54 protein-coding genes, 1 tRNA gene, 1 other RNA gene and 1 riboswitch (2 of these 57 only partly in view) are annotated in these 55,861 nt (G+C 57.9%); of the genes, 28 read left to right on the top strand and 28 right to left on the bottom strand.

All coding sequences use genetic code 11. The features are described 5' to 3' along the window. The 6 genes from waaA to C1Y42_RS20725 form a co-directional block, all read right to left on the bottom strand. Positions 1 to 118: the beginning of a lipid IV(A) 3-deoxy-D-manno-octulosonic acid transferase gene (gene waaA / locus C1Y42_RS20750; protein ID WP_021507071.1), read on the bottom strand. 1,157 nt of this gene lie to the left of the window's left edge; 118 of the gene's 1,275 nt are visible here — the first part of the coding sequence; it begins with the start codon at positions 116 to 118; the stop codon falls past the left edge of the window. A gap of 85 nt (positions 119 to 203) precedes the next feature. After that, a complete protein-coding gene (locus C1Y42_RS20745; RefSeq protein WP_104094252.1) occupies positions 204 to 1,337 on the bottom strand; it encodes a glycosyltransferase family 4 protein in 1,134 nt (377 codons plus the stop codon). After that, entirely contained in the window at positions 1,330 to 2,406 is a 1,077-nt protein-coding gene (gene rfaQ / locus C1Y42_RS20740) for a putative lipopolysaccharide heptosyltransferase III (RefSeq protein ID WP_104094251.1), read from the bottom strand. Before rfaQ ends, C1Y42_RS20745 begins: the two co-directional genes overlap by 8 nt. Positions 2,407 to 2,479: 73 nt before the next feature. Continuing rightward, positions 2,480 to 3,481, bottom strand: coding sequence for a glycosyltransferase (locus tag C1Y42_RS20735; protein ID WP_072208994.1), 1,002 nt, complete (start codon positions 3,479 to 3,481; stop codon positions 2,480 to 2,482). Beyond that, a complete protein-coding gene (locus C1Y42_RS20730; RefSeq protein ID WP_059010939.1) occupies positions 3,462 to 4,583 on the bottom strand; it encodes a glycosyltransferase family 9 protein in 1,122 nt (373 codons plus the stop codon). The genes C1Y42_RS20735 and C1Y42_RS20730 overlap by 20 nt, the downstream gene beginning before the upstream one ends. Positions 4,584 to 4,626: 43 nt before the next feature. Then, positions 4,627 to 5,751: a glycosyltransferase gene (locus C1Y42_RS20725; protein ID WP_104094250.1), complete on the bottom strand. Its 1,125-nt coding sequence runs from the start codon at positions 5,749 to 5,751 to the stop codon at positions 4,627 to 4,629. Positions 5,752 to 6,065: 314 nt separating this feature from the next. On the opposite strand from C1Y42_RS20725, the gene C1Y42_RS20720 reads away from it, so the two are divergent. Then, positions 6,066 to 7,031, top strand: a complete 966-nt coding sequence (locus tag C1Y42_RS20720) for a deacetylase (protein ID WP_104094249.1) — start codon at positions 6,066 to 6,068, stop codon at positions 7,029 to 7,031. 14 nt (positions 7,032 to 7,045) lie between these two features. Here the strand turns inward: C1Y42_RS20720 and rfaC are convergent, their stop codons facing one another. Genes rfaC through rfaD form a run of 3 tightly spaced genes read right to left on the bottom strand, consistent with a single transcriptional unit; the run spans position 7,046 to position 10,013 of the window. Next, positions 7,046 to 8,017, bottom strand: coding sequence for a lipopolysaccharide heptosyltransferase RfaC (gene rfaC / locus C1Y42_RS20715; protein WP_021507064.1), 972 nt, complete (start codon positions 8,015 to 8,017; stop codon positions 7,046 to 7,048). A gap of 2 nt (positions 8,018 to 8,019) precedes the next feature. After that, complete coding sequence (gene rfaF / locus C1Y42_RS20710; RefSeq protein ID WP_104094248.1) at positions 8,020 to 9,063, bottom strand: ADP-heptose--LPS heptosyltransferase RfaF; 1,044 nt, start codon at positions 9,061 to 9,063, stop codon at positions 8,020 to 8,022. 17 nt (positions 9,064 to 9,080) lie between these two features. Continuing rightward, complete coding sequence (rfaD, locus tag C1Y42_RS20705) at positions 9,081 to 10,013, bottom strand: ADP-glyceromanno-heptose 6-epimerase (protein ID WP_021507062.1); 933 nt, start codon at positions 10,011 to 10,013, stop codon at positions 9,081 to 9,083. A 231-nt stretch (positions 10,014 to 10,244) separates the two neighbouring features. Here rfaD and C1Y42_RS20700 point away from each other — a divergent pair, with 231 nt between their 5' ends. After that, positions 10,245 to 11,456: a glycine C-acetyltransferase gene (locus C1Y42_RS20700; RefSeq protein ID WP_104094247.1), complete on the top strand. Its 1,212-nt coding sequence runs from the start codon at positions 10,245 to 10,247 to the stop codon at positions 11,454 to 11,456. Then, a complete protein-coding gene (gene tdh / locus C1Y42_RS20695; protein ID WP_058759416.1) occupies positions 11,453 to 12,481 on the top strand; it encodes an L-threonine 3-dehydrogenase in 1,029 nt (342 codons plus the stop codon). Before C1Y42_RS20700 ends, tdh begins: the two co-directional genes overlap by 4 nt. Positions 12,482 to 12,511: 30 nt before the next feature. Here the strand turns inward: tdh and C1Y42_RS20690 are convergent, their stop codons facing one another. From C1Y42_RS20690 to envC, 4 genes are all read right to left on the bottom strand, one after another. After that, entirely contained in the window at positions 12,512 to 13,423 is a 912-nt protein-coding gene (locus C1Y42_RS20690; RefSeq protein WP_021507059.1) for a hypothetical protein, read from the bottom strand. Beyond that, on the bottom strand, positions 13,416 to 14,645 hold the full coding sequence (locus tag C1Y42_RS20685; protein WP_104094246.1) for a glycosyltransferase: 1,230 nt from the start codon (positions 14,643 to 14,645) through the stop codon (positions 13,416 to 13,418). Before C1Y42_RS20685 ends, C1Y42_RS20690 begins: the two co-directional genes overlap by 8 nt. 67 nt (positions 14,646 to 14,712) lie before the next feature. Further along, positions 14,713 to 15,618, bottom strand: a complete 906-nt coding sequence (locus tag C1Y42_RS20680) for a divergent polysaccharide deacetylase family protein (protein WP_104094275.1) — start codon at positions 15,616 to 15,618, stop codon at positions 14,713 to 14,715. A 3-nt stretch (positions 15,619 to 15,621) separates the two neighbouring features. Beyond that, positions 15,622 to 16,923, bottom strand: coding sequence for a murein hydrolase activator EnvC (gene envC, locus C1Y42_RS20675; protein WP_104094245.1), 1,302 nt, complete (start codon positions 16,921 to 16,923; stop codon positions 15,622 to 15,624). A 249-nt stretch (positions 16,924 to 17,172) separates the two neighbouring features. Between envC and C1Y42_RS20670 the strand changes: the two genes are divergently transcribed. The 5 genes from C1Y42_RS20670 to cysE all read left to right on the top strand — a co-directional run bounded on the left by C1Y42_RS20670 (position 17,173) and on the right by cysE (position 20,286). After that, complete coding sequence (locus C1Y42_RS20670) at positions 17,173 to 17,604, top strand: rhodanese-like domain-containing protein (protein ID WP_058759412.1); 432 nt, start codon at positions 17,173 to 17,175, stop codon at positions 17,602 to 17,604. 19 nt (positions 17,605 to 17,623) lie between these two features. Next, complete coding sequence (grxC, locus tag C1Y42_RS20665; RefSeq protein WP_010616518.1) at positions 17,624 to 17,878, top strand: glutaredoxin 3; 255 nt, start codon at positions 17,624 to 17,626, stop codon at positions 17,876 to 17,878. A 40-nt stretch (positions 17,879 to 17,918) separates the two neighbouring features. Further along, the gene (gene secB / locus C1Y42_RS20660) at positions 17,919 to 18,383 is read left to right on the top strand and encodes a protein-export chaperone SecB (RefSeq protein ID WP_021507054.1); all 465 of its coding nucleotides are present in this window, start codon (positions 17,919 to 17,921) and stop codon (positions 18,381 to 18,383) included. Then, positions 18,383 to 19,402: an NAD(P)H-dependent glycerol-3-phosphate dehydrogenase gene (gene gpsA / locus C1Y42_RS20655; protein ID WP_059010949.1), complete on the top strand. Its 1,020-nt coding sequence runs from the start codon at positions 18,383 to 18,385 to the stop codon at positions 19,400 to 19,402. Before secB ends, gpsA begins: the two co-directional genes overlap by 1 nt. A 68-nt stretch (positions 19,403 to 19,470) precedes the next feature. Then, positions 19,471 to 20,286, top strand: coding sequence for a serine O-acetyltransferase (cysE, locus tag C1Y42_RS20650; protein ID WP_021507052.1), 816 nt, complete (start codon positions 19,471 to 19,473; stop codon positions 20,284 to 20,286). Here cysE and trmL read toward each other — a convergent pair. Genes trmL through cpxR form a run of 3 tightly spaced genes read right to left on the bottom strand, consistent with a single transcriptional unit; the run spans position 20,283 to position 22,863 of the window. Beyond that, positions 20,283 to 20,756, bottom strand: a complete 474-nt coding sequence (gene trmL / locus C1Y42_RS20645; RefSeq protein ID WP_021507051.1) for a tRNA (uridine(34)/cytosine(34)/5-carboxymethylaminomethyluridine(34)-2'-O)-methyltransferase TrmL — start codon at positions 20,754 to 20,756, stop codon at positions 20,283 to 20,285. The genes cysE and trmL overlap by 4 nt on opposite strands. Positions 20,757 to 20,791: 35 nt before the next feature. After that, entirely contained in the window at positions 20,792 to 22,168 is a 1,377-nt protein-coding gene (gene cpxA, locus C1Y42_RS20640) for an envelope stress sensor histidine kinase CpxA (protein ID WP_031279625.1), read from the bottom strand. After that, positions 22,165 to 22,863: an envelope stress response regulator transcription factor CpxR gene (gene cpxR, locus C1Y42_RS20635; protein ID WP_007885339.1), complete on the bottom strand. Its 699-nt coding sequence runs from the start codon at positions 22,861 to 22,863 to the stop codon at positions 22,165 to 22,167. Before cpxR ends, cpxA begins: the two co-directional genes overlap by 4 nt. Positions 22,864 to 23,013: 150 nt before the next feature. On the opposite strand from cpxR, the gene cpxP reads away from it, so the two are divergent. The 5 genes from cpxP to C1Y42_RS20610 all read left to right on the top strand — a co-directional run bounded on the left by cpxP (position 23,014) and on the right by C1Y42_RS20610 (position 27,813). Further along, positions 23,014 to 23,526: a cell-envelope stress modulator CpxP gene (cpxP, locus tag C1Y42_RS20630; RefSeq protein ID WP_021507049.1), complete on the top strand. Its 513-nt coding sequence runs from the start codon at positions 23,014 to 23,016 to the stop codon at positions 23,524 to 23,526. A 194-nt stretch (positions 23,527 to 23,720) separates the two neighbouring features. After that, positions 23,721 to 24,623: a CDF family cation-efflux transporter FieF gene (fieF, locus tag C1Y42_RS20625; protein WP_058775485.1), complete on the top strand. Its 903-nt coding sequence runs from the start codon at positions 23,721 to 23,723 to the stop codon at positions 24,621 to 24,623. 207 nt (positions 24,624 to 24,830) lie between these two features. After that, the gene (gene pfkA / locus C1Y42_RS20620) at positions 24,831 to 25,793 is read left to right on the top strand and encodes a 6-phosphofructokinase (protein WP_021507047.1); all 963 of its coding nucleotides are present in this window, start codon (positions 24,831 to 24,833) and stop codon (positions 25,791 to 25,793) included. 147 nt (positions 25,794 to 25,940) lie between these two features. Then, positions 25,941 to 26,930: a sulfate ABC transporter substrate-binding protein gene (locus C1Y42_RS20615; RefSeq protein WP_104094244.1), complete on the top strand. Its 990-nt coding sequence runs from the start codon at positions 25,941 to 25,943 to the stop codon at positions 26,928 to 26,930. Positions 26,931 to 27,057: 127 nt separating this feature from the next. Then, positions 27,058 to 27,813 carry a CDP-diacylglycerol diphosphatase gene (locus C1Y42_RS20610; protein ID WP_104094243.1) on the top strand — a complete coding sequence of 252 codons (756 nt, stop codon included), beginning with the start codon at positions 27,058 to 27,060 and terminating at the stop codon, positions 27,811 to 27,813. A gap of 67 nt (positions 27,814 to 27,880) precedes the next feature. On the opposite strand, the gene tpiA is transcribed toward C1Y42_RS20610, so the two are convergent. The 3 genes from tpiA to fpr form a co-directional block, all read right to left on the bottom strand. Further along, the gene (gene tpiA, locus C1Y42_RS20605) at positions 27,881 to 28,648 is read right to left on the bottom strand and encodes a triose-phosphate isomerase (protein WP_031279624.1); all 768 of its coding nucleotides are present in this window, start codon (positions 28,646 to 28,648) and stop codon (positions 27,881 to 27,883) included. Positions 28,649 to 28,769: 121 nt separating this feature from the next. Next, entirely contained in the window at positions 28,770 to 29,360 is a 591-nt protein-coding gene (locus C1Y42_RS20600) for a YiiQ family protein (protein ID WP_058771031.1), read from the bottom strand. A gap of 105 nt (positions 29,361 to 29,465) precedes the next feature. Next, entirely contained in the window at positions 29,466 to 30,212 is a 747-nt protein-coding gene (gene fpr, locus C1Y42_RS20595; RefSeq protein WP_104094242.1) for a ferredoxin--NADP(+) reductase, read from the bottom strand. Positions 30,213 to 30,503: 291 nt separating this feature from the next. Between fpr and emrD the strand changes: the two genes are divergently transcribed. Further along, positions 30,504 to 31,697: a multidrug efflux MFS transporter EmrD gene (emrD, locus tag C1Y42_RS20590; protein ID WP_282955004.1), complete on the top strand. Its 1,194-nt coding sequence runs from the start codon at positions 30,504 to 30,506 to the stop codon at positions 31,695 to 31,697. On the opposite strand, the gene glpX is transcribed toward emrD, so the two are convergent. The 3 genes from glpX to C1Y42_RS20575 all read right to left on the bottom strand — a co-directional run bounded on the left by glpX (position 31,687) and on the right by C1Y42_RS20575 (position 35,182). Then, positions 31,687 to 32,697 carry a class II fructose-bisphosphatase gene (gene glpX, locus C1Y42_RS20585; protein WP_021507041.1) on the bottom strand — a complete coding sequence of 337 codons (1,011 nt, stop codon included), beginning with the start codon at positions 32,695 to 32,697 and terminating at the stop codon, positions 31,687 to 31,689. The two genes, emrD and glpX, sit on opposite strands and share 11 nt — an antisense overlap. A 95-nt stretch (positions 32,698 to 32,792) precedes the next feature. Next, entirely contained in the window at positions 32,793 to 34,304 is a 1,512-nt protein-coding gene (glpK, locus tag C1Y42_RS20580; RefSeq protein WP_021507040.1) for a glycerol kinase GlpK, read from the bottom strand. A 29-nt stretch (positions 34,305 to 34,333) separates the two neighbouring features. Next, on the bottom strand, positions 34,334 to 35,182 hold the full coding sequence (locus C1Y42_RS20575; protein ID WP_021507039.1) for an MIP/aquaporin family protein: 849 nt from the start codon (positions 35,180 to 35,182) through the stop codon (positions 34,334 to 34,336). Between the two features lie 416 nt (positions 35,183 to 35,598). Between C1Y42_RS20575 and zapB the strand changes: the two genes are divergently transcribed. Further along, on the top strand, positions 35,599 to 35,838 hold the full coding sequence (gene zapB / locus C1Y42_RS20570) for a cell division protein ZapB (protein ID WP_021507038.1): 240 nt from the start codon (positions 35,599 to 35,601) through the stop codon (positions 35,836 to 35,838). Positions 35,839 to 35,889: 51 nt separating this feature from the next. Here zapB and rraA read toward each other — a convergent pair whose 3' ends face one another. The 5 genes from rraA to C1Y42_RS20545 form a co-directional block, all read right to left on the bottom strand. Further along, positions 35,890 to 36,375 carry a ribonuclease E activity regulator RraA gene (rraA, locus tag C1Y42_RS20565; protein ID WP_021507037.1) on the bottom strand — a complete coding sequence of 162 codons (486 nt, stop codon included), beginning with the start codon at positions 36,373 to 36,375 and terminating at the stop codon, positions 35,890 to 35,892. A 165-nt stretch (positions 36,376 to 36,540) separates the two neighbouring features. Continuing rightward, a complete protein-coding gene (gene mtlR / locus C1Y42_RS20560; protein ID WP_193717991.1) occupies positions 36,541 to 37,089 on the bottom strand; it encodes a mannitol operon repressor MtlR in 549 nt (182 codons plus the stop codon). A 60-nt stretch (positions 37,090 to 37,149) separates the two neighbouring features. Beyond that, positions 37,150 to 38,298: a mannitol-1-phosphate 5-dehydrogenase gene (gene mtlD / locus C1Y42_RS20555; protein WP_088516551.1), complete on the bottom strand. Its 1,149-nt coding sequence runs from the start codon at positions 38,296 to 38,298 to the stop codon at positions 37,150 to 37,152. A 94-nt stretch (positions 38,299 to 38,392) separates the two neighbouring features. Then, a complete protein-coding gene (locus tag C1Y42_RS20550) occupies positions 38,393 to 40,327 on the bottom strand; it encodes a PTS mannitol transporter subunit IICBA (RefSeq protein WP_058771034.1) in 1,935 nt (644 codons plus the stop codon). A gap of 433 nt (positions 40,328 to 40,760) precedes the next feature. Further along, positions 40,761 to 41,477, bottom strand: a complete 717-nt coding sequence (locus C1Y42_RS20545) for a DUF3053 domain-containing protein (protein WP_010616539.1) — start codon at positions 41,475 to 41,477, stop codon at positions 40,761 to 40,763. A gap of 270 nt (positions 41,478 to 41,747) precedes the next feature. Continuing rightward, positions 41,748 to 41,842, top strand: a riboswitch (guanidine-I (ykkC/yxkD leader). Positions 41,843 to 41,905: 63 nt separating this feature from the next. Between C1Y42_RS20545 and C1Y42_RS20540 the strand changes: the two genes are divergently transcribed. The 7 genes from C1Y42_RS20540 (at position 41,906) to C1Y42_RS20510 (ending at position 50,159) form a co-directional block, all read left to right on the top strand. Beyond that, positions 41,906 to 42,964 (top strand): putative urea ABC transporter substrate-binding protein, encoded by a 1,059-nt coding sequence (locus C1Y42_RS20540; RefSeq protein WP_058758070.1) that lies wholly within the window; start codon positions 41,906 to 41,908, stop codon positions 42,962 to 42,964. A gap of 14 nt (positions 42,965 to 42,978) precedes the next feature. Beyond that, positions 42,979 to 43,791: an ABC transporter permease gene (locus C1Y42_RS20535; RefSeq protein ID WP_058771035.1), complete on the top strand. Its 813-nt coding sequence runs from the start codon at positions 42,979 to 42,981 to the stop codon at positions 43,789 to 43,791. A 10-nt stretch (positions 43,792 to 43,801) separates the two neighbouring features. Further along, positions 43,802 to 44,563 (top strand): ABC transporter ATP-binding protein, encoded by a 762-nt coding sequence (locus tag C1Y42_RS20530; protein ID WP_058758072.1) that lies wholly within the window; start codon positions 43,802 to 43,804, stop codon positions 44,561 to 44,563. Positions 44,564 to 44,574: 11 nt separating this feature from the next. Next, positions 44,575 to 45,282: an urea amidolyase associated protein UAAP1 gene (locus C1Y42_RS20525; RefSeq protein WP_104094240.1), complete on the top strand. Its 708-nt coding sequence runs from the start codon at positions 44,575 to 44,577 to the stop codon at positions 45,280 to 45,282. Continuing rightward, on the top strand, positions 45,282 to 45,917 hold the full coding sequence (locus C1Y42_RS20520) for an urea amidolyase associated protein UAAP2 (RefSeq protein ID WP_021507029.1): 636 nt from the start codon (positions 45,282 to 45,284) through the stop codon (positions 45,915 to 45,917). Before C1Y42_RS20525 ends, C1Y42_RS20520 begins: the two co-directional genes overlap by 1 nt. Before the next feature lie 80 nt (positions 45,918 to 45,997). Next, positions 45,998 to 49,597 carry an urea carboxylase gene (uca, locus tag C1Y42_RS20515; RefSeq protein WP_104094239.1) on the top strand — a complete coding sequence of 1,200 codons (3,600 nt, stop codon included), beginning with the start codon at positions 45,998 to 46,000 and terminating at the stop codon, positions 49,595 to 49,597. Positions 49,598 to 49,862: 265 nt separating this feature from the next. Further along, a complete protein-coding gene (locus C1Y42_RS20510) occupies positions 49,863 to 50,159 on the top strand; it encodes an HTH-type transcriptional regulator (protein ID WP_021507026.1) in 297 nt (98 codons plus the stop codon). A gap of 46 nt (positions 50,160 to 50,205) precedes the next feature. On the opposite strand, the gene C1Y42_RS20505 is transcribed toward C1Y42_RS20510, so the two are convergent. Then, positions 50,206 to 50,799, bottom strand: coding sequence for an HD domain-containing protein (locus C1Y42_RS20505; RefSeq protein WP_021507025.1), 594 nt, complete (start codon positions 50,797 to 50,799; stop codon positions 50,206 to 50,208). A gap of 60 nt (positions 50,800 to 50,859) precedes the next feature. Here C1Y42_RS20505 and C1Y42_RS20500 point away from each other — a divergent pair, with 60 nt between their 5' ends. The 6 genes from C1Y42_RS20500 to dppA form a co-directional block, all read left to right on the top strand. Then, positions 50,860 to 51,324, top strand: a complete 465-nt coding sequence (locus C1Y42_RS20500; protein ID WP_010616544.1) for a MarR family winged helix-turn-helix transcriptional regulator — start codon at positions 50,860 to 50,862, stop codon at positions 51,322 to 51,324. Between the two features lie 96 nt (positions 51,325 to 51,420). Beyond that, positions 51,421 to 51,849, top strand: a complete 429-nt coding sequence (locus tag C1Y42_RS20495; RefSeq protein ID WP_021507024.1) for an organic hydroperoxide resistance protein — start codon at positions 51,421 to 51,423, stop codon at positions 51,847 to 51,849. A 270-nt stretch (positions 51,850 to 52,119) separates the two neighbouring features. Next, a complete protein-coding gene (gene eptB / locus C1Y42_RS20490; RefSeq protein ID WP_104094238.1) occupies positions 52,120 to 53,814 on the top strand; it encodes a kdo(2)-lipid A phosphoethanolamine 7''-transferase in 1,695 nt (564 codons plus the stop codon). Positions 53,815 to 53,938: 124 nt separating this feature from the next. Continuing rightward, positions 53,939 to 54,015 (top strand) — tRNA-Pro (locus C1Y42_RS20485). A 35-nt stretch (positions 54,016 to 54,050) separates the two neighbouring features. Further along, positions 54,051 to 54,180: non-coding RNA, RtT sRNA (locus tag C1Y42_RS20480), on the top strand. 993 nt (positions 54,181 to 55,173) lie between these two features. After that, positions 55,174 to 55,861: the 5' portion of a dipeptide ABC transporter periplasmic-binding protein DppA gene (dppA, locus tag C1Y42_RS20475; protein ID WP_021507022.1), read on the top strand. The gene runs 923 nt beyond the window's last position; only the first 688 of its 1,611 coding nucleotides appear in the window; its start codon is at positions 55,174 to 55,176; its stop codon lies off the right edge, out of view.

Raw genomic sequence — 55,861 nt, 5'->3', positions numbered from 1 at the left:
AGCCGTAGCGCTCCGCCCAGCGTTTGCGATAGGCCGGTGCTTTTCGACCGCGCAGCCACAGGCGCAGCCAGATCAGTGGCTGAATCAGATAAAGCAGGGCTGTATAGAGAGTCGTCATAGTTAAGGTTACGACCAGTTCGCGTCAAAAAACACAGGAAAGGCGGCATGTTAACAGAAACTGACCGCCTGCTCATACCACTTCGTCAACGGGTTTGCAGGACGCGCTGATAAAGCGAAGTCAGTGCCTGCGCCAGTCTTTGCGGACCATAAGGTTCGATTTTGCGACGCGCGGCCGCGCCCAGCGCTGAATTGTGCGAAAGCGCGGGCGTCGCTATTACCGCTTCGTTTAACGCCTTGATATCCAACGCATCGCAGACAAAACCCTCTTCACCGTTGGTGATAAATTCTGCGCCGCCGCAGCCGGTGCTGGTAATGATTGCCAGCCCGCAGGCCATCGCCTCCAGTACCACATTGGGAAACGGATCGTACAGCGTCGGCAGCAGCAGCGCATCGGCGGCATGGTAAAACGGCTGAACGTCCTGCTGTATGCCCGCGAAGCGCAGGCGATCGAGGCAGTTAAGCTGGTTCGCCAGCTGCTGATAGCGCGCCAGCTGTTTGTCCTGGCCGACCACCACCAGGTAGCGATCGCTATTAGCGACCGCTTCGATAGCGGCCTTTAGCCCTTTGCGTTCGAAGCCGGAGCCGACGTAGATCATCACCGTGGCGTCCTGCGGCAGGTTGAGTCGCTGACGCGCGGCGTGACGCAGCGTATCGCTGGCAGGCTGAAAACGCTGGCTATCAATGGCGTTGTGAATCACGTGGATTTTGCTGGCATCCAGCGCGAAGTGGCGCAAAATATCCTGTTTCACCATGTGCGAATTACAGATCACCGCTTTCAGCGAGGGCGCGTTGAACATCTCCGCTTCCGCCTGCAGCACATAGCGATGGTACGGGCTCAGGCTGGCGCTCAGCCGCTGCCACGGCGAAACAATGCGCGCGCGCTGCTCCAGCCATACGCGATGCACACCGTCGCCGGCGCGGAAAATATCGCAGCCGGCGATGCGCTCGTGGCTCTGTACGATATCGAACTTTTCCCGTTCCCAGCAGGCGCGCGCCGCGCGGGCAAAGCCGCGTTCACGCGAAATGCGGCCGAATTTTGCCGGATTGCAGATGTGCAGGTGCCAGGCCGGGTTCGGCGTGCCCTGCCAGCTGCGGGTAATGATGTTGAGGTCGAGCTGCTCGCTGTCCAGCGCTTCCAGCGCGCGTGAGATAAAACGCTCGGCACCGCCGTCCGGCCGGTATTTCTGCCGGACAATCGCCAGCCGTAACTTAGTCATGCAAAAGGCTCCTGGCGGCGGCAAGCACATCCTCAACCGGGATGGCAGACAGATAGCGCTGCTCGGTATTGGTATTGATCGAATCCGGTGACGGCAGCGGCGCATAGTCGCCCGCCCAGATAACGCGGTTATTGTCGCCCCACGGGCGCCAGTGCTGCAGCTTGGTCGGGCCGAACAGCGCCAGGCACGGCGTCTGCAGCGCCGCGGCCATGTGCATCGGTGCGGAATCGACGCCAATAAACAGCTGTGCGGCGTCGATCAGCGCCGCCAGCTGCGGCAGCGAGAGCTGGCCCGCCAGCGACACCACATTCGGCGTGCGGCACAGCGACTGGATATGGGCGATCATCGCCAGCTCTTTCTGATCGGGCGCGGCGGTCAGCACCACGCTGCGACCATCAGCGGCCAGCGCATCAATCAACTGCGCCACCTTTTCATCTTCCCAGCACTTAAAAACCCAGCGCGAGGTGGGTTGCAGCACCACAAACGGGCCGGTAATCGGCTGCTGAGCGAGGACGTCCTGCACTTTTTGCTGGTCGGCCGTGCTGAAATGCATGGAGGCTGTCGCCCCGGCGGTGGGAATGCCGAGCGGCTGCAGCGCCGTCATGTTTTGTTCCACGGTGTGCAGCTGATGGTGACGGTCGGTGGAAACCAGCTGGTTATGGCACCAGCGCCAGAACGCGTTGTCGCGCTTGCGGTACGCAAAGCCAATACGCACCGGCGCACCAGACAGGCCGGTAATAATGGCGCTGCGCCACTGATCGGCCAGATTAATCACCACATCGTAATGGCAGGCGCGCACCGCCCGCACCAGCGCGACTTCATGGCGAAACTTCTGCCAGCCGCCTTCCTTTTTCCAGTTGCGATCGATGATATGCAGCTGACGGATCGCCGGATGCGCTTCCAGCATCGGGCGCGTCTCTTTATACAGCAGCACATCAATGTTGGCCTGCGGATAGCGCTGGCGCAGCGCATTGATGGCAGGCGTGGTCAGCAGCATATCGCCATGATGACGCAGCTTTATCAGCAAAATATTTTGCGGTGCAAAGTGGGCTGGAATCGGGCTTGCCATACTCAAATCATCTCAAAATTCAGTGAGCTGATTGTAGGGCAAACCCTGGAGGGGTTAAAGCCGCGGCGGGCGCTTATTTATTGCGCCAGCGATAAATGCGGCTCAGCCACAGCAGCAGCTGATACCACTGACGCGCGCCGCGCGCATTGCGCAGCATGCGTTTGTGCGTCTGGCTGCTAAACAGATCGGCGATCATTGCCTGACGCGCTGCGGCGTCCGGTTCGCGCCGGATAGCGTGGCACACGCTGAGCGCTTCGCGGGTAATCTGCGCGTGGAAGCTCGGGTAAATCTTCACCTTGTGACGATAGCGCGTGTTGATCTCTTCCAGCATGCGCGCGATTTTCAGGTAGTGACGCTGATAGTCGACGTTGTGCTGGCCGGTGCGCTTGCGGTTGCTGATCGACGCATCGTGCATGTAGTAGCGATACAGCACCCGATCGGTGTAGCGCACGCGCTGTACGTTGAGCATGAACTCAGTGGTCCACGGGATGTCCTGATGATGCAGACCGGGTTCAAACTGCAGATTAAGCTGTTCGATCAGCTCACGGCGGTAGATACCGAGCCACACGACGTGCAGGTAACGCCGGGTTTTCAGCGCCTTGTCGAGCCACTCCGGCCCGCTTAATACGCCAGTGCTGGTGAGGCGATCCCGCGGAATCATCGGCTTAATTGTCTGGCTGGCCTTGAAAAACCACTCGGCGTTACACTGCGCAGCGTCCAGCCGATCGCGCTCGGCCATGTCGACCAGCGTCTGGTACATCGCCGGGTCCATGGTGTCGTCGGCGTCGGGAAAGCTGACATATTTACCCCGCGCCACGGCCAGCCCGGCATTGCGCGCACGCGATACGCCACCGTTCGGCTGATGAATCACCTGGATATGCGGGTACTGCTGCGCCAGCGCGTCGGCGCGCTCGCCGGAACCGTCGGTGGAGCCATCGTCAACAATGATGATCTCCAGCGACGTCAGGGTTTGCGCCAGCAATGCATTGATACAGCCAGTAAAATCAGCACCAGCGTTAAACATCGGGATAATGAGACTGAGTAGCGGGGATGAGCTATCGGGCTGCGCTGTCATGTTCTTCGTTGTTCCGTCGCGCCAGGCGCTGCTGCTGCCGGGTGCGGATAAAATCATGGATATCATTTAGCTTGCGTTCATCCAGCTCGAACAGCTGTTCAACCGGATGGGCAAATTTGTATTGCGCAGCGAACACAAACGAAGAGGGCGCGATGTGGTTCGGGCCAATTAAGAGCACGTCACCCAGCGGCCTTTGCTCCTCTACGCAGCAGGGACCATAAATTAAAATCACCGGTACCTGTTGCGCGTCGGCAATATACACATTGCCGGAATCCGAGGCGATATAGAAATCCATCTCGTTAATGGCGGCAGGCAGCGCCTCGAGCGGAATTTTACCTACCAGACTCACCAGATTGTTTCGCTGACCGGCAACTTTAAACAACTCCTGAACGCGTGATTGTTCATTCGGTGCGCCGAAAGCAAAAAAAGTGCAGGGGAGATCGTTCAGGTGGTCGAAAAGCCGACACCAGATTAACGGCGGAATGGTTTTGGCCTGATTCCCTGCCGTCACGCTAATACCAATGCGGATGCCCGGCGCCTGCGTAATTTCCGCGGGCAGGGTTTCCGGTTGCCACAGTGGCAGAGTGGCATGTTTGGGATAACTCTCTTTGGTAAAAGAGCGATCGGCCAGTTTCAGGTAATTTTCCAGCGTTAAGGTATTTTTCTCGTGATAAACCACGCCGCTGGCCGTTAAATAAAACAGGCCCTGATAGCCTTTGCGCCGATAGCTGGAAAGAAATTGTTTGTTGCTGGCATTGCAGCAGGCGGCAATAAATAAATTGAGATTGGTGGGATGCAGCAAATAAATATTGTCGTAGCGATTGAGCAGCTGCCACACCAGTTTTATTTTTTTCATCAAACCGGAGCGGTGATCTTCGATATACCAGATGTGCTCCAGCGTGGCGTCACGTTCAGCCAGCGGGGCGACACTATAGCTCAGCAGGGCATCGCTTTTTCCCAGGTGGGATAATAACGGCGTGATATTAATATAGTCGCCAATTTTAGCGGTCTGTATCACCAGATTTTTACCGGTGCGGCCATGAACAAACTTCATCACCCATTTGACCGGCGAAAAAAGAATAAACAGTAGTACGTACGTCAAGTAGTCATCCCCATGATTCGGTCACACCGTCATGGGGGACCTGTTAACCTGAAACGTGCTGCGTGGTTGAAAATGACGTCTCCGCCACCTGAATAAGCTGCAGGTATTGCTGGCAAACAACGCTCAAACTATAAATGCTTAAGTCCAGATGTTGCAACCTGGGGGGAGTTGTATAAATTTCTCGCATTTTTTCTGCCAGCGATGTTGCATTCATCTCTGCCAGACCGCGTGACAGTTCGCCGGTGAGGATCGAAACAGGACCGCCCGGACAGCGCGTACTGACCACCGCGGTGCCGCAGCTCAGGGCTTCGACCAGCACATTACCAAAACCTTCACTGTCGGAGCTGACCACCAGCAGGCGCGCGTGCCGTATCCAGGGATAAGGATTGCGCTGAAAACCTTCGAAGCGCACGCGCTCTGCAATGCCTGAATTCTGCGCCTGCTCACGCAATTTTTGCGTTATTTTTTCGCTTCCCTGTCCCAGCAAAACCAGCGGCGCGGTGATGCCACTCAGGGCATAAGCTTCGAGCAGGCGGTCATGGCGTTTGGTTTCATGGAAGCGTCCCACGTGCACCAGGAAATCGGTGCCGGCCAACGGGCAGGGTTCTGCCGCCAGTCGGGCGAGGCTGTCAAAATCGAAAGGATTGGCGATCACTTTGGCCTGGCGGGGCTGTACGCCAATGTTTTGCACCATATCGTCGATGACGTACTGCGAAACCCCAACGATTTGGCGATCCTGATAAACGTGACGGATTTTCAGCCGCTTCAGCCACAGCGAGAAGCCGGTTTTACGTGCCAGATACGAAGCAGAAAACACGCCGTGCAGACAGAACCAGGTCCTGTCTCCATCGAGCGCCGGCGTTTGCCTGACAATGCGGTCAGTTTTATGCAGATGAGAGAGGATCAGATCAAATTTGCCGTGCCGCGCTTCACTGTCGCGCACCGCACGATCCAGCAGGCGCGCGCGGCGCCATGTTTCTGTCAGCTTGCGCCACGGGTGGTTACAGCGATCAAGAATCACCTGGTAATCCACGCCAGTCGGAATAGGGTAATCACATACCTTCCGCAATGAGAAGATCGAAACCTGGTGTCCCTGACTGAGGAAGCCCCCCGCCAGAGTCAGTACGACTTTTTCGGCGCCGCCGCCCGGCAGGCCATCAATCACCATTAAAATGCGTTTCGACAAAATTTTTTACCCCTACATGCCAGTCTGCTGTAAAGACTTAGCTGCTATCATTCCCGGTGCTATCAGGACTTAATATAAGAAAATTCAATTAATTATTTTTATGGCCAGGTAATTTTACACGAACGTGCGCTCGGTTAATTGATAAAATTCAGGCCAGTGAAGAGTTTAAATTATTCTAGTTTAACTAATCTTATACCGCTATCGACTTCCCCTCGAACCCGCATGGGAAAAGTTTGCGCCCGTCAGGAGCGTTGCGTACCATAGCGATTATAACACTGTAATTCACCGGATAAGTTATGGAAAAACCTGCCTTTTTAATTACCCTTGATACCGAAGGGGATAACCTGTGGCGCAATCGCAGCGGCAAGGTCACTACCCATAACGTCCGGTTTTTACCGCGCTTCCAGGCGCTGTGTGAGAAATACGCTTTTAAACCGACCTGGCTGACCAACTATGAGATGGCCAGTGACCCGGCTTATGTCGAGTTCGGGCGCGATCTGCTGGCGCGCGGTCAGGGCGAAATCGGTATGCATTTACATGCCTGGTACAGTCCACCTGAATATGCGCTGACCGACGATGAGTGGCGTTACCAACCTTATCTGATCGAATATCCGGAAAACGTCCTGCGCGATAAAGTCGCCTTTATGACCGATCTGCTGGAGAACGCTTTTCAGCGTAAAATGACCAGCCACCGCGCCGGCCGCTGGGCATTTAATGAAGTGTACGCCCGCGCCCTGATCGATCAGGGCTATCTGGTTGACTGCTCGGTTACGCCGCGCGTGAGCTGGCGTAATGCGCAGGGTGCACCGCAGGGACAGGGCGGAACGGATTACAGCCATTTCCCCGATCGCGCTTATTTCCTTGATGAACAGGATATTTCCAGGCCGGGCGACAGCCCGCTGCTGGAACTGCCGATGAGCATTCAGTATCGCTATGGCACGCTGACCAATCAGCTTAGAAAAATGTGGAATGGCATCCGCGGCAGGCAGCGCGGACCGTCAGTGAACTGGCTGCGGCCGGTGGGCGGCAATCTGGCCCAGATGAAGCAGGTGGCAGAACAGACGCTCAGTCAGGGTAATGACTACGTCGAGTTCATGCTGCATTCATCCGAGTTTATGCCAGATGGCAGCCCCACGTTTAAAACGGAGGCTGATATTGAACGCCTGTATGACGATCTGGAAGGCCTGTTCAGCTGGCTGGCGACCCGGACGCAGGGCATGACGCTCACTGAATTTGCGCAGCTGAAGCACCAGCAGCGCTAAACAGCCCAATCGCGTTACAGCGCGATCTCAGCCAGCATGGCCATCACGTCGTCAGGCTGAATGTCTGCCATGCTGCTGCTGCCCTGCGCGGGCCGTAACGCATGCTGATTCCTGCCATAGCCACCAATCAGACCCGGGTCAGTCGGGCCGAACAGGGTGATGTTGGGGCGATCCAGCGCGGCGGTCAGATGGCTCAAACCGGTATCCACCGAGACCACCGCCCGGGCGCCCGCCAGCTGCTGCGCCACCTGCTCCAGCGTCAGCTTCGGCAACACCTCTGCATGATCAAACCCTGCTGCCAGCCGCTGCGCGCGCTGGTGCTCGTGTTCGGCGCCCCACGGCAGCCTGACGCGCAGGCCAGTGGGCTGAACCCGCGCGATGAGCTGGCGCCAGTGATCTTCCGGCCAGTGTTTGTTGTCGCGCGTTGTGGCGTGCAGAAACACCAGGTACGGTTGGCCATCCTGCGGTTGTGCCGCGAGAAAATGACCGGCAATGGCATAATCGCCCTGCGTGGCCGGTTTTTCATAGCCCAGACTTTTGGCGAACAGTTCGCGCGTGCGTTCCACGGCGTGCTGCTGCTTACCAATCTCATGACGCTTGTCATACCACCAGCTGGCGAACGGTTCGCGTGCGCTGCGGCTGTCCTGGCCATGTTTGATGCCTTTGGCGAGGCGCGTCACCAGCGCGGCGCTTTTAATCAGCCCCTGGGCATCAATCACCACGTCGTACTGACGTGACTGCAGCTCGCGTTTGAATTGCACGCGCTCTTCGCGCTGCTGGCTGCCAAACCAGTGTTTGCGCCAGCGACGAATCGCCACCGGCAGGACTTTGTCAACGGCCGGATGCCAGCCAGGAATTTGCGCAAAATTCTCTTCCACCACCCAGTCGAAGCGAATGCCGGGAATCGCCTGCATCGCGTCGGTCAGCGCCGGCAACGTGTGCAACACATCACCCATCGACGAGGTTTTAACAATCAAAACGTGCATGGTTACTCCTGCACCGGATGCAGTAACTCATTGAGTTCCTGATGCACGCGTGCCGGTTGAATATCAATCAGGCTCTGGTGATAGCCCTCTGCGGCATCGCCTTTGCGCACTTTGTGGTAGCCGGTAATCAGGCGAATGATGCGCGCCTGATGGGACAGCGGCGGCGTGAAATCCGGGCTGCTTGGGCCATACAGTGCCACCAGCGGCCGGTTGAGCGCGGCGGCAATGTGCATCAGTCCGGAATCATTGCTGACAACCGCAGCACAGTGGGCGATCAGAATCACCGCCTGCTCCAGCTGCGTTTCGCCCGCCAGATTGCGGCAGTGCGCGCGTGCCGTGTCCGGCAGCGCCTGCAGGATCGCCTCGCCGGTTTCCCGATCTTTAGCCGAGCCGAACAGCAGCACCTGATAGCCTTCAACAATCAGCTGTTCCGCCAGCGCGGCGTAGTGATAGTGTGGCCAGCGCTTCGCGGGACCAAACTCAGCGCCGGGGCAGAAGCCGATGGCCGGGCGATCGGCCGACAGCGCAAACTGCGCCGCGGTCATGCGTTTTTCATCGTCGTCGACGCGCAGCTGCGGCCACAACAACGGCTGCGGCAACTGTGCTGCCGCCGTAACCGGCTGGTCATAGCCCAGCGCCACATAGCGCTCCACCATTAAGGGAAACGCGGCTTTGTCCAGCACCCGCACGTCATTCAGCACGCCATAGCGCATTTCGCCGCGCCAGCCGATGCGGCGTTTGATGCCGGCAAAAAACGGCACCAGCGCCGATTTAAACGAGTTTGGCAGCACATAGGCGCGATCGTAACCGCTGGCCCGCAACGCTTTGCCCAGCCGACGGCGCTCACCCAGCGCCAGCGCACCGTGGCCAAGCGGCATCGCCAGCGCCTGATTCACTTCCGGCATGCGTGACAGCAGCGGCCGGCACCAGGCCGGCGCCATCACATCAATTACCGCCTCAGGGTGCGCCTGTTTCAGCGTGCGATAGAGACTTTGCGACATCATCATATCGCCGACCCAGGAGGGGCCAATAACCAGAATTTTCATCGCCGGTGCCGGTTTCCTTATGCGTGACGGTTCAGCCAGGCCATGTATTCGCCCACGCCCTGGGCAACGGTTTTAAACGGTTTGTCATAGCCCGCGGCGCGCAGTTTGCTGAGATCCGCCTGCGTAAAGGCCTGGTAGCGCCCTTTCAGTTTGTCCGGGAACGGGATGTATTCGATCTGGCCTTGCTGGTGGAACTTCAGCACCGCATCCGCCACTTCCTGGAAGGATTCGGCACGACCGGTACCACAGTTATAGATGCCGGATACGCCGTTTTCCCAGCACCACAGATTGACCGCCACCACATCATCGACGTGGATGAAGTCACGACGGAAGCTGTCGCTGCCCTCGAACAGCTTAGGATTTTCACCGTTGCTGATTTGCGTATTGAGGTGGAACGCGACGCTCGCCATGCTGCCTTTATGGCCTTCACGCGGCCCGTACACGTTGAAATAGCGGAAGCCGCACACCGGTGAATCCGCTTCCGGCAGAATCTGGCGGACATAGTGGTCGAACAGCATTTTTGAGTAGCCGTACACGTTGAGCGGCTGCTCGTACTGGCGCTCTTCAATGAAGTTCTCGTTACGCCCGCCGTAGGTGGCGGCCGATGAGGCATACAGGAACGGAATTTCACGTTCGAGGCAGAAGTGCAGCAGATCTTTTGAGTACTGATAGTTGTTATCCATCATGTACTTACCGTCCCACTCGGTGGTGGCTGAACAGGCACCTTCATGGAACACCGCTTCAATCGGACCCAGATCTTCACCCGACATGATGTAGGTGAGGAACTCCTCTTTATCCATGTAATCCGCGATGTCCAGATCCGCGAGGTTCACGAACTTGGTGCCATCTTTCAGATTATCCACCACCAGGATATCGGTATGACCGCGATCGTTGAGCGCTTTCACAATGTTGCTGCCAATCATGCCCGCGCCGCCGGTTACGATAATCATATGCTTTGCCTTTAAACAGTTGGGGTGAAACAGGAGGTTTCACGCACGAATACCTAACATCATAACATTTCAGCCCGATGCGGACAGCCAGATGACGCCGATCGCGCTGCACAAATCCTGCGCGCCGCGTGAACTATGCTGCAAAACGGAGATTTCCCTGGCTGAATTGTCGTCCATTCGCTTTTCGATCAGTAATATGTGCCAAAATTTTGCTATCTGAGGAGCAGAATCATGTCCGATCAGTTCTATTCACAAATCCGGCAACAGCTTGAGACAACGCGGCAGGACGGATTGTTCAAACAGGAGCGCACCCTGACCTCGGCGCAGCAGGCGGAAATCAACGTCGCCAATAGCCCGCCGGTGATTAACTTCTGCGCCAATAACTATCTCGGCCTTGCGAACCATCCGGCGCTGATTCAGGCCGCCAAAGACGGTATGGATACGCATGGTTTTGGCATGGCGTCGGTGCGTTTTATCTGCGGCACGCAGGACAGCCATCAGCTGCTGGAGCGCCGGCTGGCGGAGTTCCTCGGCATGGAAGAGGCTATCCTGTTCTCCTCATGCTTCGACGCCAACGGCGGGCTGTTTGAGACTTTGCTGGGCGCGGAAGACGCGATTATCTCGGATGCGCTCAACCATGCGTCGATCATCGACGGCATCCGCCTGTGCAAAGCTCAGCGCTATCGTTACGCCAACAATGATATGGCTGAGCTGCGCGCGCGCCTGCAGGAGGCCCGCGACAAAGGCGCGCGCTACCTGCTGATTGCCACCGACGGCGTGTTCTCCATGGATGGCGTGATCGCTAACCTGCAGGGCATTTGCGACCTGGCCGATGAGTTTAATGCGCTGGTGATGGTGGATGACTCGCACGCGGTAGGCTTTGTCGGCGCAAGCGGACGCGGCACGCATGAATACTGCGGCGTGATGGATCGCGTGGATATTCTGACCGGCACGCTGGGTAAAGCGCTGGGTGGTGCGTCCGGCGGTTACGTGGCGGCAAAACGCGAGGTGGTTGAATGGCTGCGTCAGCGCTCGCGCCCTTATCTGTTCTCTAACTCGCTGGCACCGGCGATTGTGGCCGCGTCGCTGCGCGTGCTGGATCTGCTGAACGAAGGCGATGGGCTGCGGCAGCGGCTGTGGGAAAACGCCCGCTTCTTCCGGGAAAAAATGACCGCCGCGGGCTTTACGCTGGCCGGTGCCGATCACGCCATCATTCCGGTAATGCTGGGCGATGCCAAAGTGGCGCAGCAGTTTGCCAGCCTGCTCCAGCAGGAGGGCATCTACGTTACCGGCTTCTTCTATCCGGTGGTGCCGCAGGGCCAGGCGCGCATTCGCACGCAGATTTCTGCCGGCCACACTCAGGCGCAACTGGAGCACGCGGTGGCGGCCTTCACGCGCATCGGACATCAGTTAGGGGTTATCACTGCAGGAGCCAACGGATGAAAGCACTGGCTAAACTGAAAGCGGAAGAGGGGATCTGGATGGTGCACGATGCGCCGGTGCCGGAGCCCGGTCATAACGATCTGCTGATTAAAATCCGCAAAACCGCCATCTGTGGCACCGATGTGCATATCTATAACTGGGACGACTGGTCGCGCAAAACCATTCCGGTGCCGATGATCACCGGCCACGAATACGTGGGTGAAGTGGTCGGCATCGGTCAGGAAGTGAAGGGTTTTGCCATTGGCGATCGCGTATCGGGTGAAGGTCACATCACCTGTGGCCACTGCCGCAACTGTCGCGCCGGCCGTACCCATTTATGCCGTAATACCGTGGGTGTCGGGGTTAATCGTCAGGGCTGCTTCGCTGAATATCTGGTGATCCCGGCGTTTAACGCGTTCAAAATTCCCGACAATATTTCCGACGAGCTGGCGGCGATTTTCGATCCGTTCGGTAACGCGGTGCATACCGCGCTCTCGTTTGATTTGGTAGGTGAAGACGTGCTGATCTCCGGTGCCGGACCGATTGGCATTATGGCGGCAGCGGTGTGTAAACACGTCGGCGCGCGGAATGTGGTGATCACTGACATCAATGAGTACCGCCTCGGGCTGGCGCGTGAAATGGGCGTGACGCGTGCGGTCAACGTGGCGCAGCAGAATCTGCGCGAGGTGATGACGGAACTGGGGATGACCGAAGGCTTTGATGTCGGACTGGAGATGTCCGGCGCGCCGCCGGCGTTTCGTACCCTGCTGGAGACCATGAATCACGGCGGACGCATTGCGCTGCTGGGCATTCCGCCGGGTGAGATGTCGATTGACTGGAATCAGGTTATCTTCAAGGGGCTGTTTATCAAGGGGATTTACGGCCGTGAGATGTTTGAAACCTGGTACAAAATGGCCGCGCTGATTCAGTCCGGCCTCGATCTGACCCCAATCATCACGCATCGCTATCACATCGACGACTTCCAGCAGGGCTTCGACGAGATGCGTTCCGGGCGTTCAGGCAAAGTGGTGCTGAGCTGGGATTAAACGACACACCGGCCTGCGGGCCGGTGACGCTCAGGATTGCTGTTTTTCCGCATCGGTCAGGTAACGCACCTTTCGCGTGTAGTCCTGGCCTTTGAAGCTCAGCGGCTGGTGCGGATCCTGCAAATATTTTTGCCATTCACTTAAGGGAAAGCCGCCATGCGCGCCAATCACCTGCGGTGGAATCACGGCCGACTGACCACCAATGCGTTTCGACACCGGCCAGTTAGCCCATTCGCCCAGATTGACCGTGCGGACATCCAGCAGGTCGAGCAGGGCAGCGAGCGGTAGCTGATCGGTTGGCGGCTGGTCGTCGTTCATCAATTCCCAGGTATCATTAAATAACGTCAGCCACAGCGGACAAATACGCTGCCATGTGCGACGGGAGGCCGCCAGATAGGCGCCATTCACGTGATCCTGCAAATAAGGGCGAACGGTGTGGTGGTAATAGGCCGGAATATGTTCTTCTGGCGCGCCGGCCAGTTTGGCGATCATCTTGCCCTGACGGAAGCTGCTGTACAGATGATGCTCACGCATCGCAATATCCGGCGTTTTTAATAAATTGAGATCGGAATCGATCATCAATATACCTTCACCGGTCGCCTGCAAGGGGGCCTGAAGTTTAATCAGGCGGCTGCGGTAGATCTGTTTATAGCGGTAGTTTTCTTCACGAAACGGCACCTCCAGCGTCACCACACGCACGCGTGCCGGCAGCGGCGGAAAAGCGCTGGAAGGCTGATCGCTGACGATGACAATTTCGCTGATGGTGTCGGCGCAGCGGCTGGCAAAATAAGCGCTGAGCACCGCTTCTTCAATGTAATCAGCGCCGGTACAGGGAATGACCACGGAACTGACGGCAATTGTGCCCTGCGCATCCGCCTGCGTGGCGGGAATGTTGTGGCGCGAGAGAATATAGCGACGGTGTTTATTTAAAAAATCAAACATGCTTTTTTCTCTCCATGACGTTTTCCAGAATGTTTTCCACGCCCGATACGTAATGTTCAATGCTATAGCGCTCGCGCACCCGGGCGGCGGCGGCGGCGATTAAACGCTGGCGCAGCGCAGTATCCTGCCACAGCGCGCTAAGATGCTGGCTAAGCTGTTGCGTATTGCCATAGTCAAACAGTAAACCGGTCTCGCCGTGTTGAATTAATTCCGACGTACCGACGACATTCGAACCTATCACCGCCGTATTCACCAGCATCGCTTCCAGCACCACGCGCGGCAGCCCTTCACTGGCTGAGGCGAGAATAAACGTATCGAATGCCGCCAGATAATCCAGTGCGTTATTTTGAAAGCCGGTAAAAATAACCTGCGCGGCAATCCCCTCTTTTTGCGCCAGCTGCTGTAAGTGCTGCTGCTCCGGGCCGGCACCGACGATCACCATTTTCCATTTAGCGGCAGGATGCGCGCGGCTGAATGCACCTAACGCCTGCAAAATATGATGGTTAGATTTACGCGCAATCAGGGAACCGATGGAGCCGAAAATAAAGGTATCGGCGGGATAATCAAAGCGCTGACGCACCGCCTCACGCACCGGCAGCGGCTGATGAATATCGATAGCGTTGGATACGGTAAAGCAGCGCTGCGCATCAACACCGCTTTCGCTCAGGGTGCGGTGTACGCCCTGTGACACGGCAATCACCGCATCACAATGCCGATTAATCATCTTGACCAGCGCATTATTGAGTAACGGATCAATGCGGCAGTGCTGAATTAACGCCACGTGAGTCTGTTCAGCGGCGAGATAGCCTTCAACGTTGGTGCTGGGCTGATTATTCATGTACAGCGCATCATAGCCACCGTCGCGTAAAATCGTCGCGATTTGGCGGGCGTTAGGCTGCATGCGCCACTGGCGATCGATGCGGTCGATGGCGTTTTTTTTCACCGCGCGGTTAAAAAACAGCAGGGTGCGCAGCAACTCTTTGGTGATTTTTGCCCAGAGCGGCTGGCGACGCTGCGCAATAAATGTCACCGGAATGCCGATCGCCTCTAATACCGAGGCAATGGTCTCCTGATTGCCACGCGCATAATTCTGATAAAAACAGCAGGTGATAGCGAAACGCTGGCGATCGATGCGCTTGAGTAATTCCAGCATGCTGTTGGTACCACCGCCCCATTCGCGCCCGGTATCCAGCAGCAGAATTTTCTTTCTGGTTGACGTCATCTGTTCCGATATCCTTGCGCGGAAAAGGTGTGGCGTTAAATAAGGCGCAGCACGCTGCGCCTGATAATCAGAATAGCTGTTTAAGCGACTGCACGAGTGGACTGCCGGTAATGCTCTCTGTCACCACCTCCACCGCACGACTCTGCGGTACGGCAGGCAGCGGCTGTGCAGGCTTACACACGCCCGGCGCACGGAATACCGGGGTGCGCGGTTTCACCGGCGTGCTGGCCGGCGGCGTAGCGCCCTGGCGCAGCGGTTCGTTGAGCAACTGGCTGGGGCGGACCAGGGTGATATCGCCCGGTAGCGTCGGCAACATCTGCTGCAACACCCGTACCGTGGTGGGATGCGGATGGCCAATAGCGATGGTGTAGCCATCGCGCTGTGCCAGCTTCACTGCGCGGGTGAACTGGGTGCGAATCGCCGCTTCATTCTGGCTGTCGTCGAGGAATACGCGCCGCTTCAGCACCTTAACCTGCGTGCCCTGTGCGGCCGGGACCGACTGGCTGTTGCCAATGGTCATGCTATCGAGAAAGTAGTAGTTGTAGTGATTGAGCACCTGCATCACTTTCTGCATGCCGGGCAGGCTGGAGGTCATTTTGCTGCCCATATGGTTGTTCAGGCCAACCGCATACGGCACTTTGTTGCTGGCTTCACGCACGATGCGCGCGATCTCTTCGCTGCTCATCTCCGGCGTCAGCGTGTCCTTCTCCAGCGGCTGTTTGCTCAGCGGCGCCATCGGCAGGTGAATCAGCACCTCATGACCACCCTGATGCGCTTTGGTTGCCATATCACGCGCATGAGGCGCATTGGGTAGCACCGCCACAGAAACCGCGGCGGGCATCTGCAGCACTTTATTCTCTTCAGCCGGGCGGTAGCCGAAGTCGTCAATGACGATAGCCAGTTTTCCCGCATGGGCGGCAAAGGTAAAAAACAGCCCGCACAGGGCGGCGCTAAGCTTTTGGGACTGAAACAACACTTATCTTCCTAACCACGGCAGTGGGTTGACGGCCTGTCCCTGACGACGAATTTCAAAGTAGAGCGAGGGCGTGCCGCGGCCGCCGCTGGTGCCCACGAGGGCGATAGGCTGTCCTGCCTTCACCTGCGCACCGACGCTCACCAACGCGCTCTGATTGTAGCCATAAAGGCTCATATCGCCTTTACCGTGTTCGACGACCACAACCAGGCCGTAGCCTTGCAGCCAGTCGGCCATCAGCACGCGACCATCAGCAATGGCTTTGACTTCAGTGCCTTCCGGCGCATCAATCACCAGACCTTTCCAGCGCAGTTCGCCCTGCATTGCTTCACCAAAGCGATGTTCAATGCGACCGCGCACTGGCCAGGTGGCCTGTCCGCCCGGCCGGCCAAGGCCGCCGGTGCGCGCCATCAGCTCGCGCTCGCTTTGCGTAGGGGAATAGCTGGAGCCTTTGGCTTTTGCCTGGGCCTGACGCTGGCGCACTTTTTCCGCCTCGCGCGCTTCGCGTTGCGCCCGTTCGCGCGCCTCACGTTCGGCTTTGGCGATTTTGTCCTGCAGGCGGCTTTCGTTCTGACGCATCTCGACCAGATCGGCCTGGTCTTTCTCCAGCGCGCTCTCCAGTGCGGACAGTGTTTTCTTGCGTGCGGCGCTGGCGGTTTCCAGCTTGTTCTGTTGCGTCTGCTGCTGCGCTAACAGCGACTTTTGCTGCTCCTGCTTGCCCTGCAGCGCCTGACGCTGCTGCGCCAGTTCCTGCTGAGTCTGCTTAAGCTCGTCGATGTTTTTTTGCCGGGCGGCATTGAGGTAGCCAAAATAGGCCAGAATACGTTCGCTGCGCTGTGCTTCTTCACCGCCGAGCAGCAGCTGTACGGCGTTGTGCTGGCCCTGACGAAACGCGGCATCCAGCTGCTGCGCCAGCAGTTTTTCCTGCTGCGCCTGCTGCTTTTCCAGCCGGGCAATGGCGGCGGTGGTTTGGGCGATTTCGCCGTTCAGCGCGCTCAGGCTATTGCGGGTTTCACGCAGCTGGCGACTGGCCTGGGCAATCACTTTTTCCTGACTCTGCAGCTGATCCAGCAGCTTACTGCGCTGCAGCTTCTGCGCTTTAACGCTTTTCTCTTTTTCGGCGATGTCCTGCTGAATGGACTTTAGCTGCGTTTTGCTGTCATCGGCGCTATGCGCGGCGACGGGCAACAGCAACGCACCCGCACAAAGCAGGCTAAGGGAGATATCGGACCAGCGAAATGACAACGGAGATGCCGGGTCGTTGTAACGGGTCCTTGTGTGTGTAACGGTCGCTTTTCCCTTCATAGTCGATAATTATTCCACGATGAACAGCCGCTTACCAGTTATCCCGGCCGGGTTTTGCTTTACGAAAGATGTCGGCCACAGCTTAGCGGGATAAAGATTGTCTCAATTTTGCGATTAGAACACTTTTTTTGGAAAATGACGCACAAATCGTAACTCTGCCCGCTTCGCGACTGTACATGCGAAGTGGCGCAGGTATACTCAGAACCCTTGTTTTAGCTTATTAGCCCCGGTCTGGAGTCGTTACCCCTCATGCAAGAAATTATGCAGTTTGCAAGCAATCACCCCATCCTTAGTCTGGCATGGGTCGCTTTACTTATTCTGGTGATTGTAACCACCGTTAAAGGAATGTTCTCTAAGGTAAAAACCATCAGCCGTGGTGAAGCAACCCACCTGATCAACAAAGAGGATGCGGTGGTGGTAGACGTTCGTTCACGCGACGACTATCGCAAAGGACACATTTCAGGGGCTATTAACATCGCCGCAGCCGATATCAAAAAAGGCAGCTTCGGCGAGCTGGAAAAGCACAAGTCGCAGCCCATAATTGTGGTATGTGCCACCGGCCAGAGCGCCGCAGAACCGGCAGCCACCCTTAGCGCAGCGGGTTTTGACAAAGTGACCGTGCTGAAAGATGGTGTGAGCGGCTGGAGTGGCGAAAACCTGCCGCTGGTTCGCGGTAAATAACTTCCTGAGGTATCACCGCATGGCTAATGTTGAGATTTACACCAAAGTGACCTGTCCTTACTGCCACCGGGCGAAGGCGTTGCTGGATCAAAAAGGCGTGTCATACCAGGAGATTCCCATTGATGGGGACGCGGTAAAGCGCGAAGAGATGATCAAACGCAGCGGCCGCACCACGGTGCCACAGATCTTTATTGACGCGCAGCACATTGGCGGCTGTGACGATCTCTACGCGCTGGACGGGCGTCAGGGACTCGATCCCTTGCTCCGCGCATAACATTTTCGACCGACAATTTTCACTTAAAGGATTCAGTAACATGTCAGAGCATAGCAGCAACGAAATGCAGTTCCAGATTCAACGCGTTTACACCAAAGACGTCTCATTTGAAGCGCCAAACGCACCTCAGGTTTTCCAGAAAGAGTGGGAACCGGAAGTGAAGCTGGATCTGGACACCGCCTCTTCTCAGCTGGCGGATGAAGTGTATGAAGTCGTGCTGCGCGTTACTGTCACCGCCACCGTGGGCGAAGACACCGCGTTCCTGTGCGAAGTACAGCAGGCCGGTATCTTCACCATCAGCGGTATCGAAGGCACGCAGATGGCACATTGCCTCGGCGCTTACTGCCCGAACATTCTGTTCCCGTATGCGCGTGAATGTGTCACCAGCCTGGTGTCACGCGGTACCTTCCCTCAGCTCAATCTGGCGCCGGTCAACTTTGATGCGCTGTTCATGAATTATCTGCAGCAGCAGGGTGAAGGCGAAGCGCCACGTCAGGATGCCTGATGACTACACTCAACGCTTCGATTAGCGTCATCGGTGCCGGCTCGTACGGCACCGCACTGGCCATTACGCTGGCCCGTAATGGCCACCCGGTGCTGCTGTGGGGCCACAATCCGCAAAGCGTGGCGCAGCTGCAGGCTGACCGATGCAATACCGCTTTCCTGCCCGATGTTCCTTTCCCCGATAATCTCGTTCCTGAAGCCGATCTGGCCCGCGTCGTCAGCGCCAGCCGCGATCTGCTGGTGGTAGTGCCAAGCCATGTGTTCGGCGACGTGCTGATGCAGCTCAAACCGCTGCTGCGTGCCGACTCACGCATTGTCTGGGCGACCAAAGGACTGGAAAAAGAGACCGGACGGCTGCTGCAGGATGTGGCGCGCGAAATCCTCGGCGACAGCATTCCGCTGGCGGTGATTTCCGGCCCGACCTTTGCCAAAGAGCTGGCGGCCGGCTTGCCGACGGCGATTGCGCTGGCGGCCACTGACGCGCAGTTTGCCGACGATCTGCAGCAAAAGCTGCACTGCGGCAAAAGCTTCCGCGTTTACAACAATCCGGACTTCATCGGCGTGCAGCTGGGCGGCGCAGTGAAAAACGTCATTGCGATTGGTGCCGGGATCTCCGACGGCATTGGCTTTGGTGCCAACGCGCGTACGGCACTCATCACCCGCGGTCTGGCGGAGATGAGCCGTCTCGGTGCTGCGCTGGGTGCCGATCCGACGACCTTTATGGGCATGGCGGGTCTTGGCGATCTGGTGCTGACCTGTACCGATAATCAGTCGCGCAACCGCCGTTTCGGCATGATGCTGGGGCAGGGCGAAAGCGTGGATGAGGCGCAACGCATTATCGGACAAGTTGTAGAAGGCTACAGAAATACCAAAGAAGTCAAAGCATTAGCTGCGCGTGTGGGCGTGGAAATGCCAATAACCGAGCAAATTTATCAGGTATTATATTGCGAAAAATCGGCGCGAGAGGCAGCATTGAGCCTGCTTGGTCGTACAAGGAAGGACGAGAACAGCCAAAGCTAAAGCAGGACGCTTAAGCATTATCACCTGTAGCGCCTAATCGGGCGCTTTTTTATCGGGAGCAAACAGCAATGTCGTCTGAAGAGTTAGAACTGGTCTGGAACCATATCAAAGCCGAAGCCAGAGCGCTGGCCGATTGTGAACCGATGCTGGCCAGTTTTTACCATGCGACCTTGCTCAAGCACGAAAATCTCGGCAGCGCGCTCAGCTACATGCTGGCTAACAAGCTCGCTAACCCGATCATGCCCGCTATTGCCATACGCGAAATTGTTGAAGAAGCCTATCGTCAGGATCCTGAGATGATTGTCTCGGCCGCGTACGATATTCAGGCAGTGCGTCAGCGCGATCCGGCGGTCGACAAATATTCCACGCCGTTACTCTATCTGAAGGGCTTCCACGCGCTGCAGGCGTACCGTATTGGCCACTGGCTGTGGAAAGAGGGACGGCGCGCGCTGGCGGTGTATCTGCAAAACGAAATCTCGGTCTCATTCGCCGTGGATATTCATCCGGCGGCGCGCATCGGGCGTGGCATCATGCTGGATCACGCCACCGGCATCGTGATTGGTGAAACGGCTGTGGTGGAAAATGACGTCTCCATTCTGCAGTCGGTCACGCTGGGCGGTACCGGTAAAACCAGCGGCGATCGCCATCCGAAGATCCGTGAAGGGGTGATGATTGGCGCGGGGGCCAAAATCCTTGGCAATATTGAAGTCGGGCGCGGTGCCAAAATCGGTGCCGGTTCGGTGGTCTTGCAGCCGGTGCCGCCCCATACCACGGCGGCCGGCGTGCCGGCGCGCATTGTCGGCAAACCAGCCAGCGACAAACCGTCAATGGATATGGATCAGCACTTCACCGGCGCCGGGTTTGAGTACGGCGACGGCATCTAGCCTTTGATCAGCGCGCCCGCATAATCCAGCTGGCGCCATGCCTCATACACCACCACTGAAACCGCATTCGACAGGTTCATGCTGCGGCTCTCCGCGCGCATCGGAATGCGGATCTTCTGTTCTGCCGGTAACGCATTAAGAATTTCTGGCGGTAAGCCACGGCTCTCCGGGCCAAACAGCAGATAGTCGCCCGGCTGATAGCTGACGGCGCTGTGCGCCGGTGTGCCTTTGGTGGTCAGCGCGAATAAGCGCTGTGGCGCTTCCGCCGCCAGAAAAGCGGCGTAGCTGGCGTGCTTTTTCAGCGCGGTATATTCATGGTAATCCAGTCCGGCGCGGCGCAGGCGTTTATCATCCCAGGCGAAGCCTAACGGCTCAATCAGGTGCAGCTGAAAGCCGGTATTGGCGCACAGGCGGATGATGTTGCCGGTATTTGGCGGGATTTCAGGTTCAAATAAGACGATGTTTAGCATAAGGCCCCCGGAAACGAGGGCCGCAGCATAGCAAATTATTGCCGGGCGGAGTACAGCGGCAGCCACAGCGTCAGGCGCAGACCGCCTAACGGGCTATCATCGGCTTTCACCCAGCCGCGGTGCTGTTGCACGGCGGTTTCGACAATCGCCAGCCCGAGCCCGGTGCCGCCGGATTCACGGTCACGCGCTTCATCGGTGCGGTAGAACGGACGGAAAATCTGCTCGCGATCTTCCGGGCTGACGCCGGGACCGTCGTCGTCGACGTGCACGGTAATGCCCTGAATATCCACGGCAAAGCTAACGCTGATGTGCGTGTGCGAATAGCGCAGCGCGTTGCGCACAATGTTCTCCAGCGCGCTTTCCAGCGCGTGCGGGTTACCGTACAGCGGCCACGGACCGGGCGGATACGGCACGTCCATGGTTTTACCCATCTGCTCCGCTTCGAATTTGGCATCTTCCAGCACGCCATTCCACAGCTGGTTGGCCTTCATCGCTTCGCTCACCAGCGCGTTCTTATGCTGGGTGCGCGACAGTACCAGCAAGTCGTTGATCATGCCGTCCAGACGCTGCGCTTCGGTCTCAATACGCTCCAGTTCTTTGCCTTCGCCATGACGCCGGCGCAGTAGCGCAGTCGCCAGCTGCAGACGCGTCAGCGGCGTGCGTAATTCATGGCTGATATCCGACAGCAGTCGCTGCTGTGCCGTCATCATGCGTTCGAGCGCGCTCACCATCTGGTTGAAACTGGAGCCGGCTGCGAGAAATTCCTGCGGGCCCGATTCCAGTTCCGGATGCTGACGCAAATTTCCGCTCGCCACTTCATCCGCGGCATGTTTTAGTTTGCGTGCCGGACGCGCCAGGCTCCACGCCAGCCACAGCAGCAGCGGTGAGCTGATTAACATCGTGACGATGAGCAGCAGCAGAGGACGGTCAAACAGCAGGTTGACGAAATCGAGCTGGGAACTGGTGGCGGGACGGATCAGATACAGCTGGTAATTGTCTTCGCCGTCGCGCACCGCGAAGGGGCCGACCATCTCGACGCGGCCATACTTTTTCTTCTGCGGATGATCGGCATTATCGGACTGGCCGATAAAGTTACGGATCACCTGCATTTCATTGTGCTGCGCACCGATCACCCGTCCTTCGCTGGTCACCAGCAGCAGGCGCTGACCGGGCGGTGCCCATTTGTCGATGGCGCGAAACAGCCGGCGCCACCACATCAGGTCGTTGGGCGGATCCTGTGACAGCTCCGCCTCAACGTGTTGCTCAATCATGGTGCCCTGGCGCTGTTCGCTCTCCATCAGCGAGGTCATCTGGCGCGAATCGAGTTTGGGCACCATCAGTACCAGCATCAACACCAGCGCCAGGGTGAGCCAGAAGATGGCGAAGATGCGGGTGGTCAAACTTCCAATCATGATGCCGAAACCATCAGATAGCCGCGTCCGCGCAGAGTTTTGAACCACGGATGACCATCACGACGTTCCGGCAGCTTACGACGCAGGTTGGAGATGTGCATATCGATGGCGCGGTCAAACGGCGTCAGGCGCTTGCCCAGCACTTCCTGGCTGAGATGCTCGCGTGACACCACCTGGCCAAGATGCTGCGCCAGTAAGTAGAGCAGGGTGAACTCGGTGCCGGTGAGATCCAGCGTTTCGCTGTCGAAGCTGGCTTCCTGACGGCCCGGATTCAGGCGCAGGCAATCCACTTCCAGCGTCGGTGAGCTGTTATCGTGCTGTTGCTGCTGTTCGCTCCAGTTGGAACGGCGCAGAATCGCACGGATACGCGCCACCAGTTCGCGATCGTTGAACGGCTTTGGCAGATAGTCATCCGCGCCCAGTTCCAGGCCCAGAACGCGGTCCAGCTCGCTACCGCGGGCGGTCAGCATGATGACAGGGGTTTGATGTTGCTGGCGTAGCTCTTTTAACGTGTCGATACCGTTCTTCTTCGGCATCATGACATCGAGCAAAAGCAGGTCGACGGTGTTGTCCAGCAGATTGAGCGCCTGCTCGCCATCGCTGGCGACAATCACCTCAAAACCTTCCATTTCAAGCAGTTCTTTAAGCAGCGAAGTCAATTCGCGGTCGTCATCAACCAACAGGATTTTATTCATTTTTTGTTGCCCTCCGCAGGCAAAATACCGTGTTCCTATAGTGGCAATCCAACGCTTTACGTAGTTTTACACCCCCTGACGGATGTTTGCAGCTGTCGCCGTACACTAGCTCTCGTTGAATCGCAAAACGGAACGAACCGGGAGTAAACGATGCGCTACTTAACCGCCGTCGTCTTTGCCTCAGCGATGGTTCTCAGTCACGCCAGCGCAGAAGCAGCAGACACGACGACGATTGACGAGATGCATCATAACGGCGGATTGACGACAGGCAGTATGACGCAAAATCCGCAAAGCCACATGTTCGATGGCATTGAGCTGACTGAACAACAGCGGCAACAGATGCGCGACCTGATGCAGCAAGCGCGCCATGAACGCCCGGTGTTAAGCGTTCAGGACATAGAAACTATGCATGACCTTGTCATTGCAGACAAATTTAACGAATCGGCTATTCGCCAGCAGGCAGAGAAACAGGCCCGCGAGCAGGTAGAACTGCAAATCGAGATGGCCCGGGTTCGTAATCAGATGTATCACCTGCTAACGCCTGCACAGCAAGCGACATTGCAGAAGAATTTTGAGCGGCGTCTGAACGAAGCGCGTCGGCTCTCCGGATTGCAGCCATCATCACCGCTGCAAGCAGTGAGTAGTACCAGCAGTAACCAGTAACATAGTATCCCTGTTTTCCTTGCCATAGACACCATCCCTGTCTTCCCCGCCATGATGGCGGGGTTTTTTTTGCCCTGGATTTGCGGGCAAACTGCATCCGTTTCGCTATCCTGTCACGCAGTCTGCACGGGACGGTGATAAACTTGAGCCATTTTCCACTGCATGGCGTGCTGCAGCGCCTGACGAGGCAAGGCATGGAACCTTCCTACGCAAAACTGGTAAACCGCGCGGCGCTGGCGGCGACCACGCTGGCAACGCTGTTGCTAATCGTGAAAATTTTCGCCTGGTGGTACACCGGTTCGGTCAGCGTGCTGGCGGCGCTGGTGGATTCGCTGGTCGATATCGCCGCGTCACTGACCAATCTGCTGGTGGTGCGCTATTCATTGCAGCCTGCCGATGACGATCACACCTTTGGTCATGGTAAAGCGGAATCGCTGGCGGCACTGGCGCAAAGCATGTTTATCTCCGGATCGGCGCTGTTTTTGTTTCTTACCGGGCTACAGCATCTGGCCACGCCGGAAACGCTGCGCGCGCCGCTGGTTGGCGTAGTCGTGACGCTGATCGCCCTCAGCTCCACGCTGGTGCTGGTCGCTTTTCAGCGCTGGGTGGTGCGGCGTACCCGCAGCCAGGCGATTCGCGCGGACATGCTGCATTATCAGTCGGATGTGGTGATGAACGGTGCCATTCTGGTTGCGCTGGGCTTAAGCAGTTATGGTTTTAAGCGTGCGGATGCGCTGTTTGCGCTCGGCATCGGCGTATATATCCTCTATAACGCGCTGCGCATGGGCTATGAAGCGGTGCAGTCGCTGCTGGATCGTGCGCTGCCGGAGCAGGAAAAACAGGCGATTATCGCGCTGGTAAGCCACTGGCCCGGCGTGCGCGGTGCCCATGCGTTACGTACGCGGCAGTCTGGCCCGACGCGGTTTATTCAGCTTCATCTGGAGATGGACGATCATCTCCCGCTGGTGCAGGCGCATCAGGTGGCCGATCAAATTGAGCAGGCATTACGGCAAAAATTTCCCGGCTCAGATGTGATCATTCATCAGGACCCCTGTTCTGTCGTGCCGCAAAATCAGCAGGGTTTTTTTCAGTTTTAGCCGTTATAAAACATAGCATTGCGTGAAAAAAATGACGTAACGCTAACAACTCTGTAAAAAATTAGCGAAAACTTGTCTGACCTGAATCAATTCAGCATCAAGCCTTTGATATACTATCTGCAACTATTAAGCCGTGCGATCGCGAGCTGGTCCACACCGGTCGACAGGCAGGAATAATCCTTAGTTTTGAACAATCCAGAGGTTGTCATGATCAAAAAAATCGGAGTACTGACCAGCGGCGGCGACGCCCCAGGCATGAACGCAGCCATTCGCGGAGTTGTCCGTTCCGCGCTGAGTGAAGGCCTTGAAGTTTTTGGTATCTATGACGGCTATCTGGGTTTGTACGAAGACCGCATGATCAACCTCGACCGCTACAGCGTGTCGGACATGATTAACCGCGGCGGCACCTTCCTCGGCTCGGCGCGTTTCCCGGAGTTCCGCAACGAAGAAGTACGTCAGGTCGCGATCGAAAACATGAAAAAACGCGGCATTGATGCGCTGGTGGTAATCGGCGGTGACGGTTCTTACATGGGTGCCAAACGCCTGACCGAAATGGGTTTCCCGTGCATCGGCCTGCCGGGCACCATCGACAATGACGTCGCCGGTACCGATTACACCATCGGTTATTTCACCGCGCTGGAAACCGTGGTTGAAGCGATTGACCGTCTGCGCGACACCTCTTCTTCGCATCAGCGTATCTCCATCGTAGAAGTGATGGGCCGCTACTGCGGTGACCTGACCTTAGCGGCGGCCATCGCTGGTGGCTGTGAGTTCATCGTGCTGCCTGAAATCCCTTACACGCGCGAAGAGCTGGTGGCAGAAATCCAGGCTGGCATTGCGAAAGGTAAAAAACACGCCATCGTGGCGATCACCGAACACATCTGTGACATCGACGATCTGGCGCACTTTATTGAAGCGGAAACCAAGCGTGAAACCCGTGCCACCGTGCTCGGCCACATCCAGCGCGGCGGTGCGCCATGCGCTTACGACCGCATTCTGGCATCACGCATGGGCGCTTATTCAATTGAGCTGCTGCTGCAGGGCTACGGCGGTCGCTGCGTGGGGATTCAGAACGAGAAGATGGTGCATCATGACATCATCGACGCTATCGAAAACATGAAGCGTCCGTTCAAGCGTGACTGGCTGGATACCGCGAAAAAACTCTACTAATCAACGATAAATCGGGCGCGATCGCTTTCGCGCCCTTTTTTATGCCTTGCTATATTCTCCATAGTTATAACAGTTTATTTTTAATTCTTTAATCCATGGATTGCTTTGTGTCAGTCTTGTTCTATAACGATCTCGGGAGAGCAAGCAATGAACAAGTGGAGTATTGGTGTCACCCTGTTACTGGCTTCAACCAGTGTTCTGGCAAAGGATATTCAGCTGTTAAACGTCTCTTACGATCCAACCCGTGAGCTGTACGAGCAGTACAACAAAGCATTTAGCGCGCACTACAAGCAGGAAACCGGCGATAACGTGGTGATCCGCCAGTCGCACGGCGGTTCGGGTAAGCAGGCGACGTCCGTGATCAATGGCATCCGCGCAGATGTGGTGACGCTGGCGCTGCAGTCCGACGTGGATGCTATTGCTGACCGTGGTCGTATCGATAAAAACTGGATCAAGCGTCTGCCGGACAACTCGGCACCTTATACTTCCACCATCGTGTTCCTGGTACGCAAAGGCAATCCTAAAGGCATTCATGACTGGCCAGATCTGATTAAGCCAGGCGTTTCCGTGATCACGCCAAATCCGAAAACCTCCGGCGGCGCACGCTGGAACTATCTGGCGGCCTGGGGCTGGGCGCTGGACCAGAACCACGGTGACCAGGCCAAAGCGCTGGCTTACGTCCGGGCGCTATTCAAAAACGTTGAAGTGCAGGATTCCGGTGCACGTGGCGCGACCAATACCTTCGTTGAGCGCGGTATCGGTGATGTGCTGATTGCATGGGAAAACGAAGCCTATCTGGCCGTCGATAAGCTGGGCAAAGATAAGTTTGAAATCGTTACGCCGAGCGAATCAATCCTTGCCGAACCGACGGTCTCCGTGGTCGATAAAGTGGTGGATGAGCAGGGCACGCGTAAAGTGGCAGAAGAGTATCTGAAATATCTCTACTCACCGGAAGGCCAGACCATCGCGGCACAAAACTATTATCGTCCGCGCGATCCTGAGGTGGCGAAGAAGTTTGCCAGCAGCTTCGCGCCGGTTAAGCTGTTCACCATCGATGACAAGTTCGGCGGCTGGAGCAAAGCGCAGAAAGCGCACTTTGCCGATGGCGGCAGCTACGATCAGGTCATGAAACCGTAACCGCGTTTTCATCATGACGAAACGGTCAGCCCTGCGCTGGCCGTTTTGCTTTACGGCGCGGAAAAAGCCGTGACTTTCCGCTGGCGACAGGTGAGGATGCTGACAGCTCATCACTGAGGATCTGGCCATGCAGGCGCGCCGCCGTAGTGTTACGTTGCTGATTATCGCGTTCATCCTTCTGATTGCCGGGCTGATCGCCGGTGCGGTGCATTTACATAAAAACGCCGATGCGCTGTGGCAGATTGTCAGCGAAAAGTGCGTACCGGACATGACGCAACGCGGTAATCCTGCCCCCTGTCAGCAGGTCAATCTGGCGCAGGGTTACGTCACGCTCAAAGATCTGAATGGCCCACTGCAATATCTGCTAATGCCAATAGCAAAAATCACCGGCATGGAAAGCCCGATCCTTCTCGATCCCACCACACCCAATCTGTTTGCCGCCGCCTGGCAGCAGCGCCGCCTGCTGGCGCAGAAACGCGGTGCGCCTGTCGACGACCGCGTGCTGTCGCTGGCCATCAACGCGCAGTATGGTCGTACGCAGAATCAGCTGCACATTCATATCTCCTGCCTGCGACCGGATGTGCGCCAGCAGCTGGATACGCTGGCACCGAAGCTGAATGCGCAGTGGCAGACGGCAACGCTGCTGCGGCATACCTGGCTGATTCGCACGCTGAGCACCGCCGAACTGGCGCAGCAGAGCGTGTTTATCCGGCTGGCAGAGGAGGTGCCGCATGCGCGCGGTGAGATGGGCAAATACGGGCTGGCGCTGGCCCGGTTGCCGGATGGACGCCTGGCGCTGCTGGCGCTGGAGCGCAACTGGCTGAAGCTGAATCGCGGTTCGGCGGAAGAACTGCAGGATCACCAGTGCCGTTTGCTGGAGTAAGTCGCGTCGCGACCGATCAGGCAATAAAAAAGGCGGCTTATCAGCCGCCTTTCTTTGCGTCAGCAACTTACGCGTTTTTGGCTGCTGCAGCGGCTTTGACGATCACCGCGAAAGCGTCGGCCTTCAGTGACGCACCGCCCACCAGCGCGCCGTCGATGTCCGGCTGAGTGAACAGTTCTGCGGCGTTTTTGTCGTTAACCGAACCGCCGTACTGAATGATTACCTGCTCAGCGATAGCGGCATCTTTCTTCGCGATGTGATCACGAATGAATTTGTGTACTGCCTGCGCCTGCGCTGGGGTCGCTGATTTGCCGGTACCGATGGCCCAGACTGGCTCATAGGCGATAACCGCGCCTTCGAAGGCCGCTGCGCCCTGGGTTTCCAGCACGGCGTCGATCTGACGTGCGCACACTTCTTCAGTTTTGCCGGCTTCGTTCTCGGCTTCGGTCTCACCGATGCACAGCACCGGTACCAGGCCTGCGGCCTTCAGCACGGCGAATTTCTTCGCGATGAACTCGTCGCTCTCTTTATGGTAGGTGCGGCGCTCAGAGTGGCCGATGATGATGTATTTCGCGCCGATGTCTTTCAGCATCTCGGCAGAGGTTTCACCGGTGAAAGCGCCAGACAGGTTCACGTCAACGTTCTGCGCACCCAGCGCAATGTGGCTGCCGGAAATGGCGTGTTTGGCCTGATCCAGATAGATCGCCGGCGGAGCAATCGCCACACCGCAGCCTTCCACACCTGACAGCTCTTTGCGCAGGCCTTCAATCAGCTCGCCCGCCATGTGCTTGCTGCCATTCAGTTTCCAGTTACCCATAACCAGTGGATGTCGCATTCTTTCCTCCGCATAACGCGATTCATGAAATAGCGCTGCCATCGGGGCAGCGATGTCTGCCAGACAGTATAGAGATCAAATGGGGCGCTGGCTTTGCTTTTCGTCATTTTTGCAGGGGAGATCAGGGGCTAGCGAGCGCCAGTTTGATGGGCTCAACGGCGAAGGTCAGCCCCTTGTCGCCGTTGTCTGCAACCACGAAGCGCAGTGCGCCTTCGGTGCGGGAAAAATAGCGTGCGCCCTTGCCAGCGCTGAGCAGGCCATCGAGCTTCTTGTGTCCCTCTTCCGCTGACAAACCGGGCACAAAAAAGCGCAGTAGCGCAGTCATGTAATCCATGGCGCGTGTCTGTGCCGCTTTCATATCCGGGCCCGGCACCGGCAGCCAGGTAATCTGCAGCGTTTTAATCTTGCCGGTGCCCTGTTCCAGCGCGGTAGAGGCATACAGCGTTTCGCTGATTTTGCTGGCGGCGCGTGTCAGGTGGCTCTTGTCATCGCGGTTATCGATGGCGCGATACTCCTGCAGCGGCAGGTCAGGATTGGCGGCGTTGTACTTTTCGCGGAACTGCGCGATGGTCATATCAAAGGTGGGCGCACCCGCCAGCAGATACGGCGCCGCAGGCAGGTGATCGTTGCGATCCTGCGCGGGCGCGTCCTCCGCCCAGGCGGGAAATGTCAGTGCGACGCTGAGCAGCAGCGCGACTGGCAGATTCTTCATTGCTTCGGCCCTAAATCATTCACTTAGCCCACGATTAGAACGGTTTTTACCGCTGAAAGTCAAAACCCGCGCCGGTAAAAATCTGACATTTTGCTGCCGGCGCGATTACCAGTAATGCTCGCTGGTCATGTGGCCCGGTTTACGTTTGAAATGCTTGCGCATATCGCGGGTCTCTTTCAGCAATTGCTGGGTATCGCGCACCATCTGCGGGTTACCGCACAGCATCACGTGGCTGGTATCGGCGAGCATCGGCAGGCCCACGGCGTTTTCCAGTTCTCTGCTCTCGATCAGCTGCGGTACGCGGCCATGCAGTGAACCGGGCATCTGCTCGCGGCTGACCACTGTCTGAATGTGCAGTTTACCCTGATAACGCTGCTGTAGCTGCTGCATCAGCGGCAGAAAACTCAGGTCGGCGGCATAGCGCGCAGCGTGTACCAGCACAATGTTGTCGAAGCGTTCCAGCCCTTCGCCCTGTTGCAAAATCGACAGATACGGGCCGATCGCCGTGCCGGTCGCCAGCATCCACAGCGTCTGGCAGTCGGGGATCTCATCCAGCACAAAGAAACCGGCCGCCTCTTTGGTCACCATCACCTGATCGCCGGGCTGCAGCGCCTGTAAACGCGGGCTGAGCTTCCCTTCCGGCACCGTTACCAGATAGAACTCCAGCAGCGGATCGTGCGGCGCGTTGACGTAGGAGTAGGCGCGCTGCACGCGCTCGCCGTCGACTTCCAGCGCCAGCTTGGCAAACTGGCCGGCGGTAAAAGGGTCGATGGGCGCCGTGACGCGCAGGCTGAACAGTGCGTCGGTCCAGTTTTTCACTTCTTTTACTTCTGCATTGACCCACTCTGCCATGTTCGCTCCTGATGATTGATAATTGGTCTCTTTCTATCTTCGTCAGCCCGGCACCAGATTTCCAGCCCCGCAGCGGTCAAAGGGCTCTCTGCGACAAATCGTCCGCACACATCAGCAACTGTAGCGGCCACGTTACAGCCTGGTACAGAAGCTTGACGGTGCCTGTGCTGCCTCTTTACGCCCGCCTCTCGCTTTGTGCGCAATTCCTGATATTTTTGCCGCCATAACTCTCCGGCAGCCCTGTTTAGTGCTGTCATTACTTTGTTTCTCAGGCAGACATTTTGTTCCATGATGATGAGTAATACGCAAAACCGCTTCCTGCTGTTCATGCTGATTGTGCTGGTGGCGGTCGGGCAGATGGCGCAGACCATCTATGTGCCCGCCATGGCGAACATGGCAGAGGCGCTTAACGTACGCAGCGGCGCCATGCAGCAGGTGATGGCGGCCTATCTGATGACCTACGGCGGATCGCAGCTGATCTACGGGCCGCTGTCGGACAGTATTGGCCGGCGTCCGGTGATCCTCTCGGGAATGTCGATCTTCGCGGCGGGCGCGCTGATCGCCCTGTTTGCGCCGTCGCTGAGTGTGCTGGTGCTGGGCAGTGCGGTGCAGGGACTGGGTACCGGCGTGGCTGGCGTGATGGCGCGCACCATGCCGCGCGATCTTTACTCCGGCATTGCGCTGCGCCAGGCCAACAGCCTGCTCAACATGGGCATTCTGGTCAGCCCGCTGCTGGCGCCGGTAATCGGCGCGCTGCTGACCCATCTGTTTGGCTGGCACGCCTGCTTTGCTTTCCTGCTGCTGCTGTGTGTTGGCGTAACGGCGGCAATGGCCCGCTGGCTCCCGGAGACCCGTCCGGTGGATGCGCCCGCGACACCGTTTCTGCGCCGCTACATCACGCTGCTCAGCGACGGCAACTTTGTGCGCTATCTGCTACTGCTGATCGGCGCGCTGGCGGGCATTGCGGTATTTGAGGCCAGCTGTGGCGTACTGATGGCGGGCGTGCTGGGGCTGGACGGGCTGACGGTGAGTATTTTGTTCATCCTGCCGATTCCGGCGGCCTTTTTCGGCGCCTGGTTTGCCGGCCGCGAGCAGAAATCCTGGCATACGCTGATGTGGTATGGCGTGAACAGCTGCCTGCTGGCGGGCCTGCTGATGTGGCTGCCGGCGTGGTTTGGCGTGATGACTATCTGGACGCTGCTGGTACCGGCCGCGCTGTTCTTCTTCGGCGCGGGCATGCTGTTTCCGCTGGCAACTTCTGGCGCGATGGAGCCCTACGCGTGGCTGGCCGGCAGTGCCGGTGCGCTGATTGGGGGGCTGCAGAATCTGGGTTCCGGCGTGGTGGCGTGGCTCTCAGCGCTGCTGCCGCAGCACGATCAGTCGAGCCTCGGCATGCTGATGTTTGTGACGTCGCTGGTGATGCTGCTGTGCTGGTGGCCGCTCTCGCGTCATCCGGAGAGCGGCAAACAGACGGTTACAGGATAAAAGGGTGCAGCGCCGCGTCTTTGCGGTCCAGATAGTGGATCGACTGAATGCGGCGAATGGTGCGCGATTTACCGCGCACCAGCAGCGTTTCGCTGGTGGCGATATTGCCCTGGCGCGTGATGCCCTTTAGCAGATCGCCCGTGGTGATGCCGGTCGCCGCGAAAATCACGTTATCGTTACGCGCCATCTGTTGCAGCGTCAGCACTTCCCCGGCGTTGATACCCATTTCGGCACAGCGCGCCAGCTCCTGCTCACCCAGACGGCGGTTTTCGGCCGAATCTCCTTTGACCTGATGACGAGCCAGCAGGCGCGCCTGCATGTCGCCATCCATGGCGCGGATCACCGCCGCCGACACCACGCCTTCTGGCGCACCGCCGATGCCATACAGCACGTCCACTTCGCTGTCCGGCATACAGGTAAGAATCGAGGCCGCCACGTCGCCGTCCGGGAAAGCAAACACGCGCACGCCCAGCTGCTGCAGCTGCGCGATGACCGCATCGTGACGCGGTTTGGCGAGAATCGACACCGTCAGCTGGCTGAGCGGTTTATTGAGCGCCTGCGCAATCGCCTGCAGATTGGTGGCGAGCGGCAGGTTGAGATCGATAGCGCCGCGCGCGCCCGGACCGACAATCAGCTTTTCCATATACATATCAGGTGCGTGCAGGAAGCTGCCTTTATCGCCCACCGCCAGCACCGCCAGCGCGTTGGCCTGGCCCATCGCAGTCATACGCGTGCCTTCGATAGGATCAACTGCAATGTCCACCGCATCGCCGTGGCCGGTACCGACTTTTTCACCAATGTAGAGCATCGGTGCTTCGTCTATTTCGCCTTCGCCAATCACGATCTGGCCGTCGATATTGATGGTGTTGAGCATAATGCGCATGGCGTTGACGGCGGCGCCGTCGGCGGCATTCTTGTCGCCGCGTCCTAACCAGTGATAGCCCGCTAACGCAGCGGCTTCGGTCACACGGGAAAATTCAATCGCGAGTTCTCGTTTCATGGTCTGCACCTGACAAAAAACAGGCGGGCAGTGTAGCACAGCGGGGCAGGGGGACGGGAAAAACCCGCGGCAGGGCGCCGCGGGTCAGCACAGTGTTACTCTTCTTCTTCCCACGCCTGGGCGCGCGCCACGGCTTTTTTCCAGCCGGCATAGCGCACGTTGCGTTCGGTGGTTTCGATGCTTGGGCGGAATTCGCGTTCCACCACGGCTTTAGCACGAACTTCTTCCAGATCGTTCCAGAAGCCGACCGCCAGACCGGCGAGGTAAGCCGCACCCAGCGCAGTCACTTCGCGCACTTCCGGACGCTCCACGCGCGTGCCGAGAATATCGGACTGGAACTGCATCAGGAAGTTGTTGGCCACCGCACCGCCATCCACGCGCAGCGACTGCAGGCGGGTATCGGCATCGTTCTGCATCGCTTCCAGCACATCACGCGTCTGGTAAGCAATGGACTCCAGCGTGGCGCGAATGATGTGGTTGGCGTTGGCACCACGGGTCAGACCGAAGATTGCGCCGCGCGCATACGGGTCCCAGTACGGTGCGCCAAGACCGGTAAAGGCCGGCACCATGTACACGCCGTTGGTGTCTTTGACTTTCATCGCGAAGTATTCGGAGTCGCCCGCATCGCTGATCAGCTTCATCTCATCGCGCAGCCACTGAATGGACGCACCACCGATGAACACGGCACCTTCCAGCGCGTAGTTCACCTCGCCGCGTGGACCGCAGGCGATGGTGGTAAGCAGACCGTGAGTAGAAGTAACCGCTTCGGTACCGGTGTTCATCAGCATAAAGCAGCCGGTGCCGTAGGTGTTTTTCGCCATACCAGGCTGCACACATAGCTGGCCATACAGCGCAGCCTGCTGGTCACCGGCGATACCGGCGATAGGAATACGCGTGCCGCCCTTACCACCAATGTTGGTCTGGCCGTAAATTTCGGATGATCCTTTCACTTCCGGCAGCATTTCGCGCGGAATATCCAGAATCTCCAGCATGCGCGCATCCCACTCCAGCTTGTGGATGTTGTACATCATGGTACGCGATGCGTTGGTGTGATCGGTGATGTGCACGCGGCCCTGGGTCATTTTCCACACCAGCCAGGTGTCGACGGTGCCGAACAGCAGTTCGCCGCGTTTTGCCCGCTCGCGTGCGCCTTCCACGTGGTCAAGAATCCACTTCACCTTGGTGCCGGAGAAGTACGGGTTAATCACCAGGCCGGTTGTGTGCTGGATGTACTCTTCCAGACCCTCTTTCTTCAGCTTGTTACAGTAGTCGGCGGTACGCGGATCCTGCCAGACGATGGCGTTGTAAATCGGTTTGCCGGTCTCTTTGTCCCAGACAATCGCGGTTTCACGCTGGTTGGTGATACCGATGGCGGCGATCTGGTCAGAACGGATATCAGCGTGTGCCAGCACTTCCACCAGCGTGGAGCTCTGTGAGGCCCAGATGTCCATCGGATCGTGTTCAACCCAGCCGGCTTTCGGGTAGATCTGGGTGAATTCGCGCTGTGAGACGGCGACGATGTTGGCGTCATGATCGAGCACCACGGCACGTGAGCTGGTTGTGCCCTGATCGAGCGCGACAATATATTTTTTATCAGTCGTAGTCATTATGGTTTCCTGATGATTAACGATGAAACTTACGCTTTACGCTGCTCAGCGCGCGCGACCGGTTTTTCTGTTTTACTGGTTTCTGCAAGGTTGCCCGGCAGGTGACGGCCAATCAGCGCACGGTAACCGAAGGCACCGAGGCAGGCTCCGACCAGCGGGCCAAAAATTGGCACCAGGAAGTAAGGAATATCTTTACCACCGGTGAACGCCACGTTACCCCAGCCCGCGAAGAAGGCGAACAGCTTCGGACCGAAGTCACGCGCCGGGTTCAGGGCGAAGCCGGTCAGCGGACCCATGGAACCGCCAATCACCGCCACCAGCAGACCAATCAGCAGCGGCGCCAGCGGGCCACGCGGTACGCCGTTGCCGTCGTCGGTCAGCGCCATGATCACCGCCATCAGCACGGCAGTAATCACCATTTCCACCAGGAACGCCTGCGCCACGGTGATGTGCGGGTTCGGATAGGTGGAGAAGATACCGGCCAGATCGAGGCTTTGTACGCTGCCGCGTACCATCTGGTGGCTGGCTTCGTAATCAAAGAACAGATTGTAGTAAAGACCGTAGACCAGCGCCGCCGCACAGAACGCGCCAGCGATTTGCGACACAATATAAGGTAAAACTTTGCGGCCTTCGAAGTTGGCGAACAGGCACAGGGCAACCGTGACTGCCGGATTGAGGTGAGCGCCGGATACGCCTGCGCTCAGATAAACCGCCATGGAGACAGCAAGACCCCAGATGATACAAATTTCCCACTGGCCGAATGCGGCACCGGCCAGCTTCAGCGCCGCCACACAGCCGGCACCAAAAAAGATGATCAAACCGGTACCGAGAAACTCGGCGATGCACTGACCTTTGAGTGTGTTCGTTGTCTGACTCATAATGGAATTCCTGAAGCGAGGTTAAATTTTATCAGTTTTTGTTCTCAATCCTTGAGTCGCCCAGCTCTAATGTAGGGTTGATGTGAATTTATCGTTAACGAGCATAAACGAGAAATAGCGAAATCGAATTTTGTGTGCCGTGTCATAAAAATGCGCGTTTTCGCGTCTTTTGCCTGTGTTTAGGGCCAAAAACCCCCGCTGCGCTGCACCCCGCGCGTGTGACCGCGCGCAAAATGCGCGAAGTTGCGCGTTTTCCAGGTATAAACTGAAAAGTGTTACAGACTTCCCTCGCAGGCCTTGTGCTGCTGGACTTGCCGGGTGTGGCTACATACAATCGGGACATCGTGGCTGGACGCACTATTTTAAGGCACGCCCGGTCTATCAACGCCTTGCACGATTTAGGAGAGGTCAGAAAGATGTCATTTGAAGTATTCGAGAAACTGGAAGCGAAAGTACAGCAGGCGATTGATACCATCACCCTGCTGCAGATGGAAATTGAAGAGCTGAAAGAGCAGAACAATAACCTGAAAAACGAAATGAGCCAGGCATCCGGCAATCACGAAGCGCTGGCGCGTGAAAATCAGCACCTGAAAGAAGAGCAGCATGTATGGCAGGAGCGCCTGCGTGCACTGCTGGGAAAAATGGAAGAAGTTTAAGCCTCAGCGCTTAAACCAACGGGTGCCGCGGCACCCGTTTTTGTTTGTCGCTTACTCGATGTCGAGTGCGTCTTCAGACAGGATCATGCCGGTGTTGTCGGCGTAGAGATGATCGCCGGAGAAGAAAGTGACGCCGCCGAAGTTAACCCGCACGTCGCTCTCGCCGATGCCTTCGCCTGCGGCGCCAGCCGGAATAGCCGCAATCGCCTGAATGCCGATCTCCAGTTCTTCCAGTTCATCGACCTGGCGAACCGAGCCGTACACCACGATGCCTTCCCACTCGTTTTGCGCCGCCAGTCTTGCTAACTGTGCGTCAACCAGCGCGCGCCGCACTGAGCCGCCACCATCGACCAGCAGCACGCGACCGCGACCGTTCTCTTCGAGCAGGTCATACAGCAGGCCGTTGTCTTCGAAACATTTCACTGTGGTAATTTGACCACCGAATGAGGTGCGCCCACCAAAGTTCGAAAAAAGCGGTTCAACAACGTTCACTTCTTCATGGTAGATGTCGCAGAGTTCAGATGTATCGTATTTCATAGGGATGTCGTCTGTTTGCCACAGGAGGGGTAAGTATATCGCTATCTGACGATTGTTGGCAAAATCATCAACCGCCAAAAAAAGCGCTGCATCAATATCCTGCGTAATATTTTGTCTGCGGCGGAGAGAACAGCGGCGCGTGGCGACAGCGCCGCAGGGGAAGCGTTACACGGCGGGCTTCTTGAAGGCCTGTTTGTGCGAGATACGGGAAATCAGCTCGGTCAGCGACAGCACCATGGTGGATCGCACCATCTGCAGGTAGCGCTGCTGCTGCATGGCGCGCAGCGCGGCGTCGTCGCGGGTGAAATCGGGTTGCGGCGGCCAGGCCAGCACGCAGTGCAGTTCGCCGAACGGGCCGAGTATTTCATCGTCGGTAAAGCGGTAGTCGCTGGTGTCGTGATTCAGCTCCTCACGCAGCGCCAGCAGCAGCTCGCAGTCTTCGTATTCGTGGCGATTGATCACCCCCAGGCCGTAGATAAGCTTCAGGCGTACCGAGAGCTCGCCCAGCGGGCCGTCGCCCAGCAGCAGCGGTTCCACCGCATATTTCACCGCGTAGTCGTCTTTGCGAAAGACCTGCAGCACCAGCAGATTGACTGCTTCCGCCAACAGTTCGACAGCGGCGATCAGGAAGCTTCTCACCGAACGACCGGCGTTCAGCCGCTCAAGCACCCGGTTTTCAAAAGCCTGCTTCTCTTCCATTATTGCCTGCATCATTCAGCTACCGTCGACGGGCACGCGGCTGCCGTGCCCGAATTGACCACTAAAGGGCGCGCATTATGCCATAGCGTGGTAAGCGCTCACCACTGAGCTCACCACTTCGCTATTGGCATCAAGGCCAGAAATCTCCGCCAGCGCCGCCTGTGGGCCTTTCTGCGCGATCAGTGACGCCAGCTCCTGCGCCTGCGGATCGGCTTCGCTGCGATAGTGCATCGCGGCGGCAATGCCCTGCACCAGGCTGGCGTGCGGCAGCTGATACTCCAGCGTGCCCAGCGTTGGCTTGATCAGGCGATCGCCGGCACTCAGCTTACGCAGCGGCTGACGGCCCACGCGCTCGACGTCATCTTTCAGGTACGGGTTTTCGAAACGCGTCAGGATTTTCTGGATATACGCGGCATGTTTCTCCGCATCGAAACCATAACGCTTGATCAGCACCGCGCCGCTCTCCTGCATCGCGCCCTGCACCACGGCACGCACTTTCTGGTCGAGAATGGCTTCGCGAATGGTGGCGTGACCGGCGAGCTTACCGAGATAAGCGGTAATGGCGTGGCCGGTGTTGAGGGTAAACAGCTTGCGCTCGACGAACGCCATCAGGTTATCGGTCAGCTCCATGCCAGGAATGTCCGGCAATGCGCCTTTAAACTGGGTTTTGTCGACGATCCACTCGCTGAAGGTTTCTACGGTAACTTCCAGCGGATCGGTGCTGCCGGCTTCAGATGGCGGCACGATGCGGTCAACTGCCGAATCAACAAAGCCAACATGCTCTTCAACCCACGCATGATACTGCGGCGGCAGCGCCTTCAGTACGTGCTGCTTCAGCTGGCTGGTGCCGCGCACCATGTTTTCACAGGCGATGATATTCAGCGGACGGACATTACCGTTGTCACTGCGTTTGGCCAGACCCTGCGCCACGCTGCCCGCGATGCGCTCAAGGATCTGCGGACCAACCGCCGTGGTAACGATATCAACCTCAGCAATCAGCGTGACGATGTCGTCGCTGGTGCTGTTCACCGCGCTGACGCCGGTAACGATTTCAACCTGCGCCTGCTCGCCCACCACGTGAACCGGATACTCATGACGGGCGTTAAGGGCATCAAGCACCACCTGATTCACATCAGCAAACACCAGTTCGATACCGGCATCCGCCAGCAGCTTACCGATAAATCCACGGCCGATGTTACCTGCTCCAAAATGTAACGCTTTCATAAATTTGACCCATATCAAATGACGAAGGGGCGGGCATGTCCGCCCCGGAAAGTGGGGACGGGCTTGCCCGCCCCAGGGGAGTTAAAACCGCGAATTACGCGTTGGCAGTGCTGCCAGACAGCAGATCCAGCACATCCTGCACGCTGGTGGTGTTCGCCAGCTTCTCAATTACGCTGTCGTCGTCGAGCGCATTGGTCAGGCTGGTGATCACCTGAATGTGTTCGTTATTGCGTGCGGCAATACCAATCACCAGTCGCGCAACTTCGTCCGGCTCATCGCCAAACTGCACGCCGGCCGGATACTGGCAGAATACCACGCCGGTTTTCAGCACGCGGTCTTTGGCTTCGACGGTGCCGTGCGGCACAGCGATGGATTCACCGAGGTAGGTTGGCGTCAGCTGCTCGCGCGCCAGCATCGCTTCAACGTATTCCGGCTGCACGTAGCCGCCTTTCACCAACTGCTCGCCGGCGAAGCGAATCGCCTGCTCTTTATTGCTGGCGCTCAGGCCGAGGAATACGTTATCAGCGCCCAGTTTAAACAAGTGCGCGCTGCCGTCGTCATAGCTGTCTGCCAGCGCGGTCTGCACCGTTTCACGGTGGGCTTCGCTGCGGTTCGCCGCCACCAGACGCTCGGTAAGGTTGGTGTACAGCGCGCTGTCGAGGAAGTTGTTCAGCGAGATGTGCTGCGCCTGTGGCGCCTGACGCATCGCACGTTCGGTCAGATCGCGGTGAGTAATCACCAGATCAACATCGCCCGGCAGCGAGTTAATCGCGCTGTTGGTCACAGAGATATTGCTCAGGCCCGCATCCTGCACCTTCTTGCGCAGCACGCCTGCGCCCATCGCGCTGGAGCCCATACCGGCATCACAGGCGACGATGATTTTGCGCACGTGGCTGACGTCAACGCTGCTGGCATCGGCTACCACCGGTGAACCGGCAACGGCCTGGCCTTTTGACTGCGCTTTCATGTCTTTCATGCGCTGGGTCGCCGCTTCAATGTCGTCTTCTTCTTTTACTTTGCTGGTTTTCAGCAGAATCGAGGAGACCACGAAGGAGACGGCGAAAGCCGCAACGATAGCCGCGATGTTAGCGAAGTAAGCGCCTTTTGGCGTCATCGCCAGCACGGCCAGAATCGAACCTGGTGAGGCCGGTGATACCAGACCGCCGTTCAGCAGCGTCAGGGTGAACACGCCGGTCATACCGCCGAGGATTACTGCCAGCAGCAGGCGCGGCGCCATCAGCACGTACGGGAAGTAGATTTCGTGGATACCGCCAAGGAAGTGGATGATCGCTGCACCGCCCGCCGACTGCTTGGCGCTACCGCGGCCGAAGATCATATAAGCGACCAGCACGCCCATACCCGGACCCGGGTTCGCTTCAATCAGGAAGAAGATCGATTTGCCCGCTTCGCTGGCCTGCTGGATACCCAGCGGCGAGAAGATACCGTGGTTGATGGCATTATTGAGGAACAGGATTTTCGCCGGTTCAACAAAGATTGAGGTCAGCGGCAGCAGGTTGTTCTGCACCATCAGGTTTACGCCGGCGGCGAGAATGTGTGACAGACCTTCTACCAGCGGACCGATAGCGAGGAAGGCCAGCAGCGCCAGCAGCATACCGATAATACCGGCCGAGAAGTTGTTGACCAGCATCTCGAAGCCGCTTTTGATTTTGCCGTCAACCGCGCGGTCAAACGACTTAATCGCCCAGCCGCCCAGCGGACCGGCAATCATCGAGCCAAGGAACATCGGCATATCGGCACCGACGATCACGCCCATGGTGGTGATGGCACCGACCACGCCGCCGCGATCGCCACCCACCAGACGACCACCGGTGAAGCCGATGAGCAACGGCAGCAGGTAGGTAATCATCGGGCCGACCAGTTTGGCCAGCGTTTCGTTAGGAATCCATCCGGTTGGAATGAACAGTGCTGTGATGATACCCCAGGCGATAAACGCACCGATGTTTGGCATCACCATATTACTCAGAAAGCGACCAAAGCTCTGAACCTTGACCTTGACTGATGAGGACATAAACCCACCCCTTATTGAGACGCGCTGCAATAAGAGAGCGCGTTTGTTTTTGTTAAGACGTTACGGCGGGGGCCGTGGCATTACTGTATGCACGCGGACTCTAGCACTAGTTGATTACACTGCGTAGCGTCAGGAAAAAGTGTGATACATATCACGCTAAGTTGGGGTGGGCAGGGGGATTAAAGGTGACTTTGATCACAAAAACACCCTGTAAGAAAGCAACGCTGGCGAAAAAATGCGCGCAACAACGGTAGAAATGTGACAAAAATCACCTTTCACCTGGGCCGGTTTGTTTCACAAATGTGATTGAGATCACAAACTATTTTTGGTTGAAAATGCGCCAGATCACACTCTGTGCTGACAGAAAAAGGCGATGTAAGGAAGTGACGAAAATCTGAAAAAGCGGGCAGTGGAGAACTGCCCGCTGAACGGCTTACTGCAAACCGCCCTGTACAGCATTTTGTGCCTGGGTCAGCGCCTGCGTGTTGCTGGCGAGATTGCTCATCAGCGTGTTGTACTGCGTGGCCTGCTCCTGCGTCGGGAACTGAACGCCGCCGTCATTGAAGCTGACGCGCGCGCCCTGCGACTGCAGATAATCGCCGGCCTGAACTGCCGACTGGCTCAGCGCCTGCAGCTGCGGCAGCAGCGGAATCAGCGTGCTGGCTGGCTGCGTCACCACTTTGGCGTACACGCTGTCGTACACTTTCTTCAGATCGTCCGGCTGCTTCAGCGTGGCTTTGCTGCTGTCGGCCTGCATTTTGGCGCTCTGAATCTGCTGCGTCAGCACGCTCAGATTGCCGCTCGCCTGGCGCAGGCTGTCGCGGCGTGTCAGGTAATCCTGCGGCACGCGAATAGCCGCCAGCTCATCAACCACCGGGCGCATGCCCTGATCCACCGCCTGATTCACCTGCTGCGAGAAGCCATACAGGATGGCGTAATCACTGGCGTAATTACCGAAGGTTTGCTTCTGGTTTTCGCTCAGGCTGGGCAGATGTTCACCGCTGCGCATCACGGTGTTTTGCAGAAAATCAGTAAAGGCTTTGCGCTGATCGCCCTCTTTATCGCCGCAGGCGGTAAGCTGCAGCACAAGTAGCACGCCGGTCAGCAGCATGCCGCTACGCATCCAGATGCGGGAAATTCCTGACGCCATAATTCAACTCCTGTTGTGACGATGGCTAAATTCGATTCGCTGGGAAAGGTCCTAAAGAATAGTGCAATGGCCCCGGCTGTACAACGGCTGGTCTGCAGTGCTTCACGCTGGTGCGTGCCTGCTGCACAACTGTGCAGCGCAGCCTGCCTGCAAGCGCAGCGCTGTGCAATAACGCATGTAATTCAGGCTGATAGCAACCTGGCATTGATATTGCCTGCTTTCTGGCAGATGCAGGAGCGATCGCGGGCAACCGACGTCGCCACACAATTTGCAATGGGTCACTAGGGTTCCGATCGCGAGATGCTGGTCCGAGAGTGACCGACCGTCCTCTGACGGTTACACGGCGGGAAAAAAGCCCGGGAGGAAAGCGAGAACGTTGCTCGCCGCCTCCTGCCTGATTTTCGTCCGTTAACGCCAGAGGAATCATCATGATTAAAGCCTGTCTGCGCCTGCTGCTGATTTGCAGCGTCGCCCTGTTCAGCGTTCCGTCGCTGGCCGCCGCTAAACCTTCCTTTAAGCTTTGCTGGTCCATCTACGCTGGCTGGATGCCGTGGGATTACGCCCAGCAAAGCGGCATCGTGAAAAAGTGGGCCGATAAGTACGGCATCGATATTCAGTTTGTGCAGGTTAACGACTATATCGAGTCGGTTAATCAGTACACCGCAGGTGGCTTTGACGGCTGCACCATGACCAATATGGATGCGCTGACCATTCCGGCGACCGGCGGCGTCGACAGCACCGCGCTGATTGTCGGCGACTACTCCAACGGTAACGACGGCATTCTGCTTAAAGGCGCGGACAGCGTCAGCGCGCTGAAAGGCAAACCCATCAACCTCGTCGAACTCTCGGTCTCACACTATCTGCTGGCGCGCGCGCTGGAGAAATCCGGCATGAGCGAGAAAGACGTCAGGGTGGTTAATACCGCCGATGCCGATCTGGTGGCGGCGTTTGGCACTGCTGACGTTAACGCCATCGTCACGTGGAATCCGCTGCTGGCGGAAGCAGAGAAGCAGCCGGACAGCCATCTGGTGTTCTCCTCGGCGCAGATCCCGGGCGAAATCCTCGACCTGCTGGTAGTTAACACCGCCACGCTCAACAAATATCCTCAGCTCGGCAAAGCGCTTACCGGCGCCTGGTACGAGACGCTGCACAGCATGGCCGGACAAAGCGACAGTGCCAAAGCGGCGCGCACGCAGATGGCTCAGGCATCCGGTACCGATCTGGCCGGTTTTGATCAGCAGCTTGCCGCGACACACCTGTTCAGCGATGCCAAAACCACGCTGGATTTTGTCGACAGCCCGCAGCTGAAAGCCACCATGCAGCTGGTGGCCGAATTCTCCTTTAAACACGGCCTGCTGGGCGAAGGCGCGCCGGGGGCCGATGCGGTAGGGGTCGCTACCCCGGCCGGTAACTGGGGCGATGCCGGCAACATCAAACTGCGCTTTACCGACACCTTCACCAAACTGGCCGCTGCCGGTCAGCTGTAAGCGAGACGCTGCCGATGCGTAAATTGATCAACTACCAACCGCTGCCGCTCGGCCGCCTGCTGCTTGGCATTCTGCCGCTGCTGGCGGTGCTGCTGGTCTATCTGTTCGCGTCGGATGCGCGCCTCAGCCTGAACGCGGCAGACAAACTGCTGCCGGGATTCAACGCCATGGGGGAGGCCATCAGCCGGATGGCGTTTCAGCCCAGCCCGCGCACCGGCGAATATCTGCTGTGGAGCGATACCGCCGCCAGCCTGCTGCGTTTGCTGAGTGGCGTTGCTATCAGCGCGCTGCTGGCGCTGGCAATCGGCCTGTTCACCGGCGCGCTGCCGGTGGTGCGCGCGGTGCTGGCACCGCTGGTGACGCTGTTTGCGCTGGTGCCGCCGCTGGCGATTCTGCCCATTCTGTTTATCTGCTTTGGCCTTGGCGAAGTCTCCAAAGTGGTGCTGATCGTTATCGGCATCACGCCGCTGATCGCCCGCGATCTGCAGCTGCAGGTGCAGAAAATCCCGCAGGAGCAGTTGGTCAAAGCGCAGACGCTGGGTGCGCATAGCGCTCAGATTCTGTGGCGGGTGATTCTGCCGCAGCTGATGCCGCGCCTGTGCGATGCGGTGCGGCTGTCGCTCTGTTCGGCGTGGCTGTTCCTGATTGCTGCCGAAGCGATTGCGGCCACGGAAGGCCTCGGTTACCGCATCTTCCTGATGCGCCGCTATCTGGCCATGGATGTGATTCTGCCGTACGTGGCGTGGATCACCCTGCTGGCCTTTGCCCTCGACCTGCTGCTGCGGCTCGTCAGCCGACGCTGCTGGCCGTGGTATCACGCCAAATAAGGAGCGCGCGATGCCCTTACTGCAACTGAAAAATCTGGAAAAACACTACGGCGATCAGGTGGTGCTGGAGCGGCTGAATATGCAGGTCGAGCGCGGCGAGTTCGTGGCGATTGTCGGCGCCTCAGGCTGCGGCAAAACCACGTTTCTGAATATGCTGCTCGGCACCGAAGCGCCGACCAAAGGCGAGCTGCTGCTGGATGGCGCACCGATTCCCGACGAGCCGGACGCCCATCGCGGCGTGGTGTTTCAGCGCTACTCGGTGTTTCCGCATCTGACGGTGCTCGGCAACGTAATGCTGGCCGACGAGTTCAGCAGCGCACGCTGGCTGGGACGCGTCTGGGGACGCAAACGTCAGGCGATTCGCCAGCGCGCGCAGGCAATGCTGGCGCAGGTCGGACTGGAACAGGCGCAGAGCAAATATCCGCATCAGCTGTCGGGCGGCATGCAGCAACGTCTGGCCCTGGCGCAGGCGCTGATGAAACAGCCGCGCATTCTGCTGCTGGATGAACCTTTTGGCGCGCTCGATCCCGGTATTCGCAGCGAGATGCATCAACTGATCACCCAGCTGTGGCAGCAGCATCAGCTGACCATTTTCATGATCACCCACGATCTGAAAGAGGGCTTCAGCCTCGCGTCACGCCTGCTGGTGTTCGACAAACTGCGCCACGATCCGCACGCGCCGCAAGCCTGGGGCGCCACTATCACTTACGACCTGCCGCTGGATCGCACTCAGCCCGCCGCTGAAGTGCTGTCCGCAACGCAGGTGGCTTAAAGGAGAGCACGATGCAGCCATACCAAACCCTGCTGCCCGCCGGGGCGCACTGGTCTTTTGTCATGCGCAGCGGCAGCGCGCTGACGCTGACCGATGTGGAGGGCGGCGCCAGCGCCAGCCTGCTGTTTTATAACCCGGAAAACCTGCTGGAGCGCTACAACGCGCCGGATACGCTCAAGTGCCAGCACACTTTCCGGCTCACTGCCGGCCACTGTCTCTACTCGGACATGGGGCGCATTTTCTGCGGCATTGAACACGACAGTTTCGGCTGGCACGAGAGCGTGTGCGGCACGCTGAACGCGGCACAGACTGCCGCGCGCTATGGAGTCAGCGACTATCAGCAGGCGCGCAACCTGCGCCATCAAAACGGCTACGACAGCTTCCTCGTCGAGCTGGCGAAGTATGGCCTTGGCCAGCGCGACATGGCGGCCTGCCTCAATCTGTTTGCGCAGGTGCGCGCCGATGACAGCGGGCGCTTAACGCTGGAGCGGCAGGGCGAAGCCGGCGCGCAGGTTCGGCTGCGTTTCGCCATGGACACGCTGGTGCTGCTGCACACCTGTCCGCACCCGCTCAGCCCGGCGAGCGATTATCCGCGCCAGCCGCTGCAGCTGACGCTGGATGCGCAGCGCGCGCCGCTGCCGGAAATCTGTCTGCAGCGCGCGGAAAACCAGCGCGGCCTGCGCAATAACGCCCTCTATCAACTGCAGGGAGAAGTGTGATGATTAAAGAGAGTGAACGAAACCCGGCGCAGGCGCGTCTGCAGCAGCAGATCGACGCCGGTGATTACTGGCTGCAGCGCATTGCCGCCGGAGAAACGCTGCGCATTACCGATCTGGAAGGCAATCAGGCGGCGGATACGCTGTTTTTCAACGCCGATGATACCGCCGAGCGCTACAGCATGAGCGAGACGCTGCGCGGCCAGCACAACGTGTTTCTTACGGCCGGCAGCGTGCTGCGTTCTAATCTTGATCGGCCGATGCTGACCATCACCGCCGATACCTGTGGCCGTCACGATACGCTCGGCGGCGCCTGCTCGTGCGAGAGCAATACGGTGCGTTATGACCTCGAAAAGCGCCACATGCACTCCTGCCGTGACAGCTGGATGCTGGCGGTCGCCGCGCATCCGGAGTCTGGCCTGACGCGCCGCGATATCACGCACAACATTAACTTCTTTATGAATGTGCCGGTGACCCACGACGGCGGCCTGACGTTTGCCGATGGCATCTCCGCGCCGGGTAAGTATGTTGAGATGGTGGCGCAGATGAACATTCTGGTGCTGATCTCCAACTGTCCGCAGCTCAACAATCCCTGTAACGGTTACAACCCGACGCCGATTGCCGTCAGCGTGTGGTGATTCTCTGACGCAACGGGACGACCCGTTTTACGCCGTCACAGCTGGTGCAGGACGACCTGCCGCAATAAGAGTATTCAGTCATGATTGATCGCGTATTGATTGCCAACCGTGGCGCGATTGCCGTGCGCATCATCCGTACCCTGCAGGCCATGAATATCCGGGCGATTGCCGTCTATGCCGAAGCCGACCGCCATGCGCGCCACGTGCGGCTAGCCGATGAAGCCTGGTCGCTGGGCGAGGGGCAGGTGCGCGACACCTATCTCAACCAGGACAAACTGCTGGCGATTGCCGCGCAGAGCGGCGCGCAGGCGCTGCATCCGGGCTATGGCTTTCTCAGTGAAAAACCGGAGTTCGTCACGCGCTGCGAAGCAGCGGGCCTGCATTTTCTCGGGCCGGATGCGGCGCAGATGCGGGCGTTTGGCCTGAAACATCGCGCGCGCGAACTGGCTGAGCAGAACGCGTTGCCACTGCTGCCAGGCAGCGGCCTGCTGACCTCCCTGCAGCAGGCACAGGCCGCCGCGCAACAGATTGGCTTTCCGGTGATGCTGAAAAGCACCGCCGGCGGTGGCGGCATTGGGATGCAGCGCTGCAACAGCGCGGACGAGCTGAAAGAGGCGTTTACTCGCGTAAAACGTCTGGCAGGTAACAACTTTGCCGACGATGGCGTCTTCTTAGAGAAATTTATCGCCCGGGCGCGGCATATCGAAGTACAGATTTTTGGCGATGGCCAGGGCGACGTGATTGCGCTGGGCGAACGCGACTGCTCGGCGCAGCGCCGTAATCAGAAGGTGCTGGAGGAGACACCCGCGCCGCGGCTCAGCGATGCGGTGCGCGCGCAGTTGCAGGCCACCGCCGTACGGCTGGCTCGCGCGGTTAACTATCGCAGCGCTGGCACGGTGGAGTATGTTTACGATGAGGTCAGCCAGCAGTTCTGGTTCCTCGAGGTGAATACCCGCCTGCAGGTTGAGCATGGCGTCACTGAACTGGTATACGGCGTGGATCTGGTGCGCTGGATGGTCGAACTGGCGCAGCAGCGCCTGCCGCCGCTGGCGACGCTGCAACCGGTGGCGCAGGGCCATGCCATTCAGGTGCGGCTGTACGCTGAGGATCCGGCGAAGCAGTTTCAGCCGAGCGCCGGACTGCTCAGCCACGTGCAGTTCCCGACGGCGCTCGATCACGCCACGCTGCGCATCGATAGCAGCGTAGAGAGCGGCATGGAAGTTTCACCGTTTTACGATCCGATGCTGGCGAAGATCCTCGTGCATGCGGCCGATCGCCAGCGCGCGCTCGACGGCATGATCGCGGCGCTGGCGCAGAGTGAGCTGTATGGCATCGAGACCAACCTGCGCTGGCTGCGTCAGCTCTGTACGCTGCCGGACGTGCAGCAGGGACGCATCATTACCGCCACGCTCGGCAGCGTGGCGTGGCAGCCGCCGACGCTGGATATCCTCAGCGGCGGTACCCTCACCACGGTGCAGGATGCGCCGGGCCGCGTCGGCTACTGGCACGTCGGCGTACCGCCTTCCGGGCCGTTCGACAGCCGCGCCTTTCAGCTGGGCAATCGCCTGCTGGGTAACGAGGCCCAGGCGGCCGGGCTGGAAATCACGCTGCGCGGCCCGACGCTGCGCTTTAATCAGGCGTGCAGCTTTGTGCTGAGCGGCGCGCCGCTGGCAGCCACCCTCGACAGCCAGCCGCTGGCGATGCATCAGGTGCTGCATGCGCAGGCCGGGCAAACCCTGACGCTGGGCGACGTGCGCGACGGCTGCCGCAGCTATCTGCTGCTGGCGGGCGGGCTGGATACGCCACGCTATCTGGGCAGCCGCAGTACCTTTACGCTGGGTAAGTTTGGCGGTCACGCCGGGCGGGCGCTGCGCGCCGGCGACGTGCTGCAGCTGGCCGCGCCGCGTCAGGCTGCGGCGGCGCGCCTGCCTGAGACGCTGCTGCCGTCGCTTAACGGTGAATGGCAGCTGCGCGTTATTTATGGTCCGCACGGCGCACCCGCCTTTTTTACCGATGACGATATCGAGGAATTTTTCGCTGCCGAGTGGCAGGTGCACTACAACTCCAGCCGCACCGGGATTCGGCTGATCGGCCCGAAACCTGACTGGGCGCGCAGCGACGGCGGCGAGGCGGGCATGCATCCGTCCAATATTCACGACAACGCCTATGCCTTTGGCACGGTGGATTTTACCGGTGATATGCCGGTGATCCTTGGTCCGGACGGCCCTTCGCTGGGCGGCTTTGTCTGTCCGGCGACGGTGATCGACGCCGATCTGTGGAAGCTGGGTCAGCTCAAAGCGGGCGATCGACTGCGCTTTGTGCCGATCGCCCTTGCTGATGCCGATCGTCTGGCGCAGGCGCAGCGTCGCGAGATCGCGCACCTGCAACCGGAAGCGATGTGCGTGGCGCCAGCGCTGCCGCTGATCGATCCGATCTTGCACCAGCATGCAGCAACCGCAGGGCGGCCTGCACTGTGCGTGCGCGCCGCAGGTGACCGTTTTCTGCTGGTGGAGTATGGCGCACTGACGCTGGACATCGCGCTGCGTTTCCGCGTTCACGCCCTCATGCAGTGGCTGGAGGCGCATCCGCTGGCGGGTCAACTGGAGCTGACGCCCGGCATCCGCTCGTTACAGGTGCATTATGATGCGCAGCAGTGCGCAAGAAGTGAGCTGTTGGCGCAAATTTTGCACGCTGATAATCTGCTGGGCGACCTCGCCGACGCGGCTGTGCCGTCGCGCACCGTGTGGCTGCCGCTCAGCTGGGATGATGCCGCCTGCCGTGAAGCCGTAACACGCTATAGCCAGTCGGTGCGTCCGAATGCGCCCTGGTGCCCGAGCAACATTGAGTTTATCCGGCGTATTAACGGGCTCGATAGCGTGGAGGCGGTGAAACAGATTGTGTTCAGCGCCTCGTATCTGGTGATGGGGCTGGGCGATGTCTATCTCGGCGCACCGGTGGCGACGCCACTCGATCCGCGTCACCGCCTGGTGACCACCAAATACAATCCGGCGCGCACCTGGACAGCGGAAAACTCGGTGGGCATCGGCGGCGCGTATCTGTGCGTTTATGGCATGGAAGGGCCGGGTGGCTATCAGTTCGTCGGACGTACGCTGCAGATGTGGAATCGCGATCGCCGCACCAGCGCCTTTACCCAGCCGTGGCTGCTGCGTTTCTTCGACCAAATCCGTTTTTATCCGGTCAGTGCCGACGAACTGCTGCAAATCCGCGAACGTTTCCCGTGGGGCGATTATCCGCTGCGCGTGGAAGCCGGAGAATTTCGCCTCGCCGAGTATCAGGCGCTGCTGGCTGCCCAGGCGACGGAGATCGACGCGTTCCAGCAGCAGCGTCAGCAGGCGTTTGACGCCGAGCTGGCACGCTGGCGCGCCGATGGCCAGTTCACCTTCGACAGCCAGCTGCAGGCGCAGAGCAGCGAGGAAGTGGTGGTGCCGGCGGGCTGCCACAGCGTCGAGAGCCAGGTGGCGGGCAGCGTGTGGCAATGGCTGGTGGAGGAAGGCAGTGACGTAACCGCGGGTGCCACGGTAGGCATTCTCGAATCCATGAAGATGGAAATCCCGATCGTGGCGCCGGTCAGTGGCAAAATCCACAGCCTGCAACGCCAGGCCGGGCAGCAAGTGCAGGCGGGTCAGTTACTTATGGTGATCGATCCGTTTGCAGTATAAGAAAGAAGAAAAAATAATCAGGAAACAGGCAGCAAAGCCGGGGATCTGACCCATACTTAGAGACCCGGTTCAATGTTGCATTGCCCTGACATCTTTTCGCAGTGTGCAACAGGCTGTGTCCCGTAACGGTTTCATTAAAACACTATTTTCGCCCTGATAAGGGAAAACTGTTTCGGGATACAGCCTGATAAGGCCGGTTTCAGCGCCTGGTGGCGCTTACCTCTCTACTTTCACGTGCTTCATAGTGAGTTTTAAGGAGTTCTCTATGGAAATAAAAGATCCAATGGTCGAATTACTCAGCAGTCTTGAGCAAATTGTTTTGACACGTGATGCACAGACTCCCGTATCAGAAATTGCACTCAATACCGTTTCCGTTCCCGAACCGCAGCGTTTACGCGAGATGACCGGCATGCAGGTGGATGAATTCGCCCGCGTGATGGGGGTGAGCGTCTCGTCAGTAAAAAGCTGGGAAGCGCAACGTACGCGCCCATCCGCCACGGCTCGCAAACTGATGAAACTGCTGCAGGCCAATCCGTATCTGGGCCGACAGCTGCTGGAATAACGCCGACTATCGGTTCTCTGTGACCCGCCTGCACGGCGGGTTTTTTTCAGCTTAAGCCACCGTATTTCGCCGCCTGTTTGACAAACCAGCTCTCCGGCACGCTGTACGGCGGTTTTGCCAGCTGCGCGATGCCCTGTTCAATGATGTGATTCGCCTGCTGCCACAAACGCCGATCGCCCTGCTGTAACAGCTGAATCTGAATCTGTTTCTCGACCAGGTAAACCCGGGCAAAGTTGGGATCGAACTGCACGATGGCACGGGTGTTATCGATGATATCGGCCAGCTTGATGGTTTGCGCCTCGGGCGAGGCTTCGGCAGTGTGGCGAAAGTGTGCCAGCTTACGGGCGGTACGGTTTTTCGCCTGCGGCTGGGCGCTGTCGGTAAGCATGTCCACCAGGTGTGCAACGCGCGCACCAAAGTGTTCTTCAATATCCTGTAAGGTACTGGCGGTGTCCTCCACCGTGTCGTGCAGCCAGGCGGCAGCGATCATCGCTTCGTCATCGCTTACGCTGCGCACCAGCTCCGCGACGGCAGCCGGATGCACAATATAGGGTTCGTCGGTGTATTTGCGACGCTGGCCCGCATCGGCATGTGCCTGAGTGGCATAACGGCGCGCCTGCTCTTCCAGTGAATCACGCATCTTCACACTCCAGGAAAAAGTTGCTTGCAATTATCTAGCGCGCTATCTATATTGAGTCGCATGAACAGTAATCAAGATGACAAAAAAGTGAAGCCTGCGCCACTCCAGCTTGATCAGCATCTGTGTTTCGCGCTCTATTCGGCGAACCTGGCGATGCATAAAGTCTATCGTCAACTGCTGGCGGCGCTGGAGATCACCTATCCGCAATATCTGGTGATGCTGGTGCTGTGGCATCAGGATGATCTGACGGTATCGGAGATTGGTGAAAAGCTGTTTCTCGATTCGGCCACCCTGACGCCACTGCTGAAACGACTGGAGAGCGCTGGTCTGCTGCGCCGCCAGCGTTCGCGTCAGGATGAGCGCCAGGTCGTGGTCACGCTGACCGACCAGGGGCGCGCGCTGCAGGAAAAAGCCGCCAGCATTCCGGAAGCGGTACAGTGTGCGACCGCCTGCGATACCGACACTATGGCGGCGCTGAAACAGCAGCTGGACGATCTGCGCGGCAACCTGAATCGCGCCACCTGAGCATCAGGGATGTCGCTGCGGCGGCATCCTGAGAGTGAAGTTTTCCCTTGTGCCTTATAAATAGCACGCGATTGTATAGCGAATAGTGAGGTTATGATGTCTTTAGAAAAAGTGATTTACACCGCCAAAGCCAAAGCAACCGGTGGCCGCGATGGCCGCGCCACCTCGTCTGATAACGTGCTGGACGTGAAGCTGGGCGTGCCAAAAGAGATGGGCGGCGCGGGCGGCGAGGTGACGAACCCGGAGCAGCTGTTTGCTGCCGGCTACTCTGCCTGCTTCCTCGGCGCGATGAAATTTGTCGCCGGCCGCGACAAAATCGCCATGCCAAAAGACGCGTGGATTGAGGGCGAAGTGGGGATTGGTCCTATCCCCACCGGTTTTGGCATTGAAGCAAAACTGAATATCCATCTGCCAGAGATGGACGCGGCGGAAGCGCAGAAGCTGGTTGATGCGGCACACATTGTTTGTCCGTACTCAAATGCGACGCGCGGCAACATCGACGTGACGCTGAATATCATCAACTAAGTTGATGCATGCATAAAAGGCTCCTGCGGGAGCCTTTTTTTATCACGAACACCATCCCGCATCCCATCGAACTAAAGAATTTTCTGGTCTTACCATTGGTTAAATGTTCTACTGCTGCGCTCCGTGCATCATCGTAATTATTTGGGTTCAGATTCGTCCCGATCCTACTCGCCAGGTCACGCTTTTCTGCTACGCAAGCGAACCTTACGCTCTTTGCACAGTCACATTTACGGTTGAAGCATCGACACCAGGTCGGGAACAGAAATTTATATGAATTACATTAAAAGTTTAACGCAGCAAAAGTTGTCGCTTTTGCTGGCGCTCTATCTTGGCATCTTATTGAATTTGCCAATCTTTTATCGCCGTTTTGACGGCTTCTTAACGAAATCCACCGTCACCAACTGGTTATCCGCCGCGGCGGAAGTGACCGCGGCCGTACTGCTGACCTTCTTCCTGATGCGACTGCTGTCGCTGGGTGGCAAATGGTTTTATCGCGTGATCGCCAGCCTGCTGGTGGTGATTTCGGTGGCCGCCGCCTATTACATGGCGTTCTTTAACGTGGTGATCGGTTACGGCATCGTGGCGTCGGTCATGACCACCGATGTCGATCTCTCTAAAGAGGTTATCGGGCTGCACTTTGTGCTGTGGATGGTGCTGGTGAGCGCACTGCCGCTGCTGCTGATCTGGCGCAATAACCTGAGCCTGACGCTGATTGAACAGCTGAAAACCCCCGGTCAGCGCCTGAAACCTACAGTGATCCTGCTGCTGAGCGTAGCGCTGGTATGGCTGCCGATTCGCTACTTCGACAAGCTGCAAAAAGCCAATGAAGAGCTCACCAATATCGATCTGCCAAGCTATGGCGGCGTAGTGGCGCACTCTTATCTGCCTTCGAACTGGATCGCGGCGCTGGGCCTGTTCGCCTGGACTAAGGTGGACGAGAAGCTGGACAGCCAGGAGTTGCTCGATCCGGCGAAGAAGTTTACCTATGTGGCGCCGCCTGGCATTGACGATACCTATGTAGTGTTTGTGATTGGCGAGACCACGCGCTGGGATCACATGGGCATGCTGGGCTATAACCGCGATACCACGCCGAAGCTGTCGAAAGAGAAGAATCTGGTGGCATTCCGCGGTGAATCCTGTGATACCGCCACCAAGCTGTCGCTGCGCTGCATGTTTGTGCGCGAGGGCGGCACGATGGATAACCCTGGCCGTACGCTGAAAGAGCAGAACATTTTTGCGGTGATGAAAGAGCTGGGCTTCACCTCCGAGCTGTTCGCCATGCAGAGCGAAGTGTGGTTCTACGACAACGCCGATGTGAATAACTTCTCGTTCCGCGAGCAGATTGGTTCTGAGAAGCGCAATCAGGGCAAAGCGGTGGACGATATGCTGCTGGTGCCGGAACTGCAGGCTTCACTGCAGCGCTTCCCGAAAGGCAAGCATCTGGTGGTGTTGCACACGAAAGGTTCGCACTATCTCTATTCGCAGCGTTATCCGCGCGAGTTTGCCCGCTATCAGCCTGAGTGTATTGGCGTGGACGATAAGTGCAGCAAAGCCCAGCTGATTAACGCCTATGACAACTCGATTCTGTATGTTGATACCATGCTGGACAGCGTGCTGGATCAGCTGCGTGATAAGAAAGCGATTGTGTTCTATGCCGCCGACCACGGCGAGTCGATCAGCGAAAATATGCACCTGCACGGTACGCCGCGCGAGATGGCGCCGCCGGAGCAGTTCCGCGTGCCGATGATTGTCTGGGCGTCCGATAAGTATTTGCAGGACCCGACTAACCGCAGCAACTTTGAGCGCTTACAGGCGCAGCAGCGCGTCGGCAAAACCCATCGTCACGTTGAGCTGTTCGACACCATTTTAGGGTGTCTGGGTTATACCTCGCCGGATGGCGGTATTAAAGCAGCGAATAACTGGTGCCAGGCACCTGCCACTGCCAGCAGTGCGAAAGCGCTGTAATTCGTGCCTGGATCTTATTGAGCAGGCAGGTGTTTAAGGCACTGCTTGCTTTCCAGGCAATCAGGCGGATTTTCGGGAAAAGGGATTGACGCTCTAAAGTCACGGCAGTAATATTCGCCCCCATCGGCGAGTAGCGCAGCTTGGTAGCGCAACTGGTTTGGGACCAGTGGGTCGGAGGTTCGAATCCTCTCTCGCCGACCATATTCGAAAAGCCCGCTTTGCAAAAAGCGGGCTTTTTTCGTTCGCAGCAAAAGAGGATGAGAACCTCCGAAGGAGGTTTGAGCCGAGCGAAGCGAGACAACGTTGCGTCAGCAACGGCCCGCAGGGCGCTTCTCGCAGAGAAGCGTAATCCTCTCTCGCCGACCATCATTTAAGAAACCTGCTTTGCAAAAAGCAGGTTTTTTTTCGTCTGTCGTTTTTGCAGTTTCAGGGTGAAATACGGGACCGCTCCGTAAAGACGCTGTCTCGTCCCTGATCGCTCGGCACACGCCATCCATGGCGTGTGACGCTTTACTCCACGGCCCCGCATTCCACCCTTTATCCGGCTTCGGCGATGGCTGAAGGTTTACTGACTGCCGTTTAGCGTGGCATGACTGATTGCAGCGGTACATATGCCAAAAGGGAAGGGAAGGCCATCAGGAGAGCAAAGCGTCCGCCGCATGGATGCGGCGGTCGAGGCTACAGGGATGTATTTACGCCGCCTTTGCGATCTGATGACCTTCCCTGAACCAGACTCACATCCCGGCAGCGATCAAGCAAAGTCATCAATTTACGCGTTCCATTAATCATCACCGGGATAAACGGTATTATCCTTCAACACCGCTCTTCATCCCTTGCTGCATCAAAGCACCTCTCTTAATTCGCGACACATTCTGCTTATGACCGGCTTTTGCTTTTTGCTGATTTCTTATGCCATTACGCCAGCATATTTCGCTGCCTGAACGTCATAACGCACGGGGAATCGTTCAGATATTCAACATTTACCGACAACTTTAAGACGTTTTTTAACGGTGATAATCACTGTCATCAGGCGCTATTGCCAGAGAATCACACGGCATTGCGCGCTTTATCACCTTTTTAAATTTTGGCTTAGCGTGCAAACACTGTTTTTTATCGTTGCTTGCACTTACTCACACTCTGTGTAAATAACCCCACGTTGTATTGACGTTCATTGCAACTGTTGACAAATTGATGCGTCAATAAGATGCAGAGACGGCCAGCGCTGGCAGGTTCCACGGCGTCAGCGCTACAACAATAACCGCTCGCATTTTGGTCATTACATAACTGACCTGCCCGAACCGCATAAAAAAATCAGAGGTCGGGCGACGCACACAACATCACATCACAATGGAGCAAAACATGATCAACTCCCTGGCCAAATCCAGGATGCTGAAGGTCGGTCTTAGCCTGATTGCTATGACCGTGGCCGCGGGCGTTCAGGCGAAAACCCTCGTTTACTGTTCAGAAGGTTCGCCGGAAGGCTTCAACCCGCAGCTGTTCACATCCGGCACCACTTACGATGCCAGCTCAGTACCGATCTACAACCGTCTGGTTGAATTCAAAACCGGTACCACTGAGCTGCAGCCGGGCCTGGCAGAAAAATGGGACGTCAGCGAAGATGGTAAAACCTATACCTTCCATCTGCGTCATGGCGTGAAGTGGCAAACCACCAAAGACTTCAAGCCGACCCGCACCTTCAACGCTGATGACGTCGTGTTCTCCTTCGAGCGCCAGCTCGATAAAAACAACAAGTACCATGGTGTCTCTGGCGGCAGCTACGAATACTTCGAAGGCATGGACATGCCGAAGCTGATCGCCAAAATCGAAAAAGTGGATGACTACACCGTACGCTTCACGCTGACCCGTCCGGAAGCGCCGTTCCTCGCCGACCTTGGCATGGACTTCGCATCAATCCTGTCGAAAGAGTACGCCGACAACATGCTGAAAGCCGGCACGCCAGAAAAACTGGACCTCAATCCGGTGGGTACCGGTCCGTTCGTGCTGCAGCAGTACCAGAAAGACTCACGTATTCTGTACAAAGCCAACC

The sequence above is a fragment of the Pantoea sp. ICBG 985 genome, from assembly GCF_002928365.1.
GTDB classification, from domain to species: domain Bacteria; phylum Pseudomonadota; class Gammaproteobacteria; order Enterobacterales; family Enterobacteriaceae; genus Pantoea; species Pantoea dispersa.
Note: the sequence above shows the minus strand (reverse complement) of the source record. Positions and strands in the feature narration are given on the sequence as shown.

What these genes read in the sequence shown, in the direction of transcription:
- C1Y42_RS20745 (WP_104094252.1), bottom strand. Translation starts at nt 1,337, where the DNA reads ATGACTAAGTTACGGCTGGCGATTGTCCGGCAGAAATACCGGCCGGAC.
- rfaQ (WP_104094251.1), bottom strand. Translation starts at nt 2,406, where the DNA reads ATGGCAAGCCCGATTCCAGCCCACTTTGCACCGCAAAATATTTTGCTG.
- C1Y42_RS20735 (WP_072208994.1), bottom strand. Translation starts at nt 3,481, where the DNA reads ATGACAGCGCAGCCCGATAGCTCATCCCCGCTACTCAGTCTCATTATC.
- C1Y42_RS20725 (WP_104094250.1), bottom strand. Translation starts at nt 5,751, where the DNA reads ATGGTGATTGATGGCCTGCCGGGCGGCGGCGCCGAAAAAGTCGTACTG.
- C1Y42_RS20720 (WP_104094249.1), top strand. Translation starts at nt 6,066, where the DNA reads ATGGAAAAACCTGCCTTTTTAATTACCCTTGATACCGAAGGGGATAAC.
- rfaC (WP_021507064.1), bottom strand. Translation starts at nt 8,017, where the DNA reads ATGCACGTTTTGATTGTTAAAACCTCGTCGATGGGTGATGTGTTGCAC.
- rfaF (WP_104094248.1), bottom strand. Translation starts at nt 9,063, where the DNA reads ATGAAAATTCTGGTTATTGGCCCCTCCTGGGTCGGCGATATGATGATG.
- rfaD (WP_021507062.1), bottom strand. Translation starts at nt 10,013, where the DNA reads ATGATTATCGTAACCGGCGGCGCGGGCATGATTGGCAGCAACATTGTG.
- C1Y42_RS20700 (WP_104094247.1), top strand. Translation starts at nt 10,245, where the DNA reads ATGTCCGATCAGTTCTATTCACAAATCCGGCAACAGCTTGAGACAACG.
- tdh (WP_058759416.1), top strand. Translation starts at nt 11,453, where the DNA reads ATGAAAGCACTGGCTAAACTGAAAGCGGAAGAGGGGATCTGGATGGTG.
- C1Y42_RS20690 (WP_021507059.1), bottom strand. Translation starts at nt 13,423, where the DNA reads ATGTTTGATTTTTTAAATAAACACCGTCGCTATATTCTCTCGCGCCAC.
- C1Y42_RS20685 (WP_104094246.1), bottom strand. Translation starts at nt 14,645, where the DNA reads ATGACGTCAACCAGAAAGAAAATTCTGCTGCTGGATACCGGGCGCGAA.
- envC (WP_104094245.1), bottom strand. Translation starts at nt 16,923, where the DNA reads ATGAAGGGAAAAGCGACCGTTACACACACAAGGACCCGTTACAACGAC.
- C1Y42_RS20670 (WP_058759412.1), top strand. Translation starts at nt 17,173, where the DNA reads ATGCAAGAAATTATGCAGTTTGCAAGCAATCACCCCATCCTTAGTCTG.
- grxC (WP_010616518.1), top strand. Translation starts at nt 17,624, where the DNA reads ATGGCTAATGTTGAGATTTACACCAAAGTGACCTGTCCTTACTGCCAC.
- secB (WP_021507054.1), top strand. Translation starts at nt 17,919, where the DNA reads ATGTCAGAGCATAGCAGCAACGAAATGCAGTTCCAGATTCAACGCGTT.
- gpsA (WP_059010949.1), top strand. Translation starts at nt 18,383, where the DNA reads ATGACTACACTCAACGCTTCGATTAGCGTCATCGGTGCCGGCTCGTAC.
- cysE (WP_021507052.1), top strand. Translation starts at nt 19,471, where the DNA reads ATGTCGTCTGAAGAGTTAGAACTGGTCTGGAACCATATCAAAGCCGAA.
- trmL (WP_021507051.1), bottom strand. Translation starts at nt 20,756, where the DNA reads ATGCTAAACATCGTCTTATTTGAACCTGAAATCCCGCCAAATACCGGC.
- cpxA (WP_031279625.1), bottom strand. Translation starts at nt 22,168, where the DNA reads ATGATTGGAAGTTTGACCACCCGCATCTTCGCCATCTTCTGGCTCACC.
- cpxR (WP_007885339.1), bottom strand. Translation starts at nt 22,863, where the DNA reads ATGAATAAAATCCTGTTGGTTGATGACGACCGCGAATTGACTTCGCTG.
- cpxP (WP_021507049.1), top strand. Translation starts at nt 23,014, where the DNA reads ATGCGCTACTTAACCGCCGTCGTCTTTGCCTCAGCGATGGTTCTCAGT.
- fieF (WP_058775485.1), top strand. Translation starts at nt 23,721, where the DNA reads ATGGAACCTTCCTACGCAAAACTGGTAAACCGCGCGGCGCTGGCGGCG.
- pfkA (WP_021507047.1), top strand. Translation starts at nt 24,831, where the DNA reads ATGATCAAAAAAATCGGAGTACTGACCAGCGGCGGCGACGCCCCAGGC.
- C1Y42_RS20615 (WP_104094244.1), top strand. Translation starts at nt 25,941, where the DNA reads ATGAACAAGTGGAGTATTGGTGTCACCCTGTTACTGGCTTCAACCAGT.
- C1Y42_RS20610 (WP_104094243.1), top strand. Translation starts at nt 27,058, where the DNA reads ATGCAGGCGCGCCGCCGTAGTGTTACGTTGCTGATTATCGCGTTCATC.
- tpiA (WP_031279624.1), bottom strand. Translation starts at nt 28,648, where the DNA reads ATGCGACATCCACTGGTTATGGGTAACTGGAAACTGAATGGCAGCAAG.
- C1Y42_RS20600 (WP_058771031.1), bottom strand. Translation starts at nt 29,360, where the DNA reads ATGAAGAATCTGCCAGTCGCGCTGCTGCTCAGCGTCGCACTGACATTT.
- fpr (WP_104094242.1), bottom strand. Translation starts at nt 30,212, where the DNA reads ATGGCAGAGTGGGTCAATGCAGAAGTAAAAGAAGTGAAAAACTGGACC.
- emrD (WP_282955004.1), top strand. Translation starts at nt 30,504, where the DNA reads ATGATGAGTAATACGCAAAACCGCTTCCTGCTGTTCATGCTGATTGTG.
- glpX (WP_021507041.1), bottom strand. Translation starts at nt 32,697, where the DNA reads ATGAAACGAGAACTCGCGATTGAATTTTCCCGTGTGACCGAAGCCGCT.
- glpK (WP_021507040.1), bottom strand. Translation starts at nt 34,304, where the DNA reads ATGACTACGACTGATAAAAAATATATTGTCGCGCTCGATCAGGGCACA.
- C1Y42_RS20575 (WP_021507039.1), bottom strand. Translation starts at nt 35,182, where the DNA reads ATGAGTCAGACAACGAACACACTCAAAGGTCAGTGCATCGCCGAGTTT.
- zapB (WP_021507038.1), top strand. Translation starts at nt 35,599, where the DNA reads ATGTCATTTGAAGTATTCGAGAAACTGGAAGCGAAAGTACAGCAGGCG.
- rraA (WP_021507037.1), bottom strand. Translation starts at nt 36,375, where the DNA reads ATGAAATACGATACATCTGAACTCTGCGACATCTACCATGAAGAAGTG.
- mtlR (WP_193717991.1), bottom strand. Translation starts at nt 37,089, where the DNA reads ATGATGCAGGCAATAATGGAAGAGAAGCAGGCTTTTGAAAACCGGGTG.
- mtlD (WP_088516551.1), bottom strand. Translation starts at nt 38,298, where the DNA reads ATGAAAGCGTTACATTTTGGAGCAGGTAACATCGGCCGTGGATTTATC.
- C1Y42_RS20550 (WP_058771034.1), bottom strand. Translation starts at nt 40,327, where the DNA reads ATGTCCTCATCAGTCAAGGTCAAGGTTCAGAGCTTTGGTCGCTTTCTG.
- C1Y42_RS20545 (WP_010616539.1), bottom strand. Translation starts at nt 41,477, where the DNA reads ATGGCGTCAGGAATTTCCCGCATCTGGATGCGTAGCGGCATGCTGCTG.
- C1Y42_RS20540 (WP_058758070.1), top strand. Translation starts at nt 41,906, where the DNA reads ATGATTAAAGCCTGTCTGCGCCTGCTGCTGATTTGCAGCGTCGCCCTG.
- C1Y42_RS20535 (WP_058771035.1), top strand. Translation starts at nt 42,979, where the DNA reads ATGCGTAAATTGATCAACTACCAACCGCTGCCGCTCGGCCGCCTGCTG.
- C1Y42_RS20530 (WP_058758072.1), top strand. Translation starts at nt 43,802, where the DNA reads ATGCCCTTACTGCAACTGAAAAATCTGGAAAAACACTACGGCGATCAG.
- C1Y42_RS20525 (WP_104094240.1), top strand. Translation starts at nt 44,575, where the DNA reads ATGCAGCCATACCAAACCCTGCTGCCCGCCGGGGCGCACTGGTCTTTT.
- C1Y42_RS20520 (WP_021507029.1), top strand. Translation starts at nt 45,282, where the DNA reads ATGATTAAAGAGAGTGAACGAAACCCGGCGCAGGCGCGTCTGCAGCAG.
- uca (WP_104094239.1), top strand. Translation starts at nt 45,998, where the DNA reads ATGATTGATCGCGTATTGATTGCCAACCGTGGCGCGATTGCCGTGCGC.
- C1Y42_RS20510 (WP_021507026.1), top strand. Translation starts at nt 49,863, where the DNA reads ATGGAAATAAAAGATCCAATGGTCGAATTACTCAGCAGTCTTGAGCAA.
- C1Y42_RS20505 (WP_021507025.1), bottom strand. Translation starts at nt 50,799, where the DNA reads ATGCGTGATTCACTGGAAGAGCAGGCGCGCCGTTATGCCACTCAGGCA.
- C1Y42_RS20500 (WP_010616544.1), top strand. Translation starts at nt 50,860, where the DNA reads ATGAACAGTAATCAAGATGACAAAAAAGTGAAGCCTGCGCCACTCCAG.
- C1Y42_RS20495 (WP_021507024.1), top strand. Translation starts at nt 51,421, where the DNA reads ATGTCTTTAGAAAAAGTGATTTACACCGCCAAAGCCAAAGCAACCGGT.
- eptB (WP_104094238.1), top strand. Translation starts at nt 52,120, where the DNA reads ATGAATTACATTAAAAGTTTAACGCAGCAAAAGTTGTCGCTTTTGCTG.